This is a genomic window from Streptomyces sp. NPDC005863 (assembly GCF_042871345.1).
Classification (GTDB): Bacteria; Actinomycetota; Actinomycetes; order Streptomycetales; family Streptomycetaceae; genus Streptomyces.
Map to the genome: position 1 here is coordinate 1,026,244 of NZ_JBIAII010000001.1, position 54,565 is coordinate 1,080,808.

Consider the following 54,565-nt stretch of genomic DNA (forward strand, 5'->3'; position numbering starts at 1 on the left):
CGCTACTTCAAGCGGCGCCGCCTCACCGCGCTCGCGCTGCCCGGCGGCGTCCCCGCGCAGCTCGCGTTCATCCCGCGCAACGCGGCCGTCCGCCGCGTGGCCCGCCGTGCGCGTTCGGTGCAGCGCTCCCTCAAGCGGACCGCGCTCGGATGACGCCGCCCGCCACCACGGACACCGCAGGGCCCGCCGCGATACCCGCCGCGGTGTCCGCTCCCGCCGCCGGCCACACCGCCCGGCCCACCCGCGGGAAGCCCCGGCTGCGCGCCCTGGACGGCCTGCGCCTGGTCGCCGCCCTGATGGTCGCCGCCTACCACTACGGCGGCCGCGACGGCGAGATAGCGCGGGCCTGGGGCAGCTCGCCCAGGGAGCAGTTCCCGACGGCCAGCGAATGGTTCGCGTACGGCTGCCTGGGCGTGCAGATCTTCTTCGTGATCAGCGGCTTCGTCATCTGCATGAGCGGGTGGGGCAGGCCGCTGCGCTCGTTCTTCGCCTCCCGCGCATCCCGGCTGCTGCCCGCCTATTGGGCGGCGATCCTGCTGGTGACGGCGGTCTTCGCGCTGCCCGTCGTGGCGTACGAGACGGTCGCGCCGAGCGACGCGCTGGTGAACCTCACCATGCTGCAGCAACCGCTCGGCGCGGACCGGGTGCTTGGCGTGTGCTGGACGCTCTGGGCCGAGCTGCGCTTCTACGCGCTGTTCGCGCTGTGCGTGGTGCTGCCGGGCGCGACCCGCGCGCGCGTCATGCTGTTCTGCGCCGTGTGGACGCTCGCGGCGGCCGTCGCGGAGGGCGCCGGCCAGCCGCTGCTCGACCTGGTCCTGATGCCGGAGTACGCGCCCTTCTTCGTCGGCGGCATCGGCATTTACCTCATCCACCGGGACCGCCGCGACCTCACGGCGTGGGGCATCACCGGGGTGAGCTGGCTGATCGGCCAGCACTACGCGGTCGATCGGCTGTGGCACGCGCCGAACCCGGACCTCTTCTCCTACCGGTCCGCCTACGTGATCATCGCCGTGGTGACGGCCGGCTTCGCCGCGGTGCTCGTCATCGCCCTCGGTCATGTGCACTGGGCGAACTGGCGCTGGCTGACCGTGGCGGGCGCGCTGACGTACCCGTTCTACCTGGTGCACGAGCACCTGGGCTGGGTGACGGTCGAGGCGCTGCACCGGCGCCTCGGCCTGCCGTCGTACGCCACGTTCGGGCTGACGTTCGCCGCGATGCTGGCCCTGGCGTGGTTCCTGCACCGCTGCGTGGAGGAACGCCTGACTCCGCTGATCCGCAGGGGACTCGCCCGCTGACCGGCGCGCGCGGGCCTCACCCTGCGACCGACGCACGCGGGCCTCACCCTGCGCCCGACGCGCGCCGCCCTCACCCCTCGAACAGCGTCGCCCCGATCCCCGCCACGACCGCGGCGAGACCCGTCTCGAAGCCGCGGTCGTGGGCGCGGAACATCTCGTCGCCCGCCGCCGCGATCAGCGGATACGCGGCCAGCCGCGCGGCGCGCGCCGCCAGTTCGCCGTCCTCCTCGCCGCGCGCCGGGTCGGGCAGCGTGGACTGCTCCTCGATGGCGTACCCGATGGTGTAGCTGTACGCGGTGAACCAGGCCCGCGCGGCCGCCTCCGGGGCGAACCCCGCCTCGTTCAGCACGCGCAGCATCGCCTCCATGGGGGCCGCGTACGACAGGTCCGTGTAGCGCGTGCCGCTGAAGACCTTGGCGCCGTCGCGGTAGCGCAGCAGATGGCCGCGCAGGCCGCACATCGCGGTGGTGACGGCCGTGCGCCAGTCCGGGTCCGGCGTGCTCAGGAACTCGTCGGCCATCCGCCGCATCATCTCGGTGGCCATCTCGTCGAGCAGCGCCTGCTTGTCCTTGAAGTGCCAGTACAGCGCGGGCGCCTTGACGTCCAGGCGCCGGGCGATCGCGCGCAGGGTGAGCCCTTCGAGCCCGGTCTCGTTCAGCAGGTCGAGCGCGGTGCGCGCCACCCGGGTGCGGTCCAGCTTCGTCGTAGCCACCTTGACAACTTAACACCGTTAAGCGCATCCTCCTGACCATGGAACTTAACGACGTTAAGGAAACCGGCGTACTCATCGTGGGCGCGGGCCCCACCGGGCTCGCCCTCGCCTGCGATCTGGCGCGCCGCGGTGTGCGGCCGCTCGTCGTCGAGCGGGCCCCGGCCCTCTTCCCCGGCTCGCGCGGCAAGGGGCTCCAGCCCCGGACCATGGAGGTCTTCGACGACCTCGGCGTGATCGGCGCGGTCCTCGCCTCGGGCGGTCCGATGCCGGTCGGGATGGTGTGGCGGGACGGCGAACGGCAGGGCGAGCACCGGATGTTCGATCCGCCGGAGCCGACCCCGACCGCCCCGTACACCGCGGCCTGGCTGCTCCCCCAGTGGCGCACCCAGGAGATCCTCCTCGCGCGGCTGCGGGAGCTGGGCGGCGACGTGGTCTTCGGCGCGGCGGTGACGGAGCTGACGCAGGACGCGGCGGAGGTCACCGCGCGGCTCTCGACGGGCGGGACGGTACGCGCGGCGTACGCGGTCGCGGCGGACGGCGGCCGGTCCACCCTGCGCCGCGCCCTCGGCATCGCCATGGCGGGCGAGGCCGTCGACCCGAACCCGATCCTGGTGGCGGACGTCCGCATTCCCGCGCTGGACCGGGACAACTGGCACATGTTCCCGGCCGCCGAGGAGGGCGGCCCGTACACGGCGATCTGCCCGCTTCCCGGGGCCGCGGAGTTCCAGCTGGTCGCCCAGTTCCCGCCCGGCACCACGCCCGACCTGACCCTCCAGGGCGTACGGGACCTCGTGGCCGCCCGCACGCACCTGCGCGCCGACGACGTCACCGAACTGCGCTGGGCCTCCGACTTCCGGCCGCGCGCGGCGCTCGCGGACCGGTTCCGGGCGGGCCGCGTCTTCCTGGCCGGCGACGCGGCGCACGTGCACTCGCCCGCCGGCGGCCAAGGCCTCAACACCAGCGTCCAGGACGCCTACAACCTGGGCTGGAAGCTGGCCGCGGTGCTGGGCGGCGGGGCGCCCGAGGCCCTGCTCGACACGTACGAGGAGGAGCGGCGGCCCAACGCCGCGCAGATGCTCGGCCTGTCCACCCGCATCCACCGCGGCGAGGCGAAGCGCGGGGCGGCCACCCGGCAGCTCGGCATCGGCTACCGCACGTCGTCGCTGGCGGTGGAGACGCGCGCGGCCCTGGCGGAGGACGAGCTGCGGGCGGGCGACCGCGCGCCGGACGGGCCGTACGGGACGGGTGGGCCGTACGGGACGGGTGGGCCGGATCGGGGGGACGGGGCGAGCACGCTGTTCGACCTGTTCCGCGGCCCGCACTGGACGCTGCTCGCCGTCGGCACCGACGCCGAGCTGCCGCCGCTGGACGCGGAGTCGGTGCACGTGCACCACATCCCCGCGTACGAGCCGTACGGCAAGGGGCTCTTCCTGGTCCGTCCGGACGGATACGTGGGGTGGGCGGGTACGGACGCGCGGGACGGTCTGACGGAGTACCTGGCCCGGTGCGCCGGTTGACCCCAGGCCCGCCCGGTGCGCCGGTTGACCCCGAGGCCCGCCCGGTCGAACGTGTGACCGGGCAAGCCGCTCGGCCCGCGCGTACGGTGGAGGGACCGTCCCACCGGAGGTCGTCCCGTGTCGCGTCGTCGTCGGCGGAGTGTTCTCGAAGGCCGGGTCGCCGTGGTCACCGGCGCCGGCCGCGGACTCGGCGAGGCCGTCGCGCGGGAGCTCGCGGACCGGGGGGCGAAGGTGGCGCTGGTGGGCCTGGAGGAGAGCGAGCTCGCCCGGGTCGGCGCCGGTCTCCCGGCGACGGCGGCATCGCGCCACTGGCACGTGGACGTCACCGACCACGTGGCCATGGCCCGGGTCGCCGCCGAGGTGCGGGAGCGGATGGGCGCGGTCTCCGTCGTCGTCGCCAACGCCGGGGTGGCGGAGGCCGGACCGTTCGAGGGCTCCGACCCGGAGCGCTGGCGGCGCGTGATCGAGGTCAACCTCGTGGGCAGCGCGGTGACCGCGCGGGCCTTCCTGCCGCAGCTGCTCGCCACGCACGGCCACTATCTGCAGATCGCCTCGCTGGCGTCCGTCGGCGCGACACCGCTGATGACGGCGTACTGCGCGTCGAAGGCGGGCGTGGAGGCGTTCTGCCACGCCCTGCGCGCGGAGGTCCGCACCCGCGGGGTCGGGGTGGGGGTCGGCTATCCGAACTGGATCGACACGGACATGATCCGCGACGCCGGCCGGTCGTCCGCGCTGGCCGCGCTCAAGGCGGAGCTGCCCGCCCCGGCCCGCAGGGTGCAGGCACCGGACCAGGTGGCCCGGCGCCTGGTGTCGGCGGTCGAACGGCGAGCCTCCAGCGTGTACGTGCCGCGGTGGCTGCGGCCCGCACAGGTGGTGCGGGCCGCTCTGCCGGGTCTCGTCACGCGGGTACTGGGCCCGGACCTGAGCCGGGCCGGACACCCGGAGACGGGCCTGCTCGGCGCGGGCGGCCGGGCGACGCCACCGCCCGGTCAATGAACAGCGGCACGGGACGCGCCCCGCTCACCTCTCAGACGCTGCTGAGGGACAACTTCACCGCGAACCCGAGGAACAGCGCGCCCGCCGCCGAAGAGGCGCCCGCCGAGAGGCGCTTGCGGCGCCGGAAGGCGTCGGCGAGCCGGGTGCCGCTGAAGATGAGGGCCGTGAGGTAGAGGAAGCTCGCGAGCTGCGCGAAGGCGCCGAGGACGACGAAGGAGAGCGCCGGGTAGGCGTAGCCGGGGTCGACGAACTGCACGAAGAAGGCGATGAAGAAGAGAATCGCCTTCGGGTTGAGCAGGCTGATCACCAGGGCCCGGCGGAAGGGTCGCTCGGCGGCCTCGTTCTCACCCTCACCGACCGCGTCCACGTTCTTCTCGCGCCGCGTACGCCACAGGGCGACGGCGCCCCGCAGCATGCCGAGCGCGAGCCAGGCCAGATAGCCGGCGCCGGCGTACTTCACGATCCCGAAGAGCACCGCGTTGGCCTGCAGCAGCGAGGCCACGCCGGCCGCGGAGAGCGTCATCAGGACGGTGTCCCCGCACCAGACGCCCGCGGCGGCGGTGTAGCCGGTACGTATGCCGCGGCGTGCGGCGACGGAGAGCACGTACAGCGAGTTCGGGCCCGGCAGCAGAATGATCAGGGCGAGGCCCGCGAGGTAGGTCGGAAGATCGGTGACACCCAGCATGCCCGGAGTCTCGCACGGGCGTACGGACCGCCTCGAACGGTGTCCGGACTGCGGACGCCGGGTCGACCGTCAGTCGCCGTCCAGAAGGGTGTCGACGGCGAGGTCGAGGGGGACGCCGACGGACGGGGGCAGAGCGAAGGTCTGGCCGCGCTGATAACACGAGCGCGCCCCGTACCCGTCCCCCACCGGCCCGGAGTGCACCAGCACTTGACCGTGCTTGCGATCGACGACGACGTACACCGGAACACCCGCCCTGGCATACGTCTCGACCTTCGTCACCAGATCATTGCCCCAGTTGGACGACGTCACTTCCAGCACGAGCTGGAAGACATGGGGCGCGTAGCAGTTCTTCTCGACGACCGCGTCCTTGTAGTCGTCGTCGACGACGGACAGATCAGGCACCGCGTAGTCGTCGAGACCCGTAGGCAACCAGAGGCCAATGCCTTGCAGGTAGCGGAGGCCCGCCTTACGCGCTCCGGCGTCATGGAGGGCGACGGTGAGCCAGGACAAGGTCACCTGATGCGAGCCGTCCGGCGGCGGTGTCACGACGATGCTCCCGTACAGGATCTCCACCCGGTGTCCGGGCAGCTCTTCCCAGAGCCGGTCGGCAGCATCGGCGAGTGACGACTCATGCAGGATCACGACCACGGCAGCCTCCTTTCGGAGCACTCTTCATGAGCGTAACCACCCGGGCATTCCGCTCCGGATCACCCGTTCGAGGCCGCCGCGGCCTCTCCTCAGAAGGCATCCGTCGGCACATATGACCCCCACACCTCCCGCAGCGCGTCGCAGACCTCGCCCACCGTGGCGTGAGCCCTCAGCGCCTCCTTCATCGGATAGAGGACGTTCGCGTCGCCCTTCGCCGCCTCCCTGAGGGCGGTCAGGGCGATGGTCACCGCGGAGGCGTCGCGGTCCGCGCGCAGGCGGGTGAGGCGGGACGCCTGCTGGGCCTCGATCGCCGGGTCGACACGGAGCGGCTCGTACGGTTCCTCCTCGTCGAGGCGGAAGCGGTTGACGCCGACCACCACGCGCTCGCCGCTGTCCGTCTCCTGCGCGATGCGGTAGGCGTTCCGCTCGATCTCGCCCTTCTGGAAGCCCTGCTCGATGGCGTGCACCGCGCCGCCGAGGTCCTCCACGCGGCGCATCAGGTCGAGGGCTGCCCGCTCCACGTCGTCCGTCATGCTCTCCACCACGTACGACCCGGCGAAGGGGTCCACCGTCGCCGTCACGTCCGTCTCGTACGCGAGGACCTGCTGGGTGCGCAGGGCGAGCCGGGCCGACGTGGCGGTGGGCAGCGCGATGGCCTCGTCGAAGGAGTTGGTGTGCAGCGACTGGGTGCCGCCGAGGACCGCGCCGAGGCCCTGCACAGCGACCCGGACGAGGTTCACCTCCGGCTGCTGCGCGGTGAGCTGGACGCCCGCCGTCTGCGTGTGGAAACGCAGCATCAGCGATTTGGGGTCGCGGGCCCCGAACTCCTCCCGCATCACCCGGGCCCAGATGCGCCGCGCCGCACGGAACTTGGCGACCTCCTCCAGGATCGTCGTGCGCGCCACGAAGAAGAAGGAGAGCCGCGGCGCGAAGTCGTCCACGGCCATGCCCGCCGCGACCGCCGTCCGCACGTACTCGATGCCGTCGGCCAGCGTGAAGGCGATCTCCTGCGCGGGCGAGGCGCCCGCCTCGGCCATGTGGTAGCCGGAGATGGAGATGGTGTTCCAGCGCGGCAGCTCGGCCCGGCAGTACCGGAAGGTGTCCGCGACGAGCCGCAGCGACGGCTGGGGCGGGAAGATGTACGTGCCGCGCGCGATGTACTCCTTCAGGACGTCGTTCTGGATCGTGCCGGTCAACTCCCCGGAGGCGACGCCCTGTTCCTCGGCGACGAGTTGGTAGAGCAGGAGCAGCGGCGCGGCGGGCGCGTTGATCGTCATCGACGTGGAGACCTTGTCCAGCGGGATCCCGTCGAACAGGACGCGCATGTCCTCGATGGAGTCGACCGCGACGCCCACCTTGCCGACCTCGCCGCCCGCGATCGGCGCGTCGGAGTCGTGGCCCATCTGGGTCGGCAGGTCGAAGGCGACGGACAGGCCGGTGGTGCCGTGCTCGATGAGCTGCCGGTAGCGGGCGTTGGACTCGGCGGCGGTGCCGAACCCGGCGTACTGGCGCATCGTCCAGGGGCGGCCGGTGTACATCGTCGGGTAGACGCCGCGCGTGTACGGGTACGCGCCGGGGGCGCCGAGCTTCTCCGCCGGGTCCCAGCCCGCCAGGTCCTCGGGGCCGTAGACGGGCTCGATGGGCAGTCCGGACTCCGACTCGTGTGTCATGCCTCCAGCTTGCGCCCGCGGCCCGTACGCGTCACTCGCGGCAAACCGGGAAACACTTCCAGATGTGTCGTCCAGGGCTTGGGGGCGTGATGGGCAGGCAAGCGATATCCGCGGGTGCCGTGGCGGTGCTGGTGCTGACCGCCGGGTGCAAGGCGGTGACGGTGGACGCGGACGGGGCGCCTTCCGGCACGGACGGCAGGCCGAAGGCCGCGGCCACCCGGCCGCCCGCCGAGCGGACCCCGACGGTCCCGCCCCCGGCGCGGACCCCGGAACCCCCCGGCACCCCTCCTCCCGCCGCGACCGCCGCCCCGCCGACGCCTCGTCCGATGACGCTCATGCGGGCGGGCGACCACGGCGGACAGGTGCGGGAACTGCAGGCCAGGCTGCGGCAGATCGCCTGGTTCTTCGCCACCCCCTCGGGGACGTACGGGCCCGCCACCGTCAGCGCGGTCAAGGGCTTCCAGGCCAAGCGCGGCCTGCCCCGCACCGGCGCCGCGGACACCGTCACCCTGGGCAAGCTGCACGCCATGACGCGCGAGCCGACGCGGCAGGAGCTGTACGCGGGGGGCGGGATGCCGCCCGCCCCGCCGGACAAGCGCTGCATGACCGGCCGGGTCCTGTGCATCGCCAAGAGCACCCGCACGCTGACCTGGATGATCGACGGCAGAGCCGTCTCGACCATGGACGTGCGGTTCGGCTCGCAGTACACGCCGACCCGCGAGGGCACCTTCAGCGTCTACTGGAAGTCCCGGCACCACGTATCGACGCTCTACGACACGGCGATGCCGTACGCCATGTTCTTCAGCGGCGGCCAGGCCGTGCACTACTCGTCGGACTTCGCGGCCCGCGGATACAGCGGCGCGTCGCACGGCTGTGTGAACGTACGGGACGAGAAGAAGATCGCGCGGCTGTTCGCCCAGGTGCGCAACGGTGACCGCGTCGTCATCTACAAGTGAGAGGCGCCATCTACAAGGGAGAAGCGAAGGGTGGAAAAGCGGCGTGGGCGGGATCGGGGGAACGTATCCCGCCCACGCCGAGGGCACGGAGCCGAAGGTACGGGGGGAACCCCCGGCTCGTGCGTGGGCCGATGACCAGTCGGCTCACTTCATACTGCGCCGCCGTTCCGAAAAACGTCACACCCCGGATCGCACCAGTGTGTGACACCTCTGTGGGACACCGCTGTGTGACCCTCGAAATCGCACCCGCGGCGAACCGCTACGAGAACCGCTACGAGAGGTACGGCAGTGCGCTGTACGAGCCCGTGGGCGTCGCCCGCGGGGCGGTCGGGGGCGAGATGGGCGGCACGGGGGCGCCACCGGTGTCGCCGCCTCCGTGCGAGCCGCCGTCGTCCTCGTCGCCGCCGGAACCGTTCTCGCCGTCGCCGTCGTGGCCGCCGGGACCGCCCTGGCCGCCACCGCCACCACCCTGGTGGCCGCCACCCTGATGGCCGCCGCCACCCGAGCCGTCGAGGATCCGGCCGCAGAACGCCTCCACCCGGGCCGGGCCCTTCGCGGCATCCTCCAGGCGCCGGCGCTTCTTGCCCTCCAGCTCGCCGCTGCGGTAGGCGCGGCAGGCGGTCACCACCTTGCGGTACCAGCCCTTGGCCTCGTCCCGGTGCGGCGGCCGTTCGCCGGACGGTTGCGACGGGGTCTCGGCGGGGGTCTCGCCGCCCCTCCCGGTACCGGGCGTCGGGTCGTCCGGGCCGGCCGTCGGCTCCCCGGTCGGCTCGTCGCCGGGCGCGGTGCTCTCGTCCGTCTCGATGTCCTCGCTCGGCTCGGACGCGCCGCGGGAGGCGGAGGCTTGCGGCTCGTCCGGGGTGGCGACGGACGAGGCGGACGCGGCGGGGCCGGGTTCGTGGTGCGCGCCGAACGGCGAGGGCAGCACGCCCGTCCCCGCGGCCACGGCGACGCCGCCGACCATGCAGGCCGCGAGGGCCGCGGCGAGCCCGAACCGGACGGGGCGTCCCCAGCGGCTGGGGGCGGGGCGGGTCCCCGCGCGGCTCAGCCGTACGGTCTCGTCCGCGGCGGCGCGGTGGGCGGCCGTCGCGTAGGGCGCGGCCATCGAACCGACGCCGGCGCCCTGCGGGAGCTCGGCGCGGGCGGCCCGGAAGGCGGCCAACGCGGCGGCTTCGCCGGGGAGTTCGCCGGGTACGGGGTGGGGGGAGGCGGCATCGGCGGGGCGGTCGTGTCCTGACCCCACGGGAGGGGCCACCTCCCTGAGGGGCTCACCGCCGGCCCCCTGCGGGGCGTCCGAGGCTGGGGCGTCCTGGGCAGACGTGTCCTGGACCGAGGCGTCCTGGACCGGCATGTCCTGAGCCCCCGGCGCCTCCACCGCGCCAACAACCCGGCCCTGCTCGGCCAGCACGGCCAGCGTCCGGGCGAGCCGGTCCGCCCGCTCCTGCGCGTGGGGGGCGATGCCTTCGAGGGGTTCGCCGCGCAGCAGACGCTCCGCCGCGTCGCGGTCCAGCCACCTGTGCTGCTCGTCGGCCATCACATGTCCTTCTGCGTCCGCGTACGCGATTGCGTCACACCGGCGGACGTCACCGCGCAGCCGCGCGGCTCTCTCTGTGGGGGTACGGCGCCGAGCGCCTCCTGGGGGTCGGCGCTCTGCGCGCCGAGCAGTTCGGCGAGGCGCTTCAGGCCGCGGTGCGCCGCCGTACGGACGGCTCCGGGACGCTTGCCGAGGGTCTGGGCCGCGCTCTTCGCGTCGAGGCCGACGACGACGCGGAGCACGACGGCCTCGGCCTGGTCCTGCGGGAGCCGGGCTATCAGGGCGAGGGCCTCACCGGTGGCGAGGGACTCCAGCGCCTCGTCGGCGGTGTCCGATTCGCCCGGCTTGCCGGTCAGCTCGGACTCGTCGCCACCGACGGCGGGGCGACGTCCCCGCATCCGTATGTGGTCCAGGGCGCGATTGCGCGCGATGCGCGCCGCCCAGCCCCGGAACCGGTCCGCGTCGCCGCTGAACCGTCCGAGGTCGCGCGCGATCTGCAGCCAGGCCTCGGAGGCGACGTCCTCCGCGTCCGGGTCGGCGACCAGCGTGCGTACGTATCCCAACAGCCGTGGGTGCACGGCGCGGTACACAGTCCGGAAGGCGGTCTCGTCCCCGTCCTGCGCCGCAAGCACCGCGGCGGTCAGCTCCGCGTCGTCCCCCAGCACTCTCACAATCCTGCCACTCGGAGATCTGCGCCCGGCCCCGGCGCGAAGCAGCACGCTACGGGCTGGGGAGGCCCTACGTCCATGTTTGTACAACGTGCAACTAGCGGGTGACAGAACGCGGTGTGACAGAAAACGCACCCACGGCGCTGAAGGGAGTACGGACCGCACGCGGTTCGTACCGTGTGCCGGCCGGGGCCTCTCCTGTGGGGGGTGGCGGCCCCGGCCGGTTCTTCGGTGCGCTCTCCGGCGAGCTCCGGAGCGGGCCCGTAGGAGTTCCCGGCCCGCCGCAGCCGCAGCCGCTCTACCGTGAAGCCATGACCGCACTGCCCGACTGGATGCGCCCGCCCCGCGCGGAGGGCTGGTTCGCGGAGGACCTGGATCACCTGCCCGAGGCGCCGCGCCACACCGAGTTGGTCGACGGAGCCCTCGTCTTCGTGACGTCGCCCCAGCGGTCCTGGCACGGTCGTGTCGTCACCGCCCTGACCACCGCGCTCATGGCGCAGGCACCACCCGGCACCGAGGTCGAGCGGGAGATGACGATCCGCCTGGATGCCCGCAACCGCCCGGAGCCCGACCTCCTGCTGACGAGCCTGCCCTACGACCCCGACCGGACCTGGTACGCCCCCGACGACGTGCAGCTCGTCGTGGAAGTCGTCTCCCCCGAGTCCGCCCACCGCGACCGCACGGTCAAGCTCCGCAAGTACGCGGAGGCCGGCATCCCGCACTACTGGTGCGTCGAGGAAGAGGACGGCGCACCGGCCGTCCACGTGTACGAGCTCGACGAACCGACGGGTGCCTACGCGCCCGCGGGCATCTTCCGGGGAACCCTCCGGCGCCCGCTCCCCTTCGAGATCACGCTCGACCTGGACAAGCTCACACCGCCCCGGAGCAGTTGAGGCCGGAGCGGTCGAGAGCCGTATCCGGACGGGGGACGGCGTGCTCAGACCTCGAAGAGGGAGCCGTCGTCTCCGGCGCCCGGGGCGAAGTCGGAGATGTCCAGTGTGCGGGACGGTGGTGGCGTCTTCGCGTGGACCGGCTCGCCGTACTCCGAAAAGCGCAGGATCATGGCCTCGCCGTTTTCCACCTGGCTGACCGCGACGACGTACGGCTTGCCCTCCGCGGCCACGTACATGGTCGTCCGCTGCCCGTTCTGCCGGCCGGTGACCGGGATGACGTCCCGGCCGTAACGGTGGGTTCGCGCAAGGGACTTGAAGGTCTCGCCGGGCTTCGGCGCGGCCGGCATCTCGGCGGTGAAGTCGTCGAGGTCGCAGGGCGCCGGGCCCGCGGCCTGCGCCGAGCCCAGGGAGGAGCCCTCCGGGAGCTTCAGGTACTTGCCGCGGGCGAGCCCCACCCGCTGCCGAGTGCGTGCGGCCACCTCGGGGCCGCGCCGGGCCGCCGCCTCCATGATCGCGTCGAGCGTCGCGTCGCTGTACCGCGCGTAGGTCCCCCCGCCCGCGACGACGAGGATCTCGCCGCGCGCCATCGGGCCGCTGTCGAAGGTGCCCGTGCAGTTGCCGTCACGGTCCACCCGCAGGGAGCCCTTCTGGGTGCCCTTGGCGGTGGTCATGTCGACACCGATCCGTACCGACTCCGTCTCCTTCAGGAGCCGCATGCCCTCGACGGCGAGCTCCTTGCCGCGCCGCTCGTCCACGGGGACGACCTCTTCGAGGGTGCCGCCGGAGTACGACACCCGGCCCTGCGCACCGCAGGACGCGAGCGCACCCACCGCGAGACAGACCGCACCGGCACGTATCCAGCCCTTGTCCGCCCTCATCCGGCGCCCCGTCCGGGCTCCCGTCCGAGTCCCGCCCCGAGTCCCCACCCGTACTCCCACCCCTGGCCCACCCTCACGTCAACCGCACAACTCTCACATGACCCAGCGCACCGGCCCGCCCATCCGTCACGCCCGATGGATGCGTCATACATCACGCGACAAAACACCCGCCCCGCTACAACCCTTTGACCCCTCGATCAGTCGTACGAACTCGCTGAGTTCACCTGAAATTCGCTGAGGGGTGGGGTAATTGAGGCCGCGCAAAACGCGTGAAAAGGCGCGTACCACGCACGCGTACCGTCCGTTGAGTCTGAAGCGCCGGGCATGGCTGACGATGGGCGCCGTCGTGCTCGGCGGCGCGGGGGCCGTGACGTACGCGATGGCCGACCCCGCCGACGGCTCGGGGTCCGGCGCCGATCCGCGCGCCAGGCGGGCGCCGAGCGTGCACGATCTGGCGCTCCGGGCCGACGGCGCGGCGAAGCGGGAGCTGCCGCGCACGTCGACCGGGCAGTTCTCGCTGCTCGGCGTCTCGTGGGGCGGCGCCGCCACCGAGCTGGAAGGCACCGCGCAGGTCCGCACCCGCGCCCTCGGCTCCGACGCCTGGACCGGCTGGCGCTCCCTCGACCTGGAGACGCACCCCGCGGAGAAGCCGGAGGCGGGCACGCGTGCCGCATCCGATCCGCTCTGGGTCGGCCCTTCGGACGGCGTCGAGGTCCGCGTCGTCGCGGCCGACGGCACCGCGAAGTCCGAGCTGCCCAAGGGACTTGAGGTCAACCTCGTGGACCCGGGCGTCACGGCCAAGGAGGCCGGGAACCCGTCCCTCGACGGCGGGACGGGCGCAGGCAAGGGCTCCGGCTCCGGCATGGACCCGGCGGCCTTCGCCGCCGACGAGACCCCCGACCCGGACCCCGCCCCTGACCCCACCCCGACCAGGCCGACGCCCCCGCCGTCCACGGTCACCCAGCCGCCCGTCGTGAAGCGGGCCGCCTGGGGCGCCGACGAGTCCCTCGTCAAGGACCCGCCGGAGTACCTGGAGAAGGTCAAGGCGGTCTTCGTCCACCACACGGTCGGCAGCAACGACTACAGCTGCGCCGAGTCCCCGGCGCTGGTCCGCGGCGTCCTGACGTACCACGTGAACGTCGAGAAGTGGAACGACCTCGGCTACAACTTCCTCGTCGACAAGTGCGGCCAGATATTCGAGGGCCGCGCCGGCGGCATCGACCTGCCCGTGCGCGGCGCGCACACCTACGGCTTCAACGGCGACTCGGCGGGCATCGCCGTCCTCGGCGACTTCGAGGGCGACCCGGCGACGGACAAGCCCGCGGGCAAGCCGACCCGCGCCGCCCTGGAGTCGGTGGCCCGGGTCGCGGCGTGGAAGCTCGGCCAGTACGGCGGCAACCCGGCCGACAAGGTCACGCTGACCGCCGCCGACGACACGGGCGTGTGGAAGAAGGGCGAGCAGGCCACCCTGAACACCGTCTCCGGCCACCGCGACGGCTTCGCCACCCTGTGCCCGGGCAAGAACCTGTACAGCAAGCTCGGTGAGATCCGCCGTTACGCGGGCTCGCCGGGCCGCAACTCCGCCATCCCGTCCGGCGACTACAACCGCGACGGCATCGCCGACCTGATCGCCGCCACCCCGAAGGCGTCGTCGTCCCGCGGCCGCGTCACGGTCGTGCCCGGCGGCCTCGACGGCCCGGTCGGCGCGTCCCGCATCTCCCTGACGCAGGCCAGTGCGGGCGTCCCCGGCTCCTCGGAGACCGGCGACAACTGGGGCGCCGCCACGGCCTGGGGCGACCTGAACGCCGACGGATACGCGGACCTCGTCATCGGCGCCCCCGGCGAGGACGACACCGCCGGCCACGCCGACCGCGGCGCGGTCACGATGCTGTACGGCCCGAAGTTCACGTCCGGCACGGACATGCAGCTCTCGCCCGACTTCCACTACCCCGGGGCGAAGTTCGGCTCCGCGGTGGCCTCGGGCGACTTCAACGCCGACGGCAAGGCCGACGTGTTCGCCGCGGCCACCGGCACGGGCGGCTCGTGGGCCGCGCGGCTCGACGCGGAGCACGAGTCGGGCGGCAGCCTCACCTCGGGCGACACCGCCATCGCCTACCCCGACGCCGCGTCCGGCGACTTCAACCGCGACGGCTACGCGGACGTGGCGCTGACCTACCGCGACCAGGCGGGCAAGGGCAAGGTCGCCTGGTTCCGCGGCGGCCGCTCGGGGCTGAGCCGGGTCGGCGTGCTGTCCGTACCCGGCGGCCGGTCCGTCGCCGTGGGCGACGTCAACGGCAACGGCTACGACGACCTGGTCATCGGCCAGCCGTACACCGCCGAGTCGGGCGCCCACGCGGGCGGCCAGGTCACCGTGGTCCCCGGCACGTCGAGCGGGTTCACGACGACCGGCATGAAGACGGTCCACCAGGCGACGTCCGGCGTGCCCGGCGCCGCCGAGGCGGGCGACGCCATGGGCTGGTCGGTCGCGGCCGGCGACTACAACGGCGACGGATACGCGGACGTCCTGACCGGCGCCCCGGACGAGGACATCACCCGCGCCGAGAAGAACCGCAAGGACGCGGGCACCTCCCTCCTCCTGAAGGGCTCGTCCTCCGGCCTGACCGGCACGGGCGCGAAGGCCTTCTCGCAGGACGAGCCGGATGTCCCCGGGTCCACGGAGTCCGGTGACCGCCTGGGCTCGTCGGTGACCCTCGCGGACATCTCCGGCCACGGCCGCGCCGACCTGGCCATCGGCGTCGAGGGCGAGGACACGGGCGACGGCACCATCCTCCAGCTGGACAGCGGCAGTTCGGGCGGCGTGCCCGGATCGAGCGGCGTCTACTACGGCCGTACGCTGCTGGGGACGCCCGCGGGCGCCCGGCTCGGGCAGGCGCTGACGCCGTAGCACCCGCACGAACGCGCCGCTCCCCCGACACGGGGAGCGGCGCGTCCATGTTGTCCAGGAGTTGTCTGGAGTCGTCCGGAGTCGTCCGGAGTTGTCCGGTGCTCACCCGGTGTCGCTGGGCACCCGGCAGTCCTCGGGCTGCGGCCTGCCGTTCGGCCAGCCGATGCCGACGAACTCCAACCCCCGGGTGACCGGGTCGAGTTCGACGACGGCCACCGGCTTGTCGTAGGCGTTGCCCGCGTTGGTCAGACAGATCCAGCCGCTGGTCCCCGCGACCTTGTTGACCGCCTCCAGGCGCTGCCACATGTCGGAGACCCGCTTCAGGGGCGGCACCGTGCCCTCGGTCTGGGCGTTGGCGAGCAGCACCGCCTTGGCGATCGTGCGCACACCGTCGTGGACCAGCATGGTGCGGGAGTCCTCCAGGCGGACCGGGCCGATGTCGCCCGCGGTGCGCCGGGTGATGAGCTCGCTCAGCGTGTGCAGCTCCTGCTGGGGCTGGGTGAGGTAGGTGGGGCGGCGCTTGCCCATGCCCTTGCGGTGCAGCTCCCGGTCCCACGCGTCGGGGTGCCCGGGGGCCGCGTACTGCACCGTGACGGCGGGTTCCTTGCCGTCGCCGCCGCGCAGTCGCGCCCAGTCGTCGGCCTTCAGGTAGCGGTCGAGGGTGGCCGATCCGGAGCCGCTGATGACCGTGTACTTCTTGCCGCGGCACGGCACCTCGGCCAGCTTCAGGGCGAAGAGCCGCAGGTGGACGGGGCGGCCCGCGAAGTAGACGTAGCGCGCGGAGGACTGGCAGATGTTCTGGGCGATGAGGGAGAAGTCGTTGCCGGTGTCGCCCTGTTCGGTGATCGAGGGCGACTCGAAGGTCTGGTCCTTGGGTCCGGGCGGGCCGTCCTCGTCGCGGCTGAAGGCGGCGGCGAGCGAGTTGTTGTAGATGTCGTGCGGCCGTTCGTCCTTGACCAGGACGGTCTGCTCGTCCTTGAGCTGTCCGTGGAAGCTGGCCAGCGCGTCCGCCTGCTGGCGGTTGGTGGGGATGATGCGGGCGAGGCCGGGATAGGGGTCCTTGCCCGCGGCGTTCTCCGGGTTGGCGAGGCCGTCGGCGCTGACGCGGCTGGCGAGGACGGGGAGGTGCAGGTCATGGGTGAGGCGCGCGATGGCCTTCTCGGTGGCGTCCAGGCTGAGGTTGAAACCGGTGACGGCCCGGAGGTTGTCCTTCTTGTCCCGCGCCATCGCGCCCAACTGGTCGACGACGCGCGCCTGTTGGCCGTACGCGTCACCGGGGTTGGCAAGGACCAGGCGCAGCAGCGGCGTGCTCTCCGCGCGGTTAGCCCGGTACTGGGCGAGGTAGGCGCCCTGGACCTCGCTGCGCAGCTGTTTGCGCTCGGCGGCGATGTCGGGCTGGAGGGGCAGCATCAGCGCGACGGTGACGTGCGGCTTGTCGCCGACATGTTCGTTCTCCCGCGCGATGGCCCGGGCCACCTTGTCGATCTCCGGTGTGCCGAAGGCGTATCCGGTGCCGTTGACGCCGATGCACTCGCCGGCGTGCTTCTCGACCCCGGCGGCGCAGCTGTCCGGTTCGCCCATCGGGGGCAGGAAGACGTACAGGAGCACGCCGGCGGCCACGAGGCCGAGCAGCGTGAGGATCCTGCGCATCCAGTTGGCCAAGAACGTGTTGTACAGCCAGTTCCCGAACTGCCTCAACGCTGCCCTCCCTCTGCCGGTGACGCCCTCGTCCGGGCCGGCCTGAGCGCCGTACCCGGTGTGCTCGCCCGGACCGCCTGCGGCCTCAGCCGAACCCGATGTGCTCCGTGCACACGCACCGCTGCAGCGGCTGTTTGTCCTCGGCCCGGTCGCCCCAGTCGCGGGCCATCCGGATGAGGAGGGCGGCCCCGTCCGCCGCCCTGGTCACGTCGGCGCCCTCGGGGCCCTGGTGGCGGACCGCGTCGTCGGCGATGCGCGCCAGCTCCTCGCTGAGCTCGCGCAGTGGCCCGCGCAGCACGCCGGGCACGATCTCCTCCAGCGGCCGTGTGCGGTCCTCGGTGAGCCAGACGGCGTGCAGCAGCCGGTCGATCTGGCGCCGCCGGGTGTCGCCGCGCACCTGCCGCTCGCCGAGCGCGCGGGCGTAGCGGTCGTCGGGGGCGCCGATGAGCGCGGCGTCCGCCATGGCGAGCAGCTCCGCGCACCACTCGTCGGTGGGGCGGGTGTGGAACGCGTCGGCGAGGTGGCGGGTGACGAGTTCCGCGCCGTCGGAGGCGAGCAGGTGGTGCATGCGGTGCGCGGCGGCGGTGACGAACAGCGGGTCGGGGTGGCGGTCGCCCAGGTCGCGGTAGTGGCCCTGGAGCAGCGCGTGGTCGGCGTGCCAGGCCGCGCCGTCGTCGCGCAGCCGGTGCAGCCTGCGGGTGAGCAGCCGGCGCAGGCCGAGGTCGCCGATGAAGTGCCGGGGGCAGCGCGGCCAGCCGGTGTCCTCCAGGAGTTCGGCGATGCGGTAGGCGTTCAGCTGCTCGGTGCGCCCTTCCTGCACCGCGCGCATCAGGGTCTGGGCGCACTCCACGTCGTGCGCGACACAGAGGTGGGTGAGCAGGTCGAGCCAGTGGGCGCGGTGTTCGGGCGGCAGCTCCTCGGGGCGCTGGCGGACGACGAGTTCGTCGACGAGTACGTCGGCGACGGGCCGGTCCGCGACGGGGTGGCCCCGGTCGTCCTCACCCGCGGGCACCCGGGCGTCCAGGATGGCCCAGTCGGTGCACTCGTCGGGCGTGGGGAACGCGGTCGCCGCGGTCGCCTCGCCGAGCCGGGTCACGAACAGCGGCCGCCCGCCGCTCAGCCGGTGCACACCGCTGTGGATGCGCAGCCGTACGGCGTTGTCGAGCGGGTCGTGGCCGCCGCGCAGCCGGCTGAGCTCGTCCCGCTGCCGGTCGCGGGTGAGGACGGGCATGCGCACCAGGAGGACGCCCCGCCACAGCGGCGCGTGGTCGGGCACGCCGCCGGCCGGGCGCTGCCACGCGGGCAGCGTGCCGGTGAAGGGCTGCCAGCTCGCCACGGAGTCGTGGCTGGAGCCCGCCCGGTGCAGGAAGCGGCCGCCGTCCTCGCGGCGGGCGGTGGCGAAGATGACGAGACGGTCGTGGTGCCCGCGCTCCCGGTCCTCCAGGGCGGGTTTCACCAGGCGCCGGCCGAGGACGTTGTCCGCGTGGTCGAGGAGCAGGGCGGGCCGTCCCACGCGGGACATCCGGCCGCGCACGGAGTGGTACGCGGCGTCGATGTCCTGCCGCAGCGCCCGGAAGAGGAACCCCTCGGCGATCCGCCGGGCCTCGCCGCCCTGCTGGAAGTCCTCGCCGAGCGCCCGCAGTCCGGCCGCCGGGTGGCCGCCGGCGCCGGGGTACTCGCCGTAGCAGGCGGTGAGGGCGGCCCTGCCCTCGGTCGAGACGCGGGCGAACAACCCGTCGAGCAGGGCGTTGAGGAAGGGCCCGGCCAGCGGGTGGCCGACGAGTCCGGCCACGTATCCGACGTAGTTCCTGGCCGTCCCCTTCAGCACGCCGCGCCAGAAGGAGCCGGGCGGCAGGATCCCGTCGAGCCGGCTCACCTCCCGGACCAGCGGCGCGGGCCTGGCGAGCCGGTCGCTCGCCGCCACGGCCGCCAGACCGGCGTACAGGCGCGGCACGGGTATCCCGCCGCCGTCGCCGCCCCAGTCCCCGTACTGCAGCGCGATCTTGCGCAGCACCTCGGTCATCTCCGAACGGCTGCCGGGCCGCGCCTCGGCCTGCTCCCGGCAGTCGGTGAGCGCGCAGTCGATGTGGGCGACGGGCACGCGCGGCCCGAAGTGCCGCCGTATGCACCGCAGAAGCCGCCCCTTGCCCATGCCGGGGCCGCCGACGAGCAGGACGACGGGCAGGTCGGGCCCGTAGAGCGGTTCCCTCTTGCGCCCGGCCGAGGTCTTCCCGAGCAGCCGGGCGACCAGGCCACCGTCGTCCAGCAGCTCGTCGAATCCGAGTTCCTCAGGCACGGGCACTCCGTGGCCGTGACGGCCGGGTCGTCGGATGATGGCTCGTCAGGTTAACCAAGGGGCGGGAGTTTGGGGAAGGTGCACAAGTTCCTTTGCCGGGCAGCGAGTTGACCATGGCCGGTGGCGAGATCATCGCCGCCTGTACGGGAGGAGCCGTAAGTGGCCGGAAACACCCCCACCCTGCGGGGTTCCGGCGGCGGCCGGACCACGGGTGAGAGTGCGGTGCCCGGCACCTCCCGGGCCAGCCGCCGCAGACCGCGGTACGTGGCGGACCGCACCGCCGCCGGACGCTTGCCGAGGACCCTCGCGGCGGCCGGCCCTTCGAGGCCCACGATCACCCGCAGCAGCACCGCCCTGCCCTGGTCGGGCGGCAGCGTGGCGAGGAGACCCAGGACGTGCGCGGTCGAGAGCGTCTCCAGGGCGCGGGCCGCCGTGTCGTCGAGGGACGGTACGTCGGCCACGTCCTGCTCGGCCGGCGCGGCAGCCCGGGGTCTGGACCGCTGCCGTCGCAGATGGTCCAGGGCGCGGTGGCGCGCGACGGTCGCGGCCCAGCGGCGGAAGTCGGCGCCGCCGCCGTGGAACCGGCGCAGGTCGCGGACGATCTGCAGCCAGGCCTCGGAGACCACGTCCTCCGCGTCGTCGCCGACGCGTGCGCGCACGGCGCCGATGAGCCCCGGGTGCACGCTCCGGTAGACGTGGGCGAAGGCCGCCTCGTCCCCCGCCCGCGCCTGGCCCAGTGCCCGCGTCAGCTCCTCGTCACCCGTCGTCGGACGGCGATGTCCCGCACCCTGCGCCACGCCTGCCTCTTCACCCCGTCGGCACCGCCCACCGTGCCCGTGCCCGTCGCGCCCCCGCGTACCGCACTGTGCCGCTCACTCTGCCGCAGTTCCCCGTAAAAGAAGAAGGCTTTATATCTCCCGGCGGCGATATCTCGCCGCGAACTTTTCACGCCGCCTCGCGGGACCACCCCGGCAACGTGAGGCAGAAATCCTGGAGGGACGGTTCGGAGCCTTCCATTCCGCCTCGCTCCAGGCAATTGACGACCTTGCCGAGGGGATGCCGCCCTTCCCGTACAACCATTCACCGGGTTCACGCGTCAGGCGAATGTCCTTTTTATTCCACCTCTGGTGAACCGGCCCTGAGGTGTTGTATAACCAGCCGTATTTGCGGGGACGGGAAGATGAAGGGCAAAAGCATGAGGGACGACGAGAAAAGCGGTGGCTTAGCAGAATTCGGCGCGGGGGACGTCGACCCGGGGGTCTTGGGGGAAGTCGTCGTACCCGAGGATCCCGACGATCCGACGGTGGTCGGGGAAATCCCGGACCACCGCGTGGTGATCGTCGCCGCCGTACTCGTCGGTATCTGCGCCGCATTCATCGCCTACGGGTTTCTCGGCGGCGGTGACGGCGGGGGCGACGACAGCGACGGCGACGGCGGTACCTCCGGGGAACGCCCCGCGCGCACCGCCTCGGCGCCCTACCGCGTCACGGACATGGGCGCGGACACAGGCGCGGGCCCGCACGCCGACCGGAGCCCCTAGGGTCCTCCGCCCGGATCAGGCCGGGCGGAACTCAGACCTGCTGGTCCTGCCCCCGCCCCCGCGCCCGCCGCGAAACCACCGCCCGCAGTACCCGGCGGCCCTCCATGGAGACGTCCAGGGCCTGGCGCAGGCCGCCCGCCGGGCCCGCGCCCTTGTTGCCGAGGAGTTCCAGGATCCGTACCTGGCGGCGGAGTTCGGCCGCGACCAGCGGGGTCATGCCGTCGGTGCGACCCTCGCGGCGTGCCGTCACCGAGCGGCCGCCGCCCGGGGGCGCAGTGTCCAGGAGACGGTGGACCTGGAGCGCGGCGACCGAGCAGGCGTCCGCCCACTCCCGTACCTCCGGGCCCGCGTACGCCGTCGGCACGGCTTCGAGCATCCGCCGGGCCAGTGCCGCCGCCTCACCGGAAGCAGCACCACCTTGCGCACCGTCCTGAACAGCGCCCCGTCGGGCCCGCTCCCCCGGCCCCCCGTCCAGCGCCGCACGCGCCTCCGCCAGCGGTCCGCCCCAGTCGCCGCCCTCCGCGAGCCGCGTCCACAGCGGGCGCAGCAGGTCGTCGTCGCCGCCGAGCACCGGAACGCACCGGTCGAGGCAGGCGAGACCGCTCGCCGCGAGGCCCCTCTCGTCGGCCTGTGCGATCAGCTCCACCAGGCTCATGCTGTACGTCTCCCCCGTCACGGACCCTGCACCGGCCCCGCACGGGCCCCGCACTGACCCTTACTGCGTGCACCGGCCCCGGAACGTCACTGCGGGACCACGCCGAGCCGGTCGAGGAAGCGGAAGAAGAGTTCCTCGGCCGAGGGTTCGGCGTCCGCGTTCAGGACGTCGAACAGGGGCCCCGCCGTGACCGTACGGCCCGACTCCGCCGCCCAGGCCACCGCACGCCGCGCCGCGTCGCGGGGCTCCAGGAAGTAGTCCTCCACGGTCAGTTCGGCGTCGCCGAGGTAGCCGGCCATCGCGGCGCGGTCCAGGCAGGTCGTCCACGCCCCGCTCTCGGGGGCGGCCGCCTCGACGACCACGCAGTCGCTGTCCATCACATAGCCGAAGAGGGCGGGCGCGCCCGTCTCCTGGGCCAGCGCGTTCATGTTCCCGACGTCCCGCGCGCCCTCGCCGCCCGGCACCTCCCACACCTGCCAGCCGTCGGACCTGCGGTCGAGGAGGGACAGCTCGTCCCGTACGGCGGCCACCGCGGAGAGCTCCGCGAGCGGCTGATCGCTCTTGCCGACGACGTAGTACCCCCAGTAACCCATGGCGCGTCCCCCCGTGTGCTCGTACTGGACTTCGCGGCCGAATACACCACAGGCATCGGTGGTTTCGCCACCAAAAAGCCGAAATCACGCGAGGGGTGCGCGGCTACGGAAGGGCGGGGTCCCGCGGCGGGCCCGACCTGGCCTTGTCGTCCTGGAGGCGGGTGAGGCGGTGCACGAAGACCATGGCGAGGACGGCCGACGCGATGTCGACGACGTCGGAGAACATCAGGTTGCCGACGGCGTCCCTGATCTCGTGGGGCTCCTCGGCCCGCCAGTACGACTGGGTGGACCACCGCCCGGCGAGCAGGTTCACCACCCACAGCGTCCACCAGGCGTTGAGCAGCCGGTGCGGTACGGCGCCCGCCCGCGGGTCGAGGGTCATGGAGCGGTCGAGTGCCACCGAGCGCGGGCCGCTCGCGTCCCAGATGTCCAGGGCGATCCGCCGCGGGAACCAGAGGTTCGCCACCGGCACGAACCAGCCGCCGACGGCCCAGCCGCGCGTCTTGCGGTGGATGAACGGCTCGAACACCTCGGCGTTCACGCGCACCCGGTGGAACCAGACCAGGAACACGACGCAGGTCGCGAGCAGCGCCCCGGTCTGCAGGAAGCCGGAGGCGGCGTACAGCGTGTCGGCGCGGTCCGCCTCGCGCTCGATCCCGGCGCCGTAGTCGCCGGAGATCAGATCGTCCATCACCCCGCGCATCACCGTGCCCGCCCACAGCGAGTACAGGTCGGCGGCGACGGCGACGGCGAGCAGTGCGATGACGGCGCGGCTGAGGCCGACCGGCGAGCGCAGGTGGGCCGGGCGGCCCGCCGGAACGTGCGGCGGCGGATGATCCTTGGACAGCATGATGGAGCGACCCCCCACGGGTGGTTCTCGACGGACGAACGGATCCGCCCGCGTCCCTCCCCAGGGCGCCGACGGCGGCTAACGGACGCTATCAGCGAGCTTCACGAAGTCGTTCCAGGACCGGGAGGGCTTCTCGGGGTCCCAGAGCTTCTGCACGGTGGCGGCCAGCGGAAGCCGGATGCCCCGCGCCACCTGCTCCTGGGTCTGTGCCCCCGCGATGTCGCCCCACACGGCGAACGTGCCGCCGAGGATCTGGTCGTCGTACTTCTCGCTCACCGGCCCGGTGCCGCGCACCACCAGCGGGGTCCAGCTCTCGTAGATGCGCTGCCCGGTCGGATAGCGGAAGTCGTTGGGCTGGCCGAGGACGTAGTAAAGGAACTCGTCGTTGTAGTTGGTCAGCTCGCGGCCCTCCTTCAGGTACGCGTCGGGTTCGCGGGCGCCGATCTCCTTGCCCGTCCAGTACGCGACCTCCAGGTCGTCCGCCGCCTTGGCGGTGCCGCCCGCGAAGAACCCGTCGTTCCAGGCCTTCAGCTTCTTGCCGAACGGGCGCACGGTGTCGGCCCGGTCGTTGAGCCAGCCCGTCGCGAGGTCCTGGACGCGGGCGCCGGCACCGTAGCGCTCGCGGGCGGCGGCGGCCAACTGCGGGAAGGAGGCCTCGGGGTCCTTCACCGTGAGGGCCTGGTACTCGTCGGCGCCGAGGTTCCAGTAGCGGCCGGGGAACAGCTCGGCGTACTCCTTGAGCAGATCGTCGACGATCTTCGCCGCCTCGGGCTCGGAGATGTCGACGGCGCCGCGCGTGGCGCTGCCGCCGGTGTTGCGGAGCTGCAGCGACGGGTGCTTCGCGATGACGGCGCCGAGGTGTCCCGGCGAGTCGATCTCGGGCACGACGGTGATGTGCCGGCTCTCGGCGAGCTTCACCAGGCGGCGGACCTGGTCCTTGGTGAGGTGGTCGGAGGAGACGATCTCGGGGTGCGACTCCGACTCGACGCGGAACGCCTGGTCGTCGGAGAAGTGCAGGCCGAGCTGGTTGTACTTGAGGTCGCCGAGCTCGCGTATGCGGTCCTCGAGCCACTTCTCGTCGTAGTGCTTGCGGGCTATGTCGATCATGAAGCCGCGCTGCGGTTTGGCCGGGCGGTCCCTGACCTCGCCCTCGGGCGCGGTCCGGCCGCCGCTGACCTCCTGCTTGAGGGTGCGGGTCCCGTAGAAGACACCGGCCTCGGCGGGGGCGGCTATCCGCACCTGCTCGCCCTTGACGGTCAGCGTGTACGACTCCGCGGCGCCGTCGCCCTTCGCGGCGCCCTTGTCCTTCGGGTCCGTGAGCGCCAGCTCCACGTCACCCTTCTTCGGGTGCGCGTCGCCCCCGTACTCCAGTTTCAGCTCGCCGGCGAGCAGCCGTCCCTCGTCCGCCAGGTCCTTGTCGCGGACGACCACGCGCCCCTTGCCCTCGGCGGGGCGCCAGCCGGGGCCGCGGGCGGCGCTGTGCTCGCGTACCGCGGGGATGGTGTCCGGGGCCTTCGACAGCGGGTAGCTCTTCGAAGGACTCGGCGCGGCGGCCGACGCGGACGTGCCGTCCGCGGTCGAGGCGCCCGACGGCCCGTCGCCGTCCCCGCCGGGCCAGAGTCCGACGGTGAGCACCACGGCCCCCGCGACGGCGACGCCGCCCGCCGCGGCCACCGGGCCGCGCCTCATCGGTCACCTCGCGGTATTCGGTCACTCCGCGATACCCGGTCACCTCGCCGCGCGGGGGCGACGTCCGCACCTGCCGTCAAAGCCAGAGCCAGAGCCATACCGCCACGCTACGACGGGCTCTCCCCGACGGCGCGTCGGGCGGCTCCTCGGGCGGTGCGTCGCGCGTTGCCTCGAGCGGTGCGTCCACAAAACAAGGCCAAACTCTCCCATTCGAGTGAAATTCGCTCATCCATCGGACAGCTCATCCCGCACCTCGGTAGCGTGGCGCCACCCCCACACCGCTGTGCCCACCCCTGCCGCCCCCTGCCCAGGAGCGCACGCTGTTCCCGCACCGTCTTCCCAGTCCCGTCCGTTCCGCCGCGCGCGCCACCCTCGCGCCGCACCGGCTGAACACCGCCACCCCGGCAGCGGCCGAGGCCGACCTGCTCACCTGCTGCGGCAGCCGCCGGTGGGCCCGCCGGGTCGCCGCCCACCGGCCCTACCCCGACCTCGACGCGCTGCTCGCGGCGTCCGACGAGGCGACGTACGACCTCTCGCCCGCCGACCTCGCCGAGGCGCTGGCCTGCGAACCCTCCGATCCCCTTGACTCCCTCGCGCCGCACCGGGGCGCCGGGCACACCACGTACACCGCGGCCCACACCGCGCTGCGCGCCGCCCACGCCGCGTACGAGAGCCGCTTCGGGCACTCCTTCGTGATCTGCCTCGACGACGTCGCTCCGGACGAGGCCCTGGACCAGCTGCTCTCCGGCATCCGGTCACGCCTCGGCAACGATCCGGAGGACGAGCGCGCCGTCGCCGCCGACGAACTGCGCCGCCTCACCCGGGGCCGGCTCGCCCGGCTCACCCTGTGCCAGGCCGCCGAGAACGCCGCGCGACAGGCCCCGCAACACGCCGCCCGGGAGGGTCGCCCGCAATCGCGCCCCGATAGCCCGTACGTGCCTGTTTGATTGCCTGTTTGATCACACCTGCGGACCCGGGGCAAGGACACCGACAACTCGTCGATACGATGACGAGCGGCCGGTGGACCGTACCCGGCCGGGCTCGTCCGACAAGAAGCCGGCCGGCCCCAATCCCCGCTCCCGGAGGGTTCTTCCGTGCCGGCTGGAACGCTGTACCGCGGCCGGGAAGGAATGTGGTCCTGGGTGGCTCATCGAGTCACCGGCGTCCTCATCTTCTTCTTCCTGTTCGTGCATGTGCTCGACACCGCTCTCGTCCGCGTCTCCCCCGAGGCGTACGACGATGTCGTCAGCACCTACAAGACGCCGATCGTCGGACTCCTCGAGTACGGCCTGGTCGCCGCCATCCTCTTCCACGCTCTCAACGGCCTGCGCGTCATCGCCGTCGACTTCTGGTCGAAGGGTCCCCGCTACCAGAAGCAGATGCTCTGGACCGTCGTCGGCATCTGGCTCGTCCTGATGGTCGGGGCGCTCTACCCCGTCCTCGGCCACGCCGTCCGCGAACTCTTCGGGAGCTGACGCCAGACATGTCTGCTGACACCACGCTTGAGAAGTCCGGAACGTCCGGGGTCGGCCCCGTCGAGGGCGCCTCGCTCTACGACTCCGACCACCCGGCCCCGCTCATCGAGGCGCCCCGCAAGCGCACCTCCAAGACCCCGCGCTCGACCCGCGGCAACTTCGAGATGGCCGCATGGCTCTTCATGCGCCTGTCCGGCGTCGTCCTGGTCGTCCTCGTCCTCGGCCACCTGCTGATCCAGCTGGTGCTCGACGGCGGTGTCTCGAAGATCGGCTTCGCGTTCGTCGCCGGCCGCTGGGCCTCGCCGTTCTGGCAGGTCTGGGACCTGCTGATGCTGTGGCTCGCGATGCTGCACGGCGCCAACGGCCTGCGCACGGTCATCAACGACTACGCGGAGCGCCCGAACACGCGTCTGTGGCTCAAGGGCCTGCTGTACACCGCCACGGTGTTCACCATCCTTCTGGGCACGCTGGTGATCTTCACCTTCGACCCGAACATCCGCTAAAGCCGAGGCGACCCCAGTGAAGATTCACAAGTACGACACCGTCATCGTCGGCGCGGGCGGCGCCGGCATGCGCGCCGCCATCGAGGCGACGAAGCGCAGCCGCACCGCCGTGCTCACCAAGCTCTACCCCACGCGTTCCCACACGGGCGCGGCGCAGGGCGGCATGGCCGCCGCGCTCGCCAACGTGGAGGAGGACAACTGGGAGTGGCACACCTTCGACACGATCAAGGGCGGCGACTACCTGGTCGACCAGGACGCCGCCGAGATCCTGGCGAAGGAGGCCATCGACGCGGTCCTCGACCTCGAGAAGATGGGCCTGCCGTTCAACCGCACCCCGAACGGCACCATCGACCAGCGCCGCTTCGGCGGTCACACCCGTAACCACGGCGAGGCCGCCGTGCGCCGCTCCTGCTACGCCGCGGACCGCACCGGCCACATGATCCTCCAGACGCTGTACCAGAACTGCGTCAAGGAGGGTGTGGAGTTCTTCAACGAGTTCTACGTCCTCGACCAGCTCATCGTCGAGGTCGACGGCGTCAAGAAGAGCGCGGGCGTCGTCGCGTACGAGCTGGCCACCGGCGAGATCCACATCTTCCAGGCCAAGTCCGTGATCTACGCGTCCGGCGGCACCGGCAAGTTCTTCAAGGTGACCTCGAACGCGCACACGCTCACCGGTGACGGCCAGGCGGCCTGCTACCGGCGCGGGATCCCGCTGGAGGACATGGAGTTCTTCCAGTTCCACCCGACCGGCATCTGGCGCATGGGCATCCTCCTTACGGAAGGCGCCCGTGGTGAGGGCGGCATCCTCCGCAACAAGGACGGCGAGCGCTTCATGGAGAAGTACGCGCCGGTCATGAAGGACCTCGCGTCCCGTGACGTCGTCTCGCGCTCCATCTACACGGAGATCCGTGAGGGCCGCGGCTGCGGTCCCGAGGGCGACCACGTCTACCTCGACCTCACGCACCTGCCGCCGGAGCAGCTGGACGCCAAGCTCCCGGACATCACCGAGTTCGCGCGTACGTACCTCGGCATCGAGCCCTACACGGACCCGATCCCGATCCAGCCGACCGCGCACTACGCCATGGGCGGCATCCCGACCAACGTCGAGGGTGAGGTCCTCGCGGACAACACCACCGTCGTCCCTGGCCTGTACGCGGCGGGCGAGGTCGCCTGCGTCTCCGTGCACGGCGCCAACCGCCTGGGCACCAACTCGCTCCTGGACATCAACGTCTTCGGCAAGCGCGCGGGCGTCGCCGCCGCGGAGTACTCGGCGAAGAACGACTTCGTCGAGCTCCCCGAGAACCCCGAGGCGCTCGTCGTCTCCCAGGTCGAGCGGCTGCGCGACGCCACGGGCACCGAGCGGGTCCACGAGCTCCGCAAGGAGCTGCAGGAGACCATGGACGCCAACGTCATGGTGTTCCGCACGGAGCAGACGATCAAGACGGCGGTGGAGAAGATCGCGGAGCTCCGCGAGCGCTACCTCAACGTCTCGATCCAGGACAAGGGCAAGCGGTTCAACACCGACCTCCTGGAGGCCATCGAGCTGGGCAACCTGCTCGACCTGGCCGAGGTCATGGCGCAGTCCGCGCTGGCCCGCAAGGAGTCGCGCGGCGGTCACTACCGCGAGGACTTCCCGAACCGCGACGACGTCAACTTCATGCGCCACACCATGGCGTACCGCGAGGTCGGCGACGACGGCACGGAGACGATCCGTCTCGACTACAAGCCGGTCGTCCAGACCCGCTACCAGCCGATGGAGCGTAAGTACTGATGGCTACCCCGACCCTCGACAAGGAAGACGCCAAGCCCGAGGCGGGCTTCGCCGACTCCCCGTACATCACGATCACCCTGCGGGTGCGCCGCTTCAACCCCGAGGTCTCGGCGGACGCCACGTGGGAGGACTTCCAGCTGGAGATCGACCCCAAGGAGCGTGTCCTCGACGCCCTCCACAAGGTCAAGTGGGAGCTGGACGGCACGCTGACGTTCCGCCGCTCCTGCGCGCACGGCATCTGCGGCTCGGACGCCATGCGGATCAACGGCAAGAACCGCCTCGCCTGCAAGACCCTGATCAAGGACATCAACCCGGCCAAGCCGATCACGGTCGAGCCGATCAAGGGTCTGACGGTCCTGAAGGACCTGGTCGTCGACATGGACCCGTTCTTCCAGGCGTACCGCGACGTCATGCCGTTCCTGGTGACGACGGGCAACGAGCCGACGCGCGAGCGTCTGCAGTCCGCCGAGGACCGCGAGCGCTTCGACGACACGACCAAGTGCATCCTGTGCGCCGCGTGCACGTCCTCGTGCCCGGTGTTCTGGAACGACGGCCAGTACTTCGGCCCGGCCGCGATCGTCAACGCGCACCGCTTCATCTTCGACAGCCGTGACGAGGCGGGCGAGCAGCGCCTGGAGATCCTGAACGACAAGGACGGCGTGTGGCGTTGCCGCACGACGTTCAACTGCACGGACGCGTGCCCGCGTGGCATCGAGGTCACGAAGGCGATCCAGGAGGTCAAGCGCGCGCTGATCACGCGCCGCTTCTGATCCGGCTTTTTTGCCTGCACGTCCCCGTGGGCCCCGCTCCAGTCCGGAGCGGGGCCCTCGGGCTTGGGGCTCTCGGGGGTGTGACGTCTTCTCGGTCCAGGTGGTGGCGGAGGCCACGAGCGGCGCGGAGGCCGGGGCGGAGGCCGTCGGCAGGATCACGGTCGGGGATTTCTCGGAGGACTTTCCGATGGATCTCTCCTACTGGAGCGCCGACAACTACCGGCAGAGCTGGGTGCGCGCCCTGCGCCGCGTGGAGGAGGCGCGGGACGAGGTCGACTCGTACCTGGTCACCTCGATCACGGATCCGGCGACCGCGAACTTCGTCTTCGGCTGGCCGCTCCATCGGCGCGGCACGGACGTGTACGTCCAGAACTCGGTCATCTTCCTCGGCGAACTCGCCGAGGAGTTCCGTCCGGCGCAGCCGTGGCGCTCGGTCGAGCCGCGCGGCACGGTCGACGAGGACGGCAACGAGATCTCGGAGTGGCGGACGACGCTCGGCGCGGTCCGCGCCTTCCTCGCGAAGGTCCGGCCGGCCGGCCGGTGACGGCGTCCGGGCCGCCGTACGGACGAAGAATCGCACCCGTGCCGCACGGGCGCACGCGCGCCTGCGCCCACGTGGCGGGCCCCGGCCTACCCTGACGGAATGTCAGACAACCAGTCGGTCGGCCTGTCGGCTGACCAGCCCACCGCACTGCTCGACGACCCGTCCGCGGCGCTGCTCGGCTTCGACAACGTGCTGTTTCCCGTCGGCGACCTCGGCGCGGCCGTCGAGTTCTACGAGCGGGCCGGCTTCCCGGTCACGTTCCGCCTCGACGAGATCGGCCTCGCGATCCTGAAGGTGGGCGAGGAGACCCCGGGCGTGCTGCTGCGCGTGGAGGAGGGCATCATCCCGCGCACGGCGCCGTGGCCCTCGCCCCGCATCTGGCTGGAGGTCCGCGACGCCCGCGCGAAGGGCCGGGCCCTGACGGCGGCGGGAGTCCCCCTGCTGGCCGAGCCCTTCTCGGTGGCCACCGGCTGGACCGTGGAGATCGCCGACCCGTGGGGGAACGTCGTCGGCTTCACGGACTACCTGAAGCGGCCGGAGCTGGCCCGGGGTGCCTGAGCGGGGCCAGCCTCAGGCCTGCCCCGACGCCAGTTCCACGACCGTGATGTCCGACGGCGCCCCGACCCGTACCGGCGGGCCCCACGCCCCCGCGCCGCGCGTCACGTAGAGCTGGGTGTCGCCGTACCGCTCCAGGCCCGCCACCGTCGGGTTCGCCAGCTCGGCCACCAAGCTGCCCGGCCACAGTTGGCCGCCGTGGGTGTGGCCGGACAGTTGGAGGTCCACGCCGTGTTCGACGGCGTCGTGGATGACGACCGGCTGGTGGGCGAGGAGCACGGAGGCGCGTGAGCGGTCCCGGTCGCCGAGGGCCTTGGCGAAGTCGGGGCCCTTTCCCTCGCTCTCGCCCGCGACGTCGTCGACGCCCGCGAGGTCGAAGCCGGGGAGTTCGGTGCGGGCGTTGCGCAGCGGGTGCAGGCCGAGTTCGCGTACGTGGTCGACCCACTGGTCGGCGCCGGAGAAGTACTCGTGGTTGCCCGTGACGAAGTACGCGCCGTGCCGCGAGCGCAGTCCGGCGAGCGGGGCCGCGGCCGGGGCGAGGTGCTCGACGGAGCCGTCGACCAGGTCGCCCACCACGGCGATCAGGTCGGGCTGTGTGGCGTTGACCGTGTCGACCACCCGCCGGGTGAAGCCGCTTCCGAGGATCGGCCCGAGGTGGATGTCGCTGACGACGGCGATCCGGAAACCGTGCGCCGCGCGCGGGAGCTTCGCCAGCGGCACGGTGATCCGCTTCACCTCGGGTCCGCGCAGTACGCCGTACGTTCCGTACCCGACCGTCCCGGCGGCGACGGCGGCCGCGCTCCCGCCGATGATGCGGGAGACGAAGAGGCGGCGCGAGGGGGCGGCGGAAAGGGCAGTCGCGGGGGCGGGGGCCGCGGACTCGGGGGCAGAGTCGGTTACCTCGACGGCCCCCGCGGCCCCCGCGGCCGCTTCGGAGGGTGCCTGCACGGAGGCGGTCCCTACGGAGAGCGTCTCTTCCGAATCGTCCGCTACGGAGAGCCCCGCCGCCGACTTCGTGGGCCGGCGCTCCGCCGCCCCACGCTCCGCCCACCGCCGCACCAACGGCCGCGCCAACTCCCCCACCACCAGCGCGAGCAGCAGATAGAGCGCGAAGGCCATCCACAGGAACCCGGGCCAGGCCAGCACCTGTTGCAGCAAGAAGGGCGCCCCGGTCCGCTCGGCCGCGAGCGCCGCGAACATCAGCAGCGGGGCCGCGACGAACGCCACCGTGCCCGCCCGCCGGGCGAACCCGGGCCCGGCCGTGGTGTCCCGCACCACCCGCCGCCACACGTACCAGTGGAGGCCGGCGAAGGCCGCCAGAACGGCCAGGCCCGCGAGGACCGCGAGGACCACCACGGCTATGAGGTTCTCCGCAGAGCGCGGACTCCGCGGAACCCGATGACCCCTACCACCGTCCCCAAGGCAAAGGAGACAACGGCAAGCGTCAGGTGCACCCAGAAGTACCCGGTCGGGTTGTCCGCGTCGTCGAAGGCCAGCCCACTGCCGTCCTTCCACAGGTTCTTGACGAAAGTGATCCAGATGAACCAGCTCCACACCCCGAAGGCGAGCAGGAACCAGGAGACAGGGCGGCTGAGCTTCATGCGTTCAGTATCGCGAGCTCCTCTCGCGCACCGCCGCCGGGGTGGGGACGACGGGACACAGCCCACCTCGGCGCAGACGCACACAGCGGGGCCCTGTACGTTCTCGTCCGTGCCTGCCGTAAAAAAGACCGCCATGTTGGTCGCTTCCGCCGCATTGCTGACCATGTCGACCGCAGCGCCCGCGCTGGCGGACGGGAAGCCCGGAAAGGACGACGACCAGCCGAAGCCCCCCGCCAAGATGTCCACCGTCGGCGGCGCCCGGCTCGGTGAGGCGGGCACCCAGGTGAAGCTCAAGGCGGGTGCGCCGGTGCTGCCCAAGGAGCTCACGGGGCGCTCCTGGATCGTCTCCAACGCCGAGACCGGCGAGGTCCTCGCCGCGCACAACGCGCACTGGCGGCTGCCCCCGGCGAGCACTCTGAAGATGCTCTTCGCGGACACCGTCCTGCCGAAGTTCCCCAAGACGCAGAAGCACAAGGTCGCGCCCTCCGACATGGCGGGCATCGGCGCCGGCAGCAGCATGGTCGGCATCAAGGAGAACGAGACGTACTCCGTCCACGACCTGTGGCTGGGCGTCTTCCTGCGCTCCGGCAACGACGCGGTGCACGTCCTCTCGGCGATGAACGACGGCGTCCCGAAGACCGTCACCGACATGCAGAAGCACGCCGAGGAACTGCAGGCGCTCGACACCCATGTGGTCACGCCGGACGGCTACGACGAGAAGGGGCAGGTCTCGTCCGCGTACGACCTGTCGCTGTTCGCCCGCTCCGGGCTGCAGAAGAAGGACTTCCGCGAGTACTGCGCGACGGCCACCGCCCAGTTCCCCGGCGAGACGAAGAAGATCGAGAAGGGCGAGGACAAGGGCAAGACCAAGCGCGAGTCCTTCGGCATCCAGAACACCAACAAGCTGCTCACCGGCGGCGAGGGTGTCACCCCCTACAAGGGCATCGCCGGCGTGAAGAACGGCTACACCTCCAACGCGGGGAACACGTTCACGGGTGTCGCCGAGCGCGACGGCAAGGTCCTGCTCGTCACCGTCATGAACCCCTCCTCCACGGAGGCGCACGCGGTCTACAAGGAGACCGCGCGGCTCTTCGACTGGGGCTTCCAGGCGGCCGGCAAGGTCGACCCGGTGGGTCAGCTGGTCGCTCCGAAGGGGGCCGCGACGGGTGGCGCGGGCAAGGGCGCCCCGGGTGGCGGCGGCGGTTCGACGGACGGCGCCGAGAACGCGGCGCACTCCTCCGACGACAGCGGCGGCAACGGCATGGGCGTGGCCTTCGCCGTCGCGGGCGGTGTGCTCGCGGTGCTCGCCGCGGGTGCCTTCGTGATCAGGCGCAGGCTGCCGCTGCCGGGCCAGGCGGGCCGGCGCGAGCGTCAGGGCTGAGGGCGCTCCGTAGCGGACGTGGCGGTGGAGGCGGTCTCTTCGGGGGCCGCCTCTTCGGGGGCCGCTTCTTCGCGTGCGGCCTTCCGTGTCGCCGTCCACGCCGCGCAGAACAGCAGGAGTTTCGCCGTGAAGTTGATCCACAGGAGCAGTGCGACGGGCACGCCGAAGGCCCCGTACATGCTCTTCGAGGCGACCCCCTTCATGTAGCCGCCGAGCAGCAGCTTGAGCAGCTCGAAGCCGGCCGCGCCGATGAGTCCCGCGGTGAGGAGCGCGCGCCGCGGCGGCTGGACGCCGGGCAGCAGCGTCAGTACGTAGAGCAGCAGCAGGAAGTCCGCGAGGACCGCGATGGCGAACGCGATGACCTGGAGCAGGACGGCGCCCCAGCCCTTCTCGTCGACGCCCAGGAGGTCGGCGCTCCAGCCGACGGCGAGCGAGGCGAGCCCCGACGCGGCGAACGACGCGAGGCCCGCGCCGCCGAGCCCGAGGAGCACACCGGCGTCCTTGGCCTTGCGCAGGACGGGGTTCTCCTCCTCGTCGGCGAGCTCCCAGACGGCCCTGAGGCACTCCCTTATCGAGCCGACCCAGCCGATGCCGGTGAAGAGCAGCAGGGCGCCGGCGACGAGGCCGACCGTGCCCGCGTTGGCGACCAGGGCGTTCAGGTCCAGCTGGTCGGAGATGCCGGGCACCTGCTCGGAGATCTTGCCTTCGAGGGTGTTCTGCTGCTTCTTCGACAGCGTCGCCGCGGCGACCGCGGCGGCGACGGTGAGCAGCGGGAAGAGCGCCAGGAAGCTGATGAACGTCATGGCGGCCGCGAGCCGCGTCCAGTGGACCTGGTCGAGCCGTTCGTAGGCCTGCCACGCGTGCGTGCGCATGCCTTTCTCGACGAGCGGCCCGATCCCGGGCAGTTTCCTCAGCCAGTCCATGACGCCTCCGTGCCCGCTGTACTGCCCGATGTCCTGCCCGCTGTACGGAAGACCAAGGTCCGGGTACCCCAGAACCGCAGGACTGTGGCGAGTGCCATGCCGACGCCGGCGCCCGAGACGGTGTCCGCGCGCTGCGAGGTGAGACCGAGACCGTAGTGGGACACGGCGATGCACAGCAGTTGGACGAGGGCGCCCGCGATGTTGACGGCGAAGAACACCGCGTACCGGCGCAGCCGCGAGACTCCGGCGGCCCTGCGCCGATAGGTGCCGAGCGCGTTGCCCGCGTAGGCGACCGAGCAGCCCACCACGAAGGAGAGCGCCTTGGCGGTCAGCGGGTCGAGGCCCACGGGGCCGCGCAGCCAGACGAACAGGCCGAGGTCGGCGGCGTAGGCGCAGAGGCCGGCGGCCGCGAAGCCGAGCAGCTCGGGGCCGAGGAGCCGCAGTCGCGCGAGCGGGCTCACCAGTCCGCGACCGCGAGCCCGTACATCGCGAGCCACACCAGGCCGATGACGGCGAGCGCCCGGTCCCGCAGGACGACGTCCTCGGGCTCGCCCGCGGTGCCCCGGTCGGCGAAGACGGCGTAGCGCAGGATGGCGAGGATGAAGGCCGTCATGGACAGCTGGCGCCAGGGCAGCAGGCCGCTGGCGGTGCCACCCTCCTCCATGGCCCACAGGCAGTACGCGAGGACGGCGACGCCCGCGGCGAGCTGCCACACGAAGCGCAGGTACCCGGTGGTGTATTCGGTGAGCAACGCGCGCGTGGCGCCCAGTTGTTCCGAGCTCCCCGCCATCTGCACGGCCTCGGAGTAGCGCTTGGCGGAGACCATGAAGAGCGCGCCGAAGCCCGTGGTGATCAGGAACCAGCGCGAGAGCGGGATGTCGAGCGCCAGGCCGCCGATCATGGCGCGCATCAGGAAGCCGGTCGTGACGATGGTGAGGTCGACGACGAGGACGTGCTTGAGGCTGATGCAGTAGGCGAGTTGCATGACGACGTACGCGGCCAGGAGCGCCGCGGTGAGGGGCGTACAGAGGAGGGCGGCCGCCGTGGGCGCGAGGACGGCCAGGAGGCCGCCCACGGCGTACGCGACGGGCACCGGGACCTGCCCGGCGGCGACCGGCCTGCGGCACTTGGTGGGGTGGGCGCGGTCGGCGTCGGCGTCGCGGGCGTCGTTGATCAGGTAGACGGCGGACGCGGCGGCCGTGAACAGCGCGAAGACGATCGCGACTTGGACGAGCGCGTGCCGCGAGAAGAGCTCGCCGGCCGCGGCGGGGGCGGCGACGACGAGGACGTTCTTGACCCATTGGCGGGGGCGTGCGGTCTTCAGGAGGCCGAGCGGCAGGCCGACGGCTCCCGTGCGGGGCTTCCGGGGCGGGCTGGGCCGCTCCAGCACGACGGCGGCACGTTCAGGCATCGCGGCGGCCTCCGTTCATCCAGGCGGCGCCTGCCCTCGCGGTGAGCGCGCCGAGTGCCGCGCCCGCGGCGATGTCCGAGGGGTAGTGGACGCCGACGACCATGCGGGAGACGCACATCGCGGCGGCCAGCGGCGGGACGAGGCGGGCGCCGACGGGGCGCAGCGCGCCGTAGGCGACGGTTGCCGCCGCGGCGGAGGTGGCGTGCGAGCTGGGGAAGGAGTGGCGGCCCACGGTGCGTACGAGCGGCTGGACGCCGTGGTGGTCGCCGGGGCGGGGGCGGTGGACGATCCGCTTGACGCCCATGCTGGCCAGGTGCGCGGCGGCGGTGAGCGCGGTGCCGCGCAGCCAGGCGCCGCGGCGCTCGCGGTCGACGGCGGCGCCCGCCAGACCGGCCACGATCCACAGCGCGCCGTGCTCGCCGGTCCGGGACAGTGCGCGCGCGGCGGACGCCACGCGCGGGTCGGTGCCGCAGTCGCGCAGGGCCGACAGCAACCTGTGGTCCATGTCGTACATGTGGCCTCTTATTCGAAGAGATGCGAAGACACTCGAGGGCTGGGCATCTCGACTCTTCTAGGCAATCTCCCGATAATGGGGTCAATCTACGCTGACACTCTCTTAATCACCCATTTCGGTGAGAGCCGGAACAGCTTGGGGCGAACCGCACACTTGCGGGCGATACCGTCGCCTTCATGTCTGCCGACTCCCCCGCCGATTCCCTCGCCCCCGCCCCGGCGTCGTCCGACGTCCCCGTCTCCGTCTCCGGCTGGGGCCGCACCGCCCCGACCACCGCCCGGCTCGTGAGACCCCGTACGCAGGAGGAGGCCGCCGCCGCGGTGCGCGACTGCGGGGAGCGCGGCGGCATCGCCCGCGGCCTGGGCCGTGCCTACGGAGATGCCGCGCAGAACGCGGGCGGCGCGGTCTTCGACATGACGGGCCTCGACCGGGTGCGCGTCATCGACACCACGCGGACGACGGAGACCGGCGCCCCGGCGGCCACCGTGGTCTGCGACGCGGGCGTGTCGCTGCACCACCTGATGGAAGTCCTGCTGCCCCTGGGCTGGTTCGTGCCGGTGACCCCCGGGACCCGCTACGTGACGGTCGGCGGCGCGATCGGCGCCGACATCCACGGCAAGAACCACCACGTCTCGGGCTCCTTCTCCCGGCACGTCCTGTCGATGGACGTCCTGACCGCCGACGGCACGGTCCGCACCGTCGAGCCCGGCAGCGACCTGTTCGACGCGACGGCCGGCGGCATGGGCCTCACGGGCGTGATCCTCGCGGCGACCGTACGACTCCTGCCGGTCGAGACGTCCTTGATGAGCGTCGACACCGAACGCGCCACGGACCTCGACGACTTGATGGCCCGCCTCGCCGCCACCGACCACCGCTACCGCTACTCGGTCGCCTGGATCGACCTGCTCGCCCGCGGCGCCGCCATGGGCCGCTCGGTCCTCACCCGCGGCGACCACGCCCCGCTGGACGCGCTCCCGGAGCGGGCACGCGCGCGCAGGGCCCCGCTGGCGTTCCGCCCGGGACAGTTCCCCGCGGCCCCCTCGTTCCTGCCGGAGGGCCTGCTCGGCAAGGCCTCGGTGGGCCTCTTCAACGAGCTCTGGTACCGCAAGGCACCCCGCTCCCGCACCGGCGAGCTGCAGAAGATCTCCACCTTCTTCCACCCCCTGGACGGGGTCCCGCACTGGAACCGCATCTACGGCCGCGGCGGCTTCGTGCAGTACCAGTTCGTCGTCGGGTACGGGAAGGAGGAGGCCTTGCGCCGCATCGTGCAGCGCATCTCGGAGCGCGGCTGCCCCTCCTTCCTCGCCGTACTGAAGCGCTTCGGAGAGAGCGATCCCGGCTGGCTGTCCTTCCCGATGCCCGGCTGGACGCTCGCGCTCGACATCCCGGCGAACCTCCCCGGGCTCGGCGCCTTCCTCGACGAGCTCGACGAGGAGGTGGCCGCCGCCGACGGGCGCATCTACCTCGCCAAGGACTCCCGCCTGCGGCCCGACCTGCTCGCCGCGATGTACCCCCGGCTCGACGACTTCCGCGCCCTGCGGGCCGACCTCGACCCGCGCGGCGTGTTCCGCTCGGACCTCTCCCGCCGCCTCGCCCTCTAGGAGACCGGACCATGAAAGACGCCTTCGGCACCCCGCAGTCCCTGCTCGTCCTCGGCGGCACCTCGGAGATCGGCCTCGCCACCGCGCGGCGCCTCGTCGCCCGCCGCACCCGCACCGTGTGGCTGGCCGGCCGCCCCTCGCCGGACCTGGAGAAGGCCGCCGCCGGCCTGCGCGACATGGGCGCACAGGTGCACACCGTCGCCTTCGACGCGCTCGACTCCGAGTCCCACGAGGCGTCCCTCGGCAAGATCTTCACCGAGGGCGACATCGACATGGTGCTGCTCGCCTTCGGCATCCTCGGCGACCAGGCACGCGACGAGGACGAGCCGCTCGCGGCGGTCCGCGTCGCCCAGACCAACTACACGGGCGCGATCTCGGCGGGCCTGGTCTGCGCGCGGGCGCTGCAGTCCCAGGGGCACGGCTCCCTGGTGGTGCTCTCCTCCGTGGCGGGCGAGCGCGCGCGCCGCTCCAACTTCATCTACGGCTCCAGCAAGGCGGGCCTCGACGCGTTCGCCCAGGGCCTCGGCGACGCCCTGCACGGCACCGGGGTGCACGTGATGGTCGTCCGCCCCGGGTTCGTGCGCTCGAAGATGACGGCGGGCCTGGAGGAGGCCCCCATGGCGACCACGCCGGAGGCGGTCGCGGAGGCCATCGAGACGGGCCTGCGGCGGCGCTCGGAGACGGTGTGGGTGCCGGGGGCGCTCCGGCTGGTGATGTCGGCGCTGCGGCACGTGCCCCGGCCGGTCTTCCGGCGGCTGCCCCTGTAGGGCCGGCCACCTTTCACCGGGCCCCGGTCAGCAGGCGGGCAGCGTGCCCCGTGCCGCCGGGGCCGAGGCCTGCGGGGGCACCACACAGCCGCCGAAGGCGAAGTCCCGCAGCTTGCGCCAGACCCCGTCGGAGCCCTGCTCGTAGAGGGCGAAGCCGGTGCAGGGCCACGCGGCCCCGTACTCCGAGAGCTCCTCGTACGCGCGGTCCATGGCCTCTTCGGAGATGCCGTGCGCCACCGTCACATGCGGGTGGTACGGGAACTGCAGTTCGCGCTGGATCGGCCCCGACGCGTCCCTGACCCGCTCCTGGAGCCAGGAGCAGGCCGAGCCGCCCTCCACCACCCGGACGTAGACCACGGGGGACAGCGGGCGGAAGGTGCCCGTTCCGGAGAGGCGCATCGGGAAGGGGCGCCCGGCCGCGGCGACCGAGAGCAGATGCGCCTCGACCGCGGGCAGCGCGGACGCCTCCACCTCGGTCGGCGGGAGCAGGGTGACGTGGGTGGGGATGCCGTGCGCCGCGGGGTCCCCGAAGCCCGCGCGCCGCTCCTGGAGCAGGCTGCCGTGTGGCTCCGGGACCGCGATCGAGACGCCGATCGTTACGGTCCCCACGTCGTACTCCTGTCGTCGTGTCCATGGGCAGGGGATGCTGCCCGGCGGGCAGGGCGGTGCTGGTGTGCTCGTCCGGTCCGGAGGATCAGTGCTTGGCGGGCAGGAAGCCCACCTTGTCGTACGCCTGGGCGAGGGTCTCGGCGGCGACGGCACGGGCCTTCTCCGCCCCCTTGGCCAGGATCGAGTCGAGCGTCTCCGGGTCGTCCAGGTACTGCTGGGTGCGGTCCCGGAAGGGAGTCACGAACTCGACCATGACCTCGGCGAGGTCGGTCTTCAGCGCACCGTAGCCCTTGCCGGTGTACTTCTGCTCCAGTTCCGCGATACCGGTTCCGGTGAGCGTGGAGTAGATGCTGAGGAGGTTGCTCACACCCGGCTTCTGGGCCACGTCGTAGCGGATCACGGTGTCGGTGTCGGTGACGGCGCTCTTGACCTTCTTGGCGGTGGCCTTGGGCTCGTCGAGGAGGTTGATGAGGCCCTTCGGCGTGGACGCCGACTTGCTCATCTTGATCGACGGGTCCTGGAGGTCGTAGATCTTCGCCGTCTCCTTGAGGATGTACGCCGACGGCACGGTGAACGTCTCCCCGAAGCGGCCGTTGAAGCGCTCGGCGAGGTCACGGGTGAGCTCGATGTGCTGGCGCTGGTCCTCGCCGACCGGGACCTCGTTGGCCTGGTACAGCAGGATGTCGGCGACCTGCAGGACGGGGTACGTGAAGAGGCCGACGGAGGCGCGGTCGGCGCCCTGCTTGGCGGACTTGTCCTTGAACTGCGTCATCCGCGAGGCCTCGCCGAAACCGGTGAGGCAGTTCATCACCCAGGCGAGCTGGGCGTGCTCGGGGACGTGGCTCTGGACGAAGAGCGTGCAGCGCTCCGGGTCGAGGCCGGCGGCGAGCAGCTGGGCGGCGGCGAGCCTGGTGTTGGCGCGCAGGTCGGCGGGGTCCTGCGGCATCGTGATCGCGTGCAGGTCCACCACCATGTAGAAGGCGTCGTGGGACTCCTGCAGCGCCACCCACTGGCGGACCGCGCCGAGGTAATTGCCGAGGTGGAACGAGCCGGCGGTGGGCTGGATCCCGGAGAGCACACGAGGTCGTTCAGAGGCCATGGTGCCCATTCTCTCAGGTGACTCTCATAGCTCGGAAACAGGTGTGTGACGAGTAAGAACCGAACGGAGTCGAACAGAACGGGATCGGGGTGCGTTCCGCGTGCGCCAGTCACCGTGCTGTCGGGGCCACCGCGGCGGGCGCGCCGGTTCGGCAGGTTTCTTCGTCCGCGATGCGAGCGACGATAGGAATGGGCGCCACACCCGCCCCCAGCCGCAGGACGAACGGAGACCCCGTGTCGAGTACGTCATCTTCCGCTACGAACACTTCCCGGACGACCAGCGAGCAGCTCATCGCCTCGGCCGAGGCGCACAGCGCGCACAACTACCATCCGCTGCCCGTCGTGGTCGCCTCGGCCGAGGGCGCGTGGATGACCGACGTGGAGGGGCGCCGCTACCTCGACATGCTCGCCGGGTACTCGGCCCTCAACTTCGGGCACGGCAACCGCCGGCTCGTCGACGCCGCGAAGGCGCAGCTGGACCGGGTGACGCTGACGTCGCGGGCCTTCCACCACGACCGGTTCGCCGAGTTCTGTACGCGCCTTGCCGCGCTGTGCGGCAAGGAGATGGTGCTGCCCATGAACACCGGCGCGGAGGCCGTCGAGACGGCCGTGAAGACCGCGCGGAAGTGGGGCTACCGGGTCAAGGGCGTGCCGGACGGGCAGGCGAAGATCGTGGTCGCGGCGGACAACTTCCACGGCCGGACGACGACCATCGTCAGCTTCTCCACGGACGAGGAGGCGCGGGCCGACTACGGCCCGTACACGCCGGGCTTCGAGATCGTGCCCTACGGCGATCTCGAGGCGCTGCGGGCCGCCGTGACCGACGACACCGTGGCCGTGCTCCTGGAGCCGATCCAGGGCGAGGCCGGGGTCCTGGTCCCGCCGCCCGGCTATCTGCCGGGGGTCAGGGAGCTGACGCGGGAGCGCCGGGTCCTGTTCATCGCGGACGAGATCCAGTCGGGCCTCGGCAGGACGGGCCGGACCTTCGCGTGCGAGCACGAGGGCGTGGTGCCGGACGTGTACCTGCTGGGCAAGGCGCTCGGGGGCGGCGTGGTGCCGGTGTCGGCGGTGGTCGCCGACTCCGATGTGCTCGGGGTCTTCAAGCCGGGCGAGCACGGGTCGACGTTCGGCGGCAACCCGCTCGCCTGTGCGGTGGGCCTCGAGGTGGTCGCCATGCTGGAGACGGGTGAGTTCCAGCAGCGGGCCACGGAGCTGGGCGAGCACCTGCACGCGGAGCTGGGCCTGCTGACCGGCACGGGCAAGGTGACGCAGGTGCGGGGGCGCGGGCTGTGGGCGGGCGTCGACATCGCGCCGTCGTACGGCACGGGACGGGAGATCTCCCAGAAGCTGATGGACCGGGGGGTGCTCGTCAAGGACACGCACGGGTCGACGATCCGCATCGCTCCCCCGCTGGTGATCAGCAAGGAGGACCTGGACTGGGGCCTGGACCAGTTGCGGGCGGTGCTGAGCTAGGGCCTGGCGGGCGGACCGGGCCGTCGCCCGTACGGGGAGTCGTACGGTCTCACAGGATCACGTGCGGGATGAACCGCGCGTACTCGTCGGTGATCAGGCCGGACGACTCCCGGATGCCGAGGCCCGCCGCCTCGTCCTCGACGACCCACGCGCCGAGCACGACCCGGTTGCCGTCGAAGTCCGGGAGCGGGGCCAGCTCCTGGTAGCAGCACGCCTCTTCGCGGAGGGCGGGCGGCTCGGTTCCCGGCTCGTGCACGGTCACTCCGGCGCCTTCGCGGCCGAGCAGCGGCTTGGCGACGTATCCGCGCTCCCGGGCGAGCTCGCGGGGGCCGTCCAGGTAGGCGGGGAGGAGGTTCGGGTGGCCCGGATACAGCTCCCACAACACGGCGAGCAGCGCCTTGTTGGAGAGCAGCATCTTCCAGGCGGGTTCGATCCACAGGGTCGAGCCCGTGCCGCCGCCGTTGTCGAGGGTCTCCAGGACGTGCGGGGCGAAGCGGTCGGTGGTCAGCCACTCCCACGGGTAGAGCTTGAAGCAACTGCGCATGAAGCGGAGCTTCTTGTCGACGAAGCGGCGCGAGAGCCGGTCCCAGCCGATGTCCTCCATGGAGATCGACTCCGCGGCGAGGCCCGCCTGTTCGGCCGTCTCCCGCAGGTACGCGACCGTCATCAGGTCTTCGCCGAGCTCGTCGGCCGCGGAGTGCGCGAAGTACAGGGGGCTGCCGGGCGGCAGGAGCCCGGCCTGCTTCCGCCAGGCGTCGACGAGGCGCTCGTGCAGGGAGTTCCACTGGTCGGCGCCGGGGAAGCGTTCCTCCATCCAGAACCACTGGGGGCTCGCTGCCTCCACGAGAGAGGTGGGGGTGTCGGCGTTGTACTCCAGCATCTTCGCCGGGGCCGTGCCGTCGTAGCGCAGGTCGAAACGGCCGTACAGGGACGGGAGTTCGGCCCGGCGGTGCCAGGCCTCGGTGACGGCGGCGGCCACCCGCGGGTCGGTGATGCCGAGGTCGGCGAGGCGGTCGTGCTCGACGAGGTGCGCGGCGGCGGCCAGGCACATCGCGTGCAGTTCCTCGACGACCTCCTCCAGGGCCTCCACCTCGGGGAGCGAGAAGACGTAGTAGGCGCTCTCGTCCCAGTAGGGGCGCAGGGTGTCGTCGGGGTGGCGCGTGAGGGGGTAGATGAGCCCCTGGTCCTCGACGGTCTGCTGCCAGCCGGGGCGCGGTTCTATGGTGTGGCGTTCCATGGCGTGTGTGTCGTGTCCGGGTTCGGTCCGGCCGCTCAGCCGCCGCCGCTGCCGCTGCCCGAGCAGCCGAAGCCGTCCCGGTCGACGGCCTCGCTGCGGCTGAAGGTGCCGTCGTCCGCGTAGCGCCCGTCGACGTCGGCGTCGTAGTACCAGGCGGCGTCGGCGCGGCTTGATGTCTTGCCGGTGCCGGTACCTGTTCCTGCGCTTGTGCCGTGGGAACCCTTGCGGGACTTGCCGGACGAACCCGAGGCGCCGGACTTGCACTTGCTGTCGCTGACGACGCGGTAGCCCTTGGCGTAGTCGTAGCTGTCGCGGTCCACGCAGCGGCGGTCGGGGTCCGAGCCGCAGGAGGTCAGGGCCGCCGCGAGGACGCCCATGCCGCCGAGCACGACCGTGCTCGACCGCAGCCGTCGTGGTTGCTTCTGTGCCATGGTGTTTCCGCTCCCCCGTTGTGCTGTCCAGTTTTGCCCGGTTCCGCCGGGCGTTGCCGGGCGGTGTCCGCCGCGTGCGCGATCAGCGTAGGTAGGCCTCGGCCGTCCGGGCCAGCCGCCTCCCCCCTGGTTCCCCTGCGGATCGCGCCTACTCCGCGTCCTCTACAGTCACTTCGTGTCTCTTGGGATGATTTGCGCTCTCGGTTCAGCGGTCTGCTTCGGCACGGCCTCGGTCTTTCAGGCGGTCGCTGCGCGGGCCACCGCGCCCGGCACCGGCTCCGGTGTCGACGCGGCGCTGCTGCTGCGCGCCCTGCGCCAGTGGCGCTACCTCGTGGGGCTCGGCCTCGACGGGCTCGGATTCCTGCTGCAGATCGTGGCGTTGCGGACCATTCCGATCTACGCGGTGGGCGCGGCGCTCGCCGCGAGTCTCGCCGTCACGGCGGTGGTCGCGGCCCGGTTGCTGCGGGTACGGCTCAGCGGCGTGGAGTGGGGCGCGGTGGCCGTCGTCTGCGCGGGGCTCGCGATGCTCGGGCTCGCCTCCGGTGACGAGGGCGAGCGCGCCGGTTCGACGACCTTGCGGTACGTGATGCTGGGCGTCGCCTTCGCCGTTCTGCTGCTCGGCGCGGTGGCCGGGCGGCTGCCCGGACGGGGGCGGGCGCTGGCGCTCGGCCTCGGGGCGGGGTGCGGTTTCGGGGTGGTGGAGGTGACCGTACGGCTCATCGACGACATGGCGCCGGGGGCGCTGTTCACCAATCCGGCGACGTACGCGCTGCTGGTGGGCGGGGGTGCGGCGTTCCTGCTGCTCACGTCGGCGTTGCAGCGGGGCTCGGTGACGACGGCCACGGCCGGCCTGGTGATCGGCGAGACGATCGGTCCCGCGCTGGTGGGTGTGGTGTGGCTGGGCGACCGTACGCGCGAGGGGCTGGAGTGGCTCGCCGTGCTGGGCTTCGTTGTGGCGGTGGTGGGGGCGTTGGCGTTGGCGCGGTTCGGTGAGCCTGAGTCCGGGGACGGTGGGGGGGCGGTCACCGTTTGAGCTCGGTGCCGTTTCGTGCGGGTTCCCTTTGCCGCACGCCTCGGGGCTCCGCCCCGGACCCCGCTCCTCAAACGCCGGAGGGGCTGGATTTCCGTCACCACCCGAGCCGGGGCTTCGGACGCCACGGCACGCGCGCCCCCTCCACCGCACCCCACGGGGCACCGCCCCCGACCCCGCTCCTCAAACGCCGGAGGGGCTGATATTCCTCACCGGCGCCGGAGAGGCTGGACTTTCGCACCGTACGCGCGGAACCCCAGAGCCCGCCTCAACCGCGAGCCCCCTCCGCCGCACCCCACGGGGCTCCGCCCCCGACCCCGCTCCTCAAGCGCCGGAGGGGCTGATATTCCTCACCGGCGCCCCGGGCCCCAGGAGAGGAATTCCCTCAGCCCGGCAGCACCCTGCACAACGCCTCCAACGCCCCCGCCCACGCGTGCTCCGCCGGGGTCCCGTAGCCCACCACCAGCGCGTCCCCGTACCCGCCCTCGGGCAGGGGCGACTGGGGGTGGCGGTAGGACGTCAGGCCGTGGACCGACAGGTGTTGCCAGCCTGCTGCCTGGACCACCGACTGTTCGGTGCCCGGCGGGAGTTCGAGCACCGCGTGCAGGCCCGCCGCGATGCCCGTGGCCCGCACCTCCGGTGCCCGCGCCGCCAGCGCCGCCACCAGTTGGTCGCGGCGGCGCCGGTAGCGGAGGCGGGCGGCGCGCACATGACGGTCGTACGCGCCGGACGTGATGAACTCCGCCAGCGCCAACTGCTCCACCGCACCGCACGACGCGCCCCCCGCCTCCTTCTCGGCGAGCACCTCGTCCCACAGGCCCGACGGCAGCACCATCCAGCCGAGCCGCAGACCGGGCGCGAGGGACTTGCTGGCCGTGCCGCAGTACACGACGCGTTCGGGGTCCAGGCCCTGGAGCGCGCCGACGGGCTGGCGGTCGTAGCGGAACTCCCCGTCGTAGTCGTCCTCCAGGATCACCCCGCCCTCGCGCCGCGCCCAGTCGACGACGGCAGCCCGCCGGTCGGGGTGGAGCGGCACGCCCATCGGGAACTGGTGCGCCGGGGTGAGCAGCACCGCCTTCGCCGGACCGCGGCGCCGGCCGTCGTCGGCGCTCAGGCCCGCCACATCCGTGCCCCGCTCGTCAAAGCCGAGCGGAACCGTGCGCAGGCCCGCCCGGTGCAGCTGGTTCCAGTAGAGGTCCAGGCCGTACGCCTCCACGGCCACCTCGGGCAGCCCGCGCGCCTTCAGGACCCGGCCGAGGATCGACAGGGCGTGGACGAAACCCGCGGTGATGATCATGCGGTCCGGGTCGGCGCGCACGCCGCGGGCCCGTGCCAGGTAGTCGGCGAGGGCGCTGCGCAGTTCGACGCGCCCCCGCGGGTCCGCGAAACCGAGCGCGTCGGGCGGTGCCACGGCCAGCGCGCGGCGGACCGCCTTGAGCCACTCCGCGCGCGGGAACGTGGACAGGTCCGGCGTGCCGGGGCTCAGGTCGTACATCGGCGCCCCGCCCGTCCTGCGGGGCCGCGCGGGCCGCGCCGGCGGGGCGATCGCGCGCTCGACCACCCGGGTGCCCGAGCCCTGGCGCGCCGTGAGCCAGCCCTCGGCGACCAGGTCGGCATACGCGTCCGCCACCGTGTTCCGGGCGACGCCCAGGTCCACGGCGAGGGAGCGGGAGGACGGCAGCCGGGTGCCGGGGGCCAGGCGGCCGCCGCGCACCGCCTCCCGCAGCGCGTCCGTCAGGCCCTTGCGGACCCCGTGCCGGGACGCGCCGCCGCCCGTCTCCAGGTGGAGGTCGACGCCCAGGACACCGCCTCCCGTGCCGCCCGTATCGCCCGTATCGGCGTCCGCGCCACCCGCTGAAGTGGCCCACGTTTCTTCCATGGAAATGGACCATACCCATGGGCTACTGCTTCCGTAGGGTCGAAGCATGACGACGAACCCGACCTCCACCGAACAGACCAACCAGCCCCCTTCGACCGGCCAGGCCGGCACCACCGGCGCCCACGTCCACGAGCACACCGCCCGCCTCGACTGGAGCCGGCACGCGCCCGAGGTGTTCAAGGCCATGATCAAGCTCGACGCGGCCGCCCGTAAGGGACTCGACCCGGTGATCGGCGAGCTCGTCAAGATCCGCGCCTCGCAGCTCAACCACTGCGCGTACTGTCTCGACATGCACACCAAGGACGCCATCGCCGCGGGCGAGAGCGTCGAGCGCATCATCCAGCTCAGCGCCTGGGAGGAGTCGCAGCACTTCTACACGGCCAAGGAGATCGCCGCGATCGAGCTGACCGAGGCGATCACCGTGCTCACCGACGGCTTCGTGCCGGACGAGGTGTACGCGAAGGCCGCCGCGCACTTCGACGAGGCGGAGCTCACCCAGCTCATCGCCGCGATCACCGTCATCAACGCGTGGAACCGCTTCGGCGTCAGCACCCGCCAGGTGCCGGGGCACTACAAGGCGGCGAGCGCCAAGTGAGCGTACGCACCACGCAGTTGGACCAGGGCGTCGTCGGCGCGATGAGCACCCTCAGCGCCGCCGCCAAGAAGGGGCTCGGCGACCCCGTGCTCGCCGAACTCGTGATGATGCGGGCCTCGCAGATCAACGCCTGCGCGTTCTGCCTCGACATGCACGTGGACGTCGCCCTGAAGAACGGCGAGAGCCCCAAGCGCATCGCCCTCCTCAACGCCTGGGAGGAGGCCGGCGACCTCTTCAGCGAGCGGGAACGCGCCGCACTGGCGCTGACGGAGGCCGTCACCGTACTCACCGACGGCTTCGTGCCCGACGACGTCTACGCGCGGGCGGCCGCACACTTCGACGAGGGGCGGCTCGCCCATCTCCTCGGCGTGATCGCCGTCATCAACAGCTGGAACCGGCTGATGGTCAGCCGCCGCATCGCACCCGGAGGCCCGGCATGGTGAACCACGTCGACACACTGCGCGCCCTGCACCGGCGGTCGGCGGCCGACGGGCCGCTGGTCCTGCCGGGCCCGTGGGACGCCGCGAGCGCCCGGGTGTTCGAGGAGAAGGGGTACGAGGCGCTCGCCACGCCCAGTGCCGGCGTCGCGCTCTCCCTCGGGTACGAGGACGGGCAGGTGCCGCCGGAGGAAATGTTCGAGGCGATCACGCGGATCGTGCGGTCGGTCTCCGTGCCCGTGACCGCGGACATCGAGGCGGGTTACGGCATCGCCCCGAAGGAGCTGGTGGAGCGGCTCCTGGAGACGGGCGCGGTCGGCTGCAACCTGGAGGACTCCGTGGGCGGCCACGGCCCGGCGGGAGCTCTCAAGGACCCCGCCGAACAGGCCGCGTTCCTCGCGGAGGTGCGGGAGGCGGCGGGTGACCGGCTCTTCGTCAACGCGCGGGTGGACACGTTCGTCAGGGGCGTCACCGATCCGGCGGCGGCCGTCGAGCGGGCCCGCCTGTATGTGGCCGCGGGCGCGGACTGTGTGTACCCGATCATGGCGCCGGCCGAGGCGATCCCCGCGCTGCGGGCGGGGATCGAGGGGCCGATCAACGTGGTGGCGCGGCCGGACGGGCCCTCGCTGCGGGAGCTCGGGGAGCTCGGTGCCACGCGGATCACGTTCGGTCCCGGGCTGTTGCACCGGGCCATGGCGGCCCTGGGGGACATCGCCGACCAGTTGAGGTAGGCGTGGAGGTGCCGGGTGCCCGTTTTGACGGAGCACCCGGCAACCGGCAACCGGCAACCGGCAACCGGCAACCGGCCAAGACAAGCCGCCTACTTGGGCAGCCACCCCTTCCACTTCGACGTGTGCTCGTCGATCCACTTCTTCGCCGCGTCGTCCGGCGACATCTTCTTGTCCGCGATCATCAGGGAGACCTCGTTCTGGTCCTCCTCCGACCACTTGAAGTTCTTCAGGAACTTCGCGGCGTCGCCGCCGTTCTTCGCGAAGTCCGCGTTGAAGTACTTCTGCAGCGGCGTGTGCGGGTAGGCACACTTGATCTTGGCGGGGTCGGCGTCGCAGCCCTCCTTGTACTTCGGCAGCTTCACCTCCGTCATCGGCACCTTCTCGAACAGCCACTGCGGCTTGTACCAGTAGGTGAGGAACGGCTTCCGCTGCTTGGCGAACTGCTCGATCTGGGTGATCTGCGCCGCCTCGGAGCCCGCGAAGACGACCTGGTAGTCCAGGCCCAGGTTCTGCACCAGGGCCTTGTCGTTCGTCACGTACGACGGGGAACCGTCCATGAGCTGGCCCTTGTCGCCGCTCTCGGACGTACGCAGCTGCTTCGCGTACTTGTTGAGGTTCTTCCAGTCGGTGACGTCCGGGTGCTTCTTGGCGAAGTACGTCGGGACGTACCAGCCGATGTGCCCGGTCACGCCGACGTCGCCGCCGGGGACGATCGTCTTCTTCTCCTTGACGTACCGCTGCTCCTGGTCCGGGTGGCCCCAGTCCTCCATGATCGCGTCGACGCGGCCCTGGCTGAGGGCGTCCCAGGCGGGCACCTCGTCGATCTGGACCTTGTCGACGCGGTAACCCAGTTTGTTCTTGAGCAGGTACTCGGCGACGGCGACGTCCGCCTGCGCACCGACCCAGGACTGGACCGAGAGGGTCACCGTCTTGGCGCCCTCGGCGTTCGCGTACGGAGACGCCTGCTTGCTCATGTCGGCGGCGCCGCAGCCGGAGAGCGCGAGCAGCGCGCCGCCGGCCGTGACGGCGCTCAGGACACGCGTACGAACGCGCATGTCAGGCTCCCTTCTTCGCGCGGCGGGGCCGGCGTTCCGTGGGCTGCGTGACGCGGTCGAGCATCAGGCCGAGGCAGACGATCGCGGCACCGGCCACCAGGCCGGTCGCCAGGTCGCCCTGCGCGATGCCGAACACGACGTCGTAGCCGAGCGCGCCACCGCCGACCAGGCCGCCGATGACGACGACGGCGAGGACCAGGACGACGCCCTGGTTGAGGGCGAGCATGAGCGCGGGGCGGGCCAGCGGCAGCTGGACCTTGCGCAGCTGCTGCCAGCTGGAGGCGCCGAGCGAGCGCGAGGACTCCATCGCGGCGGCGTCGACCTGGTTCAGGCCCTGCGTGGTGATGCGGACGACGGCGGGCAGCGCGTAGACGACCGCCGCGGCGACCGCGGGGGCGCGGCCGATGCCGAAGAGGGCGACGACCGGGATCAGGTAGACGAACTGCGGCATCGTCTGGAAGACGTCGAGCACCGGCCTGAGCAGGCGTTCGAAGCGCCCGCTGCGGGCGGCCGCGATGCCGGTCGCGAAGCCCAGGACCAGCGTCACGGCGACACCGGCGAGGACCTGCGCGAGGGTGTCGAGGGACTTGTCCCAGACGCCGAGCACGCCGATCGCGGCCATCGCGGCGACGGCGGTGAGCGCGGTCTGCCAGGTGCCGATCAGCCAGGCGAGCGCGGCGACCACGAGCAGCACCGACCACCAGGGCAGGCCCTGCAGGCCGTCCCTGACCGGGTTGAGGACCCAGGTGGTGAAGTGCGAGGCCCAGTCGGCGGTGCCGCCGACGACGGGCACGCCGGTGTAGATGTGGTCGACCATCCACTCCTTGGCGGTGTTCACCGAGGGGGCGATGTTGACGACCCAGCCGGTCGGCCAGTCCACGCGGTCCGCGAAGCGCGCGGCGAGCGCGACGACGACGGTGCCCGCGGCGGCGACGGACCAGCCGCGCCGGCCGCGCAGCGCGGAGGTGTCCTCGGCGCTCGTCCCGGCGTGTTCGCCCGCGGCGCCGGTGACCCGGTCGAGGACCACGGCGAGCAGCACGATGGGGATGCCGGCGGCGAGCGCCTGACCGACGTCGACGGTGGAGAGCGCCTGGTAGACGCGGTCGCCGAGGCCGCCCGCGCCGATCACCGAGGCGATGACGGCCATGGAGAGCGCCATCATGATCGTCTGGTTGAGGCCGAGCAGGAGCTGCTTGGCGGCGAGCGGGAAGCGGGCGGAGAACAGCCGCTGCCTGCCGGTCGCGCCGAGCGAGGTCACCGCCTCCATCACGCCGCCGTCGGCGCCGCGCAGGCCGAGCGCGGTGAGCCGGGCCATCGGCGGGGCGGCGTAGACGACGGTGGCGATGATGGCGGCCGGGACGCCCATGCCGAAGACGAGGGCGAACGGCAGCAGGTACGCGTACGCGGGCAGCACCTGCATGGTGTCGAGGACCGGACGCAGGATCCGGAAGATCCGGTCGTTGAGGCCGCCGGCGAGGCCGAGCAGCAGCCCGATCACGACCGAGACCAGGACGGCGACGATCATCAGGGCGAGCGTCTGCATGGTCGGCACCCACATGCCGAGCAGCCCGCACACGGCGAACGCGGCGGAGGCCATGACGGCGAGCCTGACGCCCGCAACGCGCCAGGCGACGAGCCCGGCGCCGATGGTCACACCGGCCCAGCCGGCCGCGAGGAGCACGAGGTAGACGCCGCGCACGGAGAGCACGATGGCGTTGCTGACGTGCCCGAGGAAGTAGATGAACAGCGGGTGGCTGTCGCGGTTGTCGATGATCCAGTCGGTGGTCCTGCCGAGCGGCCCGGTCAGGTCGACGGTGAGCGCGTCGGGCCAGGCGCCGGAGGCCCACTTGGCGTTGAGGATCGGCACGATGACGGCCGCGGCGACGGCGAGCAGCAGGAGCTTGCCGACGGCGCGGTGGCGCAGGAGCGCGCCGATTCCCGTATCTCGTACGGGTCCTGAGGCGGTGGCGGTGGCCATCAGATGACCACCTCGCCCGGGCCGGCGGCCGGGTCCGGCGCGGGGGCCGAGGTCCCCGCGACCACGGCGAGCAGCCCGGCGTGGTCCACCACGCCCAGGCAGCGCTTGCCGTCCATCACGCGCACCGGGAAGCCGGTGCGGGCGACGGCCTCGATGGCCTCGGAGACCTTGGCGTCGGGCGCGAGGGCGGCGCCGCGGGTCTCCTCGTCGCCGTCGGCGGGGCGCATGGCGCTGCGTACGGTCATCACGTCGGCGCGCACCACGTCGCGCACGAAGTCGCGGACGTAGTCGTCGGCCGGGGAGCCGACGATCTCCTCGGGCGTGCCGAGTTGGACGACGCGGCCGTCGCGCATCAGGGCGATGCGGTCACCGACCCGGAGGGCCTCACTGAGGTCGTGGGTGATGAAGACCATCGTGCGGCCCTCTTCGTCGTGCAGGCGGCAGATCTCTTCCTGCATGTCACGGCGGATCAGCGGGTCGAGGGCGCTGAACGGCTCGTCGAAGAGGAGGACCTCGGGGTCGACGGCGAGGGCGCGGGCGAGGCCGACGCGCTGCTGCTGGCCGCCGGAGAGCTGGCCGGGCTTGCGCTGTTCGAGGCCTTCGAGGCCGACCTTCTTGACGACTTCGAGGGCCTTGGCGCGGCGCTCGGCCTTGGCGACGCCCTGGATCTCCAGGCCGTACGCGACGTTGTCGAGGACCGAGCGGTGCGGCAGCAGGCCGAAGTGCTGGAAGACCATGGCGGCGCGGTGGCGGCGCAGTTCGCGCAGGCGGGTCTTGTCCATGGCGAGGACGTCCTCGCCGTCGATGGCGAGGCTGCCGGAGGTGGGCTCGATGAGCCGGGTGAGGCAGCGTACGAGGGTGGACTTGCCGGAGCCCGACAGGCCCATGACGACGAAGACCTCACCCTTCTTGACGTCGAAGGAGACGTCGCGCACGGCGGCGGTGCAGCCGGTGCGCTCCCGCAGTTCGGCGGGGCTGAGGTCGTGCACCTCGGTGTTGCCGGGTATTCGCTCGGCGCCGGGTCCGAAGACCTTCCAGAGGTTGCGGACGGCGAAGACGGGCCCGTCGGCCGCCCCGCTCTCTTCGGTCGTGTTGTCCGTGCTGGTCACGGTGGCCTCGCTCATCGGCCGTCACCACCAAGGATCTCGGCACATTTCTCCCCGACCATGAGTACTCCGATCATCGGGTTCACGGCGGGCATCGTCGGGAAGACGGATGCGTCCGCGATACGGATTCCTGCCAGGCCCCGGATCTTCAACTCCGGGTCGACCACGGCGAGTTCATCAGTGGAAGCGCCCATTCGGCAGGTGCCGGCCGGGTGGTAGACGGTGTGCGCGGCCTTGCGGACGAGTTCGCTGATCTCGGCGTCGTCGGTGACGTCGGGACCGGGGAAGACCTCGCGCTTGAGCCACTTCTTGAAGGGTTCGGCCTCGGCGACCTTGCGGGCCAGCTTGATGCCGTCGACGAGGGTCTGCCCGTCGTAGTCGCCCTCGTCCTCGAAGTACCTGAAGTCCAGGGCGGGCTTGACCTCCGGGTCCGCCGACGTCAGGTAGAGGCGGCCGCGGGAGCGGGACTTGGGGATGTTCGGGGTCATCGAGACGCCGTGCTCGGGGCGCTCGTAGCCGAGGCGCTCCGGGTTGTCCGTGAACGGAATTTGGTAGAAGTGGAACATCAGGTCCGGGCCCTTGTGGTCCGGGTCCCGCTTCACGAACAGGCCCGCGTCGGAGTCCATCGCTGAGTTGCCGGGGATCGGCCCGTTCGTCTCCCAGACGATGACCGACTCGGGGTGGTCGATGAGGTTCTCGCCGACGCCCGGCAGGTCGTGGACGACCGGGATGCCGAGGGCTTCGAGGTCCTTCTTCGGGCCGATGCCGGAGTGCATGAGCAGCCGCGGCGTGTCGACGGCGCCGGCGCAGACGAGGACCTCGCGGCGGGCGGTGAACAGCTTCTCCACGCCGTCCTTGGTGCGCAGGTGCACGCCGCGGGCGGTCTTGCCGTCCAGCTCCAGCTTGGTGGCCCAGGTCTCCAGGAAGAGGTGGAGGTTCGGGCGGTCGCCGGCCTCCATGTGGGGGTGCAGATAGGCGACCGAGGCGGAGGAGCGCTTGTTGTTCTCCGGGTGGTACGAGAGGTCGAAGAAGCCGACGCCCTCGTCGAAGGGCTTGTCGTTGAAGCCGACGACCTCGGGGACGCCGAGCGCGGTCTTCGTCGCCTCGACCCAGTCGGTGGCGATCTGGTTCTGGTCCTTCTTGGCGACGCGCACGATGTTGTTGCGCAGCTTGCCGAAGTAGGGGTCCATCGCCTTGGCGTTCCAGCCGGCGGCGCCGGCCGCCTCCCACTCGTCCCAGTCGGACGGCAGCGGCTTGAAGGAGATCAGGGTGTTGTGCGACGAGCAGCCGCCGAGGACCTTGGCGCGGCTGTGCAGGATGTGCGAGTTGCCGCGCGGCTGCTCGGTGGTCGTGTACTCGTAGTCCAGCTCGCCGCCGAGCAGGCCGAGCCACTTGCGCAGCGTGAGGACGTCCTCTCGGCCGATGTCGCTGGGGCCGCCCTCGATGACGGCGACGGTGACGTCCGGGTTCTCGGTGAGACGGGACGCGATCACCGATCCTGCGGTGCCGCCGCCGACGATGACGTAGTCGAACTCGGTCTGGTCAGACATGCGTACGTGCTCCTCTTCCTGCGAGGTCGTGCCAAGGTGCTTGCGCGTGATGAGCGGGGGGGCGCTTGAACGTGTTGCGCGCGGGGCGGACTTCCCGCCCCGCGCGTACTTCTCGTGTGTGCCGGCCGTCTCAGCCCGCGAACCAGCGCACCGGCTGCGGCGCCAGGTTCTGGTAGATGTGCTTGGACTCGCGGTACTCGGCGAGACCCGCGGGCCCGAGCTCGCGCCCGACACCGCTCTTGCCGAAGCCGCCCCACTCGGCCTGCGGCAGGTAGGGGTGGAAGTCGTTGATCCAGATGGTGCCGTGGCGCATCCGGCGGGCCATCCGGGCGGCGCGGCCCTGGTCGCTGGTCCACACGGCGCCGGCCAGGCCGTACTCGGTGTCGTTGGCGAGGGCGACGGCCTCGTCCTCGGTACGGAAGGTCTCCACGCTCAGCACCGGGCCGAAGACCTCCTCGCGCACGACCCGCATCTCGCGGTGGCACTGGTCGAGCACGGTCGGCTCGTAGAAGTAGCCCTCGGCGGGGCGCACGTCGCTCGGCTCGGGGCGCTTGCCGCCGGAGCGGAGCACCGCGCCCTCCTCCAGAGCGGAGGCCACGTACATCTCGGTCTTCTCGCGCTGCTGCTGCGAGACGAGCGGGCCGCACTCGACGCCGTCCTCGGTGCCGCGGCCGAGCTTGATCTTGCGGGCGCGGCGGGCGAGTTCGGCCACGAAGCGCTCGCGGACGGACTCCTCGATGATGAGGCGGCCACCGGCGGAGCAGACCTGCCCGCTGTGGATGAAGGCGGCGTTGAGCGCCTGGTCGACGGCGGTGTCGAAGCCCTCTTCGGTGGCGCAGGCGTCGGCGAAGACGACGTTGGG

General features: G+C 72.1%; 52 protein-coding genes and 1 pseudogene (2 of these 53 running past the window's edge). 23 read left to right on the forward strand and 30 right to left on the reverse strand.

The features are described from left to right. Positions 1–153: the final stretch of a polysialyltransferase family glycosyltransferase gene (locus ACFYO9_RS04400; RefSeq protein WP_358776721.1), read on the forward strand. The gene continues 1,278 nt to the left of window position 1, outside the view; only the last 153 of its 1,431 coding nucleotides appear in the window; its start codon lies beyond the left edge, outside the window; it ends in the stop codon at positions 151–153. Beyond that, positions 150–1,295, forward strand: coding sequence for an acyltransferase (locus ACFYO9_RS04405; protein WP_358776722.1), 1,146 nt, complete (start codon positions 150–152; stop codon positions 1,293–1,295). The genes ACFYO9_RS04400 and ACFYO9_RS04405 overlap by 4 nt, the downstream gene beginning before the upstream one ends. 70 nt (positions 1,296–1,365) lie before the next feature. Here the strand turns inward: ACFYO9_RS04405 and ACFYO9_RS04410 are convergent, their stop codons facing one another. Continuing rightward, the gene (locus ACFYO9_RS04410; protein WP_358776723.1) at positions 1,366–2,007 is read right to left on the reverse strand and encodes a TetR/AcrR family transcriptional regulator C-terminal domain-containing protein; all 642 of its coding nucleotides are present in this window, start codon (positions 2,005–2,007) and stop codon (positions 1,366–1,368) included. 38 nt (positions 2,008–2,045) lie between these two features. Here ACFYO9_RS04410 and ACFYO9_RS04415 point away from each other — a divergent pair, with 38 nt between their 5' ends. Then, the gene (locus tag ACFYO9_RS04415) at positions 2,046–3,524 is read left to right on the forward strand and encodes an FAD-dependent monooxygenase (protein WP_358776724.1); all 1,479 of its coding nucleotides are present in this window, start codon (positions 2,046–2,048) and stop codon (positions 3,522–3,524) included. A 117-nt stretch (positions 3,525–3,641) separates the two neighbouring features. Further along, entirely contained in the window at positions 3,642–4,520 is an 879-nt protein-coding gene (locus ACFYO9_RS04420) for an SDR family oxidoreductase (protein WP_355803587.1), read from the forward strand. A 31-nt stretch (positions 4,521–4,551) separates the two neighbouring features. Here ACFYO9_RS04420 and leuE read toward each other — a convergent pair whose 3' ends face one another. From leuE to ACFYO9_RS04435, 3 genes are all read right to left on the reverse strand, one after another. Continuing rightward, positions 4,552–5,205 carry a leucine efflux protein LeuE gene (leuE, locus tag ACFYO9_RS04425; protein ID WP_355803589.1) on the reverse strand — a complete coding sequence of 218 codons (654 nt, stop codon included), beginning with the start codon at positions 5,203–5,205 and terminating at the stop codon, positions 4,552–4,554. Positions 5,206–5,274: 69 nt separating this feature from the next. Then, positions 5,275–5,853: a Uma2 family endonuclease gene (locus ACFYO9_RS04430; protein ID WP_358776725.1), complete on the reverse strand. Its 579-nt coding sequence runs from the start codon at positions 5,851–5,853 to the stop codon at positions 5,275–5,277. An 89-nt stretch (positions 5,854–5,942) separates the two neighbouring features. Continuing rightward, the gene (locus tag ACFYO9_RS04435) at positions 5,943–7,523 is read right to left on the reverse strand and encodes a methylmalonyl-CoA mutase family protein (protein ID WP_358776726.1); all 1,581 of its coding nucleotides are present in this window, start codon (positions 7,521–7,523) and stop codon (positions 5,943–5,945) included. Between the two features lie 89 nt (positions 7,524–7,612). Here ACFYO9_RS04435 and ACFYO9_RS04440 point away from each other — a divergent pair, with 89 nt between their 5' ends. Continuing rightward, a complete protein-coding gene (locus tag ACFYO9_RS04440) occupies positions 7,613–8,479 on the forward strand; it encodes a L,D-transpeptidase family protein (RefSeq protein ID WP_358776727.1) in 867 nt (288 codons plus the stop codon). A gap of 271 nt (positions 8,480–8,750) precedes the next feature. Here ACFYO9_RS04440 and ACFYO9_RS04445 read toward each other — a convergent pair whose 3' ends face one another. Then, positions 8,751–10,013, reverse strand: a complete 1,263-nt coding sequence (locus ACFYO9_RS04445; RefSeq protein WP_358776728.1) for a hypothetical protein — start codon at positions 10,011–10,013, stop codon at positions 8,751–8,753. Beyond that, a complete protein-coding gene (locus ACFYO9_RS04450) occupies positions 10,013–10,678 on the reverse strand; it encodes an RNA polymerase sigma factor (RefSeq protein ID WP_355803598.1) in 666 nt (221 codons plus the stop codon). The genes ACFYO9_RS04445 and ACFYO9_RS04450 overlap by 1 nt, the downstream gene beginning before the upstream one ends. 314 nt (positions 10,679–10,992) lie before the next feature. Between ACFYO9_RS04450 and ACFYO9_RS04455 the strand changes: the two genes are divergently transcribed. Beyond that, positions 10,993–11,574 (forward strand): Uma2 family endonuclease, encoded by a 582-nt coding sequence (locus ACFYO9_RS04455; protein ID WP_358776729.1) that lies wholly within the window; start codon positions 10,993–10,995, stop codon positions 11,572–11,574. A 44-nt stretch (positions 11,575–11,618) separates the two neighbouring features. Here ACFYO9_RS04455 and ACFYO9_RS04460 read toward each other — a convergent pair whose 3' ends face one another. Further along, positions 11,619–12,452, reverse strand: a complete 834-nt coding sequence (locus ACFYO9_RS04460; protein ID WP_358776730.1) for a hypothetical protein — start codon at positions 12,450–12,452, stop codon at positions 11,619–11,621. A gap of 304 nt (positions 12,453–12,756) precedes the next feature. Between ACFYO9_RS04460 and ACFYO9_RS04465 the strand changes: the two genes are divergently transcribed. Continuing rightward, positions 12,757–15,357: an FG-GAP-like repeat-containing protein gene (locus ACFYO9_RS04465; RefSeq protein ID WP_358776731.1), complete on the forward strand. Its 2,601-nt coding sequence runs from the start codon at positions 12,757–12,759 to the stop codon at positions 15,355–15,357. A 102-nt stretch (positions 15,358–15,459) separates the two neighbouring features. Here the strand turns inward: ACFYO9_RS04465 and ACFYO9_RS04470 are convergent, their stop codons facing one another. The 3 genes and pseudogenes from ACFYO9_RS04470 to ACFYO9_RS04480 form a co-directional block, all read right to left on the reverse strand. Then, positions 15,460–17,055, reverse strand: coding sequence for an amino acid ABC transporter substrate-binding protein (locus ACFYO9_RS04470; protein ID WP_358776732.1), 1,596 nt, complete (start codon positions 17,053–17,055; stop codon positions 15,460–15,462). A gap of 85 nt (positions 17,056–17,140) precedes the next feature. Then, complete coding sequence (locus ACFYO9_RS04475; protein WP_358776733.1) at positions 17,141–19,351, reverse strand: hypothetical protein; 2,211 nt, start codon at positions 19,349–19,351, stop codon at positions 17,141–17,143. Between the two features lie 230 nt (positions 19,352–19,581). Further along, a pseudogene (locus tag ACFYO9_RS04480) lies at positions 19,582–20,148 on the reverse strand (RNA polymerase sigma factor); the annotation flags it as partial. A gap of 398 nt (positions 20,149–20,546) precedes the next feature. Here ACFYO9_RS04480 and ACFYO9_RS04485 point away from each other — a divergent pair. Then, positions 20,547–20,891, forward strand: coding sequence for a hypothetical protein (locus ACFYO9_RS04485; RefSeq protein WP_358776734.1), 345 nt, complete (start codon positions 20,547–20,549; stop codon positions 20,889–20,891). 31 nt (positions 20,892–20,922) lie between these two features. On the opposite strand, the gene ACFYO9_RS04490 is transcribed toward ACFYO9_RS04485, so the two are convergent. The 4 genes from ACFYO9_RS04490 to ACFYO9_RS04505 all read right to left on the reverse strand — a co-directional run bounded on the left by ACFYO9_RS04490 (position 20,923) and on the right by ACFYO9_RS04505 (position 24,678). Continuing rightward, positions 20,923–21,546, reverse strand: a complete 624-nt coding sequence (locus tag ACFYO9_RS04490; protein ID WP_358776735.1) for a hypothetical protein — start codon at positions 21,544–21,546, stop codon at positions 20,923–20,925. Between the two features lie 86 nt (positions 21,547–21,632). Then, a complete protein-coding gene (locus ACFYO9_RS04495; RefSeq protein ID WP_358776736.1) occupies positions 21,633–22,139 on the reverse strand; it encodes a hypothetical protein in 507 nt (168 codons plus the stop codon). A 103-nt stretch (positions 22,140–22,242) separates the two neighbouring features. Then, positions 22,243–22,989, reverse strand: a complete 747-nt coding sequence (locus ACFYO9_RS04500) for a DUF4328 domain-containing protein (protein WP_358710379.1) — start codon at positions 22,987–22,989, stop codon at positions 22,243–22,245. 78 nt (positions 22,990–23,067) lie between these two features. Then, positions 23,068–24,678 (reverse strand): glycoside hydrolase family 20 protein, encoded by a 1,611-nt coding sequence (locus ACFYO9_RS04505; protein ID WP_358776737.1) that lies wholly within the window; start codon positions 24,676–24,678, stop codon positions 23,068–23,070. A gap of 320 nt (positions 24,679–24,998) precedes the next feature. On the opposite strand from ACFYO9_RS04505, the gene ACFYO9_RS04510 reads away from it, so the two are divergent. From ACFYO9_RS04510 to ACFYO9_RS04540, 7 genes are all read left to right on the forward strand, one after another. Beyond that, complete coding sequence (locus ACFYO9_RS04510; protein ID WP_388666023.1) at positions 24,999–25,625, forward strand: 2-oxo-4-hydroxy-4-carboxy-5-ureidoimidazoline decarboxylase; 627 nt, start codon at positions 24,999–25,001, stop codon at positions 25,623–25,625. A 147-nt stretch (positions 25,626–25,772) separates the two neighbouring features. Further along, positions 25,773–26,153 (forward strand): succinate dehydrogenase, cytochrome b556 subunit, encoded by a 381-nt coding sequence (gene sdhC, locus ACFYO9_RS04515; RefSeq protein WP_355803617.1) that lies wholly within the window; start codon positions 25,773–25,775, stop codon positions 26,151–26,153. A gap of 8 nt (positions 26,154–26,161) precedes the next feature. Then, positions 26,162–26,656 (forward strand): succinate dehydrogenase hydrophobic membrane anchor subunit, encoded by a 495-nt coding sequence (locus tag ACFYO9_RS04520; protein ID WP_355803619.1) that lies wholly within the window; start codon positions 26,162–26,164, stop codon positions 26,654–26,656. A 16-nt stretch (positions 26,657–26,672) separates the two neighbouring features. Continuing rightward, entirely contained in the window at positions 26,673–28,427 is a 1,755-nt protein-coding gene (gene sdhA / locus ACFYO9_RS04525; protein ID WP_355803621.1) for a succinate dehydrogenase flavoprotein subunit, read from the forward strand. After that, on the forward strand, positions 28,427–29,197 hold the full coding sequence (locus ACFYO9_RS04530) for a succinate dehydrogenase iron-sulfur subunit (protein WP_355803623.1): 771 nt from the start codon (positions 28,427–28,429) through the stop codon (positions 29,195–29,197). The genes sdhA and ACFYO9_RS04530 overlap by 1 nt, the downstream gene beginning before the upstream one ends. Positions 29,198–29,384: 187 nt before the next feature. Further along, positions 29,385–29,741, forward strand: coding sequence for a hypothetical protein (locus ACFYO9_RS04535; RefSeq protein ID WP_358776738.1), 357 nt, complete (start codon positions 29,385–29,387; stop codon positions 29,739–29,741). A 99-nt stretch (positions 29,742–29,840) separates the two neighbouring features. Beyond that, complete coding sequence (locus ACFYO9_RS04540; RefSeq protein ID WP_388665953.1) at positions 29,841–30,299, forward strand: VOC family protein; 459 nt, start codon at positions 29,841–29,843, stop codon at positions 30,297–30,299. 12 nt (positions 30,300–30,311) lie between these two features. Here ACFYO9_RS04540 and ACFYO9_RS04545 read toward each other — a convergent pair whose 3' ends face one another. Together ACFYO9_RS04545 and ACFYO9_RS04550 are read right to left on the reverse strand one after the other, a co-directional pair. After that, entirely contained in the window at positions 30,312–31,652 is a 1,341-nt protein-coding gene (locus ACFYO9_RS04545) for a metallophosphoesterase (RefSeq protein WP_358776739.1), read from the reverse strand. A gap of 2 nt (positions 31,653–31,654) precedes the next feature. Next, positions 31,655–31,897, reverse strand: coding sequence for an SCO4848 family membrane protein (locus ACFYO9_RS04550; protein ID WP_355803629.1), 243 nt, complete (start codon positions 31,895–31,897; stop codon positions 31,655–31,657). A 133-nt stretch (positions 31,898–32,030) separates the two neighbouring features. Between ACFYO9_RS04550 and ACFYO9_RS04555 the strand changes: the two genes are divergently transcribed. After that, positions 32,031–33,278 (forward strand): D-alanyl-D-alanine carboxypeptidase, encoded by a 1,248-nt coding sequence (locus ACFYO9_RS04555; protein ID WP_358776740.1) that lies wholly within the window; start codon positions 32,031–32,033, stop codon positions 33,276–33,278. On the opposite strand, the gene ACFYO9_RS04560 is transcribed toward ACFYO9_RS04555, so the two are convergent. Genes ACFYO9_RS04560 through ACFYO9_RS04575 form a run of 4 tightly spaced genes read right to left on the reverse strand, consistent with a single transcriptional unit; the run spans position 33,269 to position 36,126 of the window. Continuing rightward, positions 33,269–34,201 carry a YihY/virulence factor BrkB family protein gene (locus ACFYO9_RS04560; RefSeq protein ID WP_358776741.1) on the reverse strand — a complete coding sequence of 311 codons (933 nt, stop codon included), beginning with the start codon at positions 34,199–34,201 and terminating at the stop codon, positions 33,269–33,271. The genes ACFYO9_RS04555 and ACFYO9_RS04560 overlap by 10 nt on opposite strands. Beyond that, on the reverse strand, positions 34,189–34,662 hold the full coding sequence (locus ACFYO9_RS04565) for a GtrA family protein (protein ID WP_355803635.1): 474 nt from the start codon (positions 34,660–34,662) through the stop codon (positions 34,189–34,191). Before ACFYO9_RS04565 ends, ACFYO9_RS04560 begins: the two co-directional genes overlap by 13 nt. Then, complete coding sequence (locus ACFYO9_RS04570; RefSeq protein ID WP_355803637.1) at positions 34,659–35,612, reverse strand: decaprenyl-phosphate phosphoribosyltransferase; 954 nt, start codon at positions 35,610–35,612, stop codon at positions 34,659–34,661. The genes ACFYO9_RS04565 and ACFYO9_RS04570 overlap by 4 nt, the downstream gene beginning before the upstream one ends. Continuing rightward, on the reverse strand, positions 35,605–36,126 hold the full coding sequence (locus ACFYO9_RS04575) for a phosphatase PAP2 family protein (RefSeq protein WP_358776742.1): 522 nt from the start codon (positions 36,124–36,126) through the stop codon (positions 35,605–35,607). Before ACFYO9_RS04575 ends, ACFYO9_RS04570 begins: the two co-directional genes overlap by 8 nt. Positions 36,127–36,302: 176 nt before the next feature. Between ACFYO9_RS04575 and ACFYO9_RS04580 the strand changes: the two genes are divergently transcribed. Together ACFYO9_RS04580 and ACFYO9_RS04585 are read left to right on the forward strand one after the other, a co-directional pair. Further along, on the forward strand, positions 36,303–37,727 hold the full coding sequence (locus ACFYO9_RS04580) for an FAD-binding oxidoreductase (protein WP_358776743.1): 1,425 nt from the start codon (positions 36,303–36,305) through the stop codon (positions 37,725–37,727). Between the two features lie 11 nt (positions 37,728–37,738). After that, positions 37,739–38,494, forward strand: a complete 756-nt coding sequence (locus ACFYO9_RS04585; protein ID WP_358710391.1) for a decaprenylphospho-beta-D-erythro-pentofuranosid-2-ulose 2-reductase — start codon at positions 37,739–37,741, stop codon at positions 38,492–38,494. Positions 38,495–38,521: 27 nt separating this feature from the next. On the opposite strand, the gene ACFYO9_RS04590 is transcribed toward ACFYO9_RS04585, so the two are convergent. Then, a complete protein-coding gene (locus ACFYO9_RS04590) occupies positions 38,522–39,103 on the reverse strand; it encodes a 2'-5' RNA ligase family protein (protein ID WP_355803645.1) in 582 nt (193 codons plus the stop codon). A gap of 85 nt (positions 39,104–39,188) precedes the next feature. Next, positions 39,189–40,202 carry a tryptophan--tRNA ligase gene (gene trpS, locus ACFYO9_RS04595; protein ID WP_355803647.1) on the reverse strand — a complete coding sequence of 338 codons (1,014 nt, stop codon included), beginning with the start codon at positions 40,200–40,202 and terminating at the stop codon, positions 39,189–39,191. Positions 40,203–40,390: 188 nt separating this feature from the next. Between trpS and rocD the strand changes: the two genes are divergently transcribed. After that, on the forward strand, positions 40,391–41,674 hold the full coding sequence (gene rocD / locus ACFYO9_RS04600; protein ID WP_358776744.1) for an ornithine--oxo-acid transaminase: 1,284 nt from the start codon (positions 40,391–40,393) through the stop codon (positions 41,672–41,674). Positions 41,675–41,723: 49 nt separating this feature from the next. Here rocD and ACFYO9_RS04605 read toward each other — a convergent pair whose 3' ends face one another. Next, positions 41,724–42,911: a glutathionylspermidine synthase family protein gene (locus ACFYO9_RS04605; protein ID WP_358776745.1), complete on the reverse strand. Its 1,188-nt coding sequence runs from the start codon at positions 42,909–42,911 to the stop codon at positions 41,724–41,726. A gap of 35 nt (positions 42,912–42,946) precedes the next feature. Beyond that, on the reverse strand, positions 42,947–43,342 hold the full coding sequence (locus ACFYO9_RS04610) for a hypothetical protein (protein WP_358776746.1): 396 nt from the start codon (positions 43,340–43,342) through the stop codon (positions 42,947–42,949). Between the two features lie 187 nt (positions 43,343–43,529). Between ACFYO9_RS04610 and ACFYO9_RS04615 the strand changes: the two genes are divergently transcribed. Beyond that, entirely contained in the window at positions 43,530–44,375 is an 846-nt protein-coding gene (locus tag ACFYO9_RS04615; RefSeq protein ID WP_355804213.1) for a hypothetical protein, read from the forward strand. Between the two features lie 382 nt (positions 44,376–44,757). Here the strand turns inward: ACFYO9_RS04615 and ACFYO9_RS04620 are convergent, their stop codons facing one another. Then, entirely contained in the window at positions 44,758–46,251 is a 1,494-nt protein-coding gene (locus tag ACFYO9_RS04620; RefSeq protein WP_358776747.1) for a PLP-dependent aminotransferase family protein, read from the reverse strand. A gap of 46 nt (positions 46,252–46,297) precedes the next feature. On the opposite strand from ACFYO9_RS04620, the gene ACFYO9_RS04625 reads away from it, so the two are divergent. Genes ACFYO9_RS04625 through ACFYO9_RS04635 form a run of 3 tightly spaced genes read left to right on the forward strand, consistent with a single transcriptional unit; the run spans position 46,298 to position 48,014 of the window. Next, positions 46,298–46,846, forward strand: coding sequence for a carboxymuconolactone decarboxylase family protein (locus ACFYO9_RS04625; protein ID WP_358776748.1), 549 nt, complete (start codon positions 46,298–46,300; stop codon positions 46,844–46,846). Further along, positions 46,843–47,289 (forward strand): carboxymuconolactone decarboxylase family protein, encoded by a 447-nt coding sequence (locus tag ACFYO9_RS04630; protein ID WP_358776749.1) that lies wholly within the window; start codon positions 46,843–46,845, stop codon positions 47,287–47,289. Before ACFYO9_RS04625 ends, ACFYO9_RS04630 begins: the two co-directional genes overlap by 4 nt. Then, a complete protein-coding gene (locus tag ACFYO9_RS04635; protein WP_358776750.1) occupies positions 47,283–48,014 on the forward strand; it encodes an isocitrate lyase/phosphoenolpyruvate mutase family protein in 732 nt (243 codons plus the stop codon). Before ACFYO9_RS04630 ends, ACFYO9_RS04635 begins: the two co-directional genes overlap by 7 nt. 89 nt (positions 48,015–48,103) lie before the next feature. Here the strand turns inward: ACFYO9_RS04635 and ACFYO9_RS04640 are convergent, their stop codons facing one another. From ACFYO9_RS04640 to ACFYO9_RS04660, 5 genes are all read right to left on the reverse strand, one after another. Further along, positions 48,104–49,069 carry a glycine betaine ABC transporter substrate-binding protein gene (locus tag ACFYO9_RS04640; RefSeq protein WP_358776751.1) on the reverse strand — a complete coding sequence of 322 codons (966 nt, stop codon included), beginning with the start codon at positions 49,067–49,069 and terminating at the stop codon, positions 48,104–48,106. Between the two features lies 1 nt (position 49,070). After that, a complete protein-coding gene (locus tag ACFYO9_RS04645; protein ID WP_358776752.1) occupies positions 49,071–51,047 on the reverse strand; it encodes an ABC transporter permease subunit in 1,977 nt (658 codons plus the stop codon). After that, positions 51,047–52,171, reverse strand: a complete 1,125-nt coding sequence (locus tag ACFYO9_RS04650) for a glycine betaine/L-proline ABC transporter ATP-binding protein (RefSeq protein WP_358776753.1) — start codon at positions 52,169–52,171, stop codon at positions 51,047–51,049. Before ACFYO9_RS04650 ends, ACFYO9_RS04645 begins: the two co-directional genes overlap by 1 nt. Then, on the reverse strand, positions 52,168–53,703 hold the full coding sequence (locus ACFYO9_RS04655) for a GMC oxidoreductase (RefSeq protein ID WP_358776754.1): 1,536 nt from the start codon (positions 53,701–53,703) through the stop codon (positions 52,168–52,170). Before ACFYO9_RS04655 ends, ACFYO9_RS04650 begins: the two co-directional genes overlap by 4 nt. A gap of 130 nt (positions 53,704–53,833) precedes the next feature. Beyond that, on the reverse strand, positions 53,834–54,565 hold the 3' end of the coding sequence (locus tag ACFYO9_RS04660; protein WP_358776755.1) for an aldehyde dehydrogenase family protein. 798 nt of this gene lie beyond the right edge of the window; only the last 732 of its 1,530 coding nucleotides appear in the window; its start codon lies beyond the right edge, outside the window; the stop codon is at positions 53,834–53,836.

Excerpts from the sequence above, each read along its gene's own strand:
- ACFYO9_RS04485 (WP_358776734.1), top strand. The coding sequence starts at position 20,547 with ATGAGGGACGACGAGAAAAGCGGTGGCTTAGCAGAATTCGGCGCGGGG.
- ACFYO9_RS04500 (WP_358710379.1), bottom strand. The coding sequence starts at position 22,989 with ATGCTGTCCAAGGATCATCCGCCGCCGCACGTTCCGGCGGGCCGCCCG.
- ACFYO9_RS04535 (WP_358776738.1), top strand. The coding sequence starts at position 29,385 with ATGGATCTCTCCTACTGGAGCGCCGACAACTACCGGCAGAGCTGGGTG.
- ACFYO9_RS04505 (WP_358776737.1), bottom strand. The coding sequence starts at position 24,678 with ATGAGGCGCGGCCCGGTGGCCGCGGCGGGCGGCGTCGCCGTCGCGGGG.
- ACFYO9_RS04405 (WP_358776722.1), top strand. The coding sequence starts at position 150 with ATGACGCCGCCCGCCACCACGGACACCGCAGGGCCCGCCGCGATACCC.
- leuE (WP_355803589.1), bottom strand. The coding sequence starts at position 5,205 with ATGCTGGGTGTCACCGATCTTCCGACCTACCTCGCGGGCCTCGCCCTG.
- ACFYO9_RS04415 (WP_358776724.1), top strand. The coding sequence starts at position 2,046 with ATGGAACTTAACGACGTTAAGGAAACCGGCGTACTCATCGTGGGCGCG.
- ACFYO9_RS04625 (WP_358776748.1), top strand. The coding sequence starts at position 46,298 with ATGACGACGAACCCGACCTCCACCGAACAGACCAACCAGCCCCCTTCG.
- ACFYO9_RS04635 (WP_358776750.1), top strand. The coding sequence starts at position 47,283 with ATGGTGAACCACGTCGACACACTGCGCGCCCTGCACCGGCGGTCGGCG.
- ACFYO9_RS04440 (WP_358776727.1), top strand. The coding sequence starts at position 7,613 with ATGGGCAGGCAAGCGATATCCGCGGGTGCCGTGGCGGTGCTGGTGCTG.
- ACFYO9_RS04655 (WP_358776754.1), bottom strand. The coding sequence starts at position 53,703 with ATGTCTGACCAGACCGAGTTCGACTACGTCATCGTCGGCGGCGGCACC.
- ACFYO9_RS04575 (WP_358776742.1), bottom strand. The coding sequence starts at position 36,126 with ATGTACGACATGGACCACAGGTTGCTGTCGGCCCTGCGCGACTGCGGC.
- ACFYO9_RS04490 (WP_358776735.1), bottom strand. The coding sequence starts at position 21,546 with ATGAGCCTGGTGGAGCTGATCGCACAGGCCGACGAGAGGGGCCTCGCG.
- ACFYO9_RS04605 (WP_358776745.1), bottom strand. The coding sequence starts at position 42,911 with ATGGAACGCCACACCATAGAACCGCGCCCCGGCTGGCAGCAGACCGTC.
- ACFYO9_RS04550 (WP_355803629.1), bottom strand. The coding sequence starts at position 31,897 with ATGAAGCTCAGCCGCCCTGTCTCCTGGTTCCTGCTCGCCTTCGGGGTG.
- ACFYO9_RS04520 (WP_355803619.1), top strand. The coding sequence starts at position 26,162 with ATGTCTGCTGACACCACGCTTGAGAAGTCCGGAACGTCCGGGGTCGGC.
- ACFYO9_RS04620 (WP_358776747.1), bottom strand. The coding sequence starts at position 46,251 with ATGGAAGAAACGTGGGCCACTTCAGCGGGTGGCGCGGACGCCGATACG.
- ACFYO9_RS04530 (WP_355803623.1), top strand. The coding sequence starts at position 28,427 with ATGGCTACCCCGACCCTCGACAAGGAAGACGCCAAGCCCGAGGCGGGC.
- ACFYO9_RS04585 (WP_358710391.1), top strand. The coding sequence starts at position 37,739 with ATGAAAGACGCCTTCGGCACCCCGCAGTCCCTGCTCGTCCTCGGCGGC.
- ACFYO9_RS04645 (WP_358776752.1), bottom strand. The coding sequence starts at position 51,047 with ATGGCCACCGCCACCGCCTCAGGACCCGTACGAGATACGGGAATCGGC.
- ACFYO9_RS04640 (WP_358776751.1), bottom strand. The coding sequence starts at position 49,069 with ATGCGCGTTCGTACGCGTGTCCTGAGCGCCGTCACGGCCGGCGGCGCG.
- rocD (WP_358776744.1), top strand. The coding sequence starts at position 40,391 with ATGGGCGCCACACCCGCCCCCAGCCGCAGGACGAACGGAGACCCCGTG.
- ACFYO9_RS04455 (WP_358776729.1), top strand. The coding sequence starts at position 10,993 with ATGACCGCACTGCCCGACTGGATGCGCCCGCCCCGCGCGGAGGGCTGG.
- ACFYO9_RS04445 (WP_358776728.1), bottom strand. The coding sequence starts at position 10,013 with ATGGCCGACGAGCAGCACAGGTGGCTGGACCGCGACGCGGCGGAGCGT.
- ACFYO9_RS04560 (WP_358776741.1), bottom strand. The coding sequence starts at position 34,201 with ATGGACTGGCTGAGGAAACTGCCCGGGATCGGGCCGCTCGTCGAGAAA.
- ACFYO9_RS04580 (WP_358776743.1), top strand. The coding sequence starts at position 36,303 with ATGTCTGCCGACTCCCCCGCCGATTCCCTCGCCCCCGCCCCGGCGTCG.
- ACFYO9_RS04495 (WP_358776736.1), bottom strand. The coding sequence starts at position 22,139 with ATGGGTTACTGGGGGTACTACGTCGTCGGCAAGAGCGATCAGCCGCTC.
- ACFYO9_RS04650 (WP_358776753.1), bottom strand. The coding sequence starts at position 52,171 with ATGAGCGAGGCCACCGTGACCAGCACGGACAACACGACCGAAGAGAGC.
- trpS (WP_355803647.1), bottom strand. The coding sequence starts at position 40,202 with ATGGCCTCTGAACGACCTCGTGTGCTCTCCGGGATCCAGCCCACCGCC.
- ACFYO9_RS04435 (WP_358776726.1), bottom strand. The coding sequence starts at position 7,523 with ATGACACACGAGTCGGAGTCCGGACTGCCCATCGAGCCCGTCTACGGC.
- ACFYO9_RS04540 (WP_388665953.1), top strand. The coding sequence starts at position 29,841 with ATGTCAGACAACCAGTCGGTCGGCCTGTCGGCTGACCAGCCCACCGCA.
- ACFYO9_RS04610 (WP_358776746.1), bottom strand. The coding sequence starts at position 43,342 with ATGGCACAGAAGCAACCACGACGGCTGCGGTCGAGCACGGTCGTGCTC.
- ACFYO9_RS04555 (WP_358776740.1), top strand. The coding sequence starts at position 32,031 with ATGTTGGTCGCTTCCGCCGCATTGCTGACCATGTCGACCGCAGCGCCC.
- ACFYO9_RS04460 (WP_358776730.1), bottom strand. The coding sequence starts at position 12,452 with ATGAGGGCGGACAAGGGCTGGATACGTGCCGGTGCGGTCTGTCTCGCG.
- ACFYO9_RS04615 (WP_355804213.1), top strand. The coding sequence starts at position 43,530 with ATGATTTGCGCTCTCGGTTCAGCGGTCTGCTTCGGCACGGCCTCGGTC.
- ACFYO9_RS04570 (WP_355803637.1), bottom strand. The coding sequence starts at position 35,612 with ATGCCTGAACGTGCCGCCGTCGTGCTGGAGCGGCCCAGCCCGCCCCGG.